This is a genomic window from Ruegeria sp. CDSA089 (genome assembly GCF_059612205.1).
This window is the reverse complement of the sequence record NZ_JBXWQD010000005.1, coordinates 230,133-287,803: the sequence shown is the minus strand read 5'-3', so window position 1 is coordinate 287,803 and position 57,671 is coordinate 230,133. Positions and strand designations below refer to the sequence as shown.

40 protein-coding genes (2 of these 40 cut by a window edge) are annotated in these 57,671 nt (G+C 57.9%); 18 read left to right on the top strand and 22 right to left on the bottom strand.

The genetic code is table 11. From position 1 onward, the window contains the following. Positions 1-2,660, top strand: partial view of a beta strand repeat-containing protein gene (locus tag AC2FJ6_RS14050; RefSeq protein WP_496669365.1) — the 3' portion only. Its footprint begins 1,363 nt before the window's first position; 2,660 of the gene's 4,023 nt are visible here — the last part of the coding sequence; its start codon lies off the left edge, out of view; the stop codon is at positions 2,658-2,660. A gap of 54 nt (positions 2,661-2,714) precedes the next feature. On the opposite strand, the gene AC2FJ6_RS14045 is transcribed toward AC2FJ6_RS14050, so the two are convergent. Further along, complete coding sequence (locus tag AC2FJ6_RS14045; protein ID WP_496669360.1) at positions 2,715-4,127, bottom strand: RtcB family protein; 1,413 nt, start codon at positions 4,125-4,127, stop codon at positions 2,715-2,717. Between the two features lie 478 nt (positions 4,128-4,605). After that, positions 4,606-6,162 carry a vWA domain-containing protein gene (locus tag AC2FJ6_RS14040; RefSeq protein ID WP_170773418.1) on the bottom strand — a complete coding sequence of 519 codons (1,557 nt, stop codon included), beginning with the start codon at positions 6,160-6,162 and terminating at the stop codon, positions 4,606-4,608. A gap of 173 nt (positions 6,163-6,335) precedes the next feature. Here AC2FJ6_RS14040 and rtcR point away from each other — a divergent pair, with 173 nt between their 5' ends. The 4 genes from rtcR (at position 6,336) to AC2FJ6_RS14020 (ending at position 11,932) form a co-directional block, all read left to right on the top strand. Next, the gene (gene rtcR / locus AC2FJ6_RS14035) at positions 6,336-7,913 is read left to right on the top strand and encodes an RNA repair transcriptional activator RtcR (protein ID WP_170773416.1); all 1,578 of its coding nucleotides are present in this window, start codon (positions 6,336-6,338) and stop codon (positions 7,911-7,913) included. 153 nt (positions 7,914-8,066) lie between these two features. Then, complete coding sequence (gene dctP, locus AC2FJ6_RS14030) at positions 8,067-9,167, top strand: TRAP transporter substrate-binding protein DctP (RefSeq protein ID WP_170773413.1); 1,101 nt, start codon at positions 8,067-8,069, stop codon at positions 9,165-9,167. 74 nt (positions 9,168-9,241) lie between these two features. After that, entirely contained in the window at positions 9,242-10,573 is a 1,332-nt protein-coding gene (locus tag AC2FJ6_RS14025) for a TRAP transporter small permease subunit (RefSeq protein ID WP_170773411.1), read from the top strand. 15 nt (positions 10,574-10,588) lie between these two features. Further along, a complete protein-coding gene (locus AC2FJ6_RS14020) occupies positions 10,589-11,932 on the top strand; it encodes a TRAP transporter large permease (protein ID WP_237215859.1) in 1,344 nt (447 codons plus the stop codon). 79 nt (positions 11,933-12,011) lie between these two features. Here AC2FJ6_RS14020 and AC2FJ6_RS14015 read toward each other — a convergent pair whose 3' ends face one another. From AC2FJ6_RS14015 to AC2FJ6_RS13945, 15 genes are all read right to left on the bottom strand, one after another. Further along, the gene (locus AC2FJ6_RS14015; RefSeq protein ID WP_170773407.1) at positions 12,012-12,797 is read right to left on the bottom strand and encodes an oxepin-CoA hydrolase, alternative type; all 786 of its coding nucleotides are present in this window, start codon (positions 12,795-12,797) and stop codon (positions 12,012-12,014) included. A gap of 3 nt (positions 12,798-12,800) precedes the next feature. Next, positions 12,801-13,859, bottom strand: a complete 1,059-nt coding sequence (locus tag AC2FJ6_RS14010) for an acyl-CoA dehydrogenase family protein (RefSeq protein WP_170773405.1) — start codon at positions 13,857-13,859, stop codon at positions 12,801-12,803. A gap of 3 nt (positions 13,860-13,862) precedes the next feature. Further along, a complete protein-coding gene (locus AC2FJ6_RS14005; protein ID WP_170773403.1) occupies positions 13,863-15,050 on the bottom strand; it encodes an acyl-CoA dehydrogenase family protein in 1,188 nt (395 codons plus the stop codon). A 2-nt stretch (positions 15,051-15,052) separates the two neighbouring features. After that, positions 15,053-17,113, bottom strand: a complete 2,061-nt coding sequence (locus AC2FJ6_RS14000) for a 3-hydroxyacyl-CoA dehydrogenase NAD-binding domain-containing protein (protein WP_496669358.1) — start codon at positions 17,111-17,113, stop codon at positions 15,053-15,055. Between the two features lie 15 nt (positions 17,114-17,128). Further along, on the bottom strand, positions 17,129-17,857 hold the full coding sequence (locus AC2FJ6_RS13995; protein ID WP_170773399.1) for an IclR family transcriptional regulator: 729 nt from the start codon (positions 17,855-17,857) through the stop codon (positions 17,129-17,131). 5 nt (positions 17,858-17,862) lie between these two features. Beyond that, the gene (locus AC2FJ6_RS13990) at positions 17,863-19,050 is read right to left on the bottom strand and encodes an acetyl-CoA C-acyltransferase (protein ID WP_480876786.1); all 1,188 of its coding nucleotides are present in this window, start codon (positions 19,048-19,050) and stop codon (positions 17,863-17,865) included. Then, the gene (locus tag AC2FJ6_RS13985; protein WP_496669355.1) at positions 19,043-20,548 is read right to left on the bottom strand and encodes a class I adenylate-forming enzyme family protein; all 1,506 of its coding nucleotides are present in this window, start codon (positions 20,546-20,548) and stop codon (positions 19,043-19,045) included. The genes AC2FJ6_RS13990 and AC2FJ6_RS13985 overlap by 8 nt, the downstream gene beginning before the upstream one ends. Positions 20,549-20,643: 95 nt before the next feature. Beyond that, positions 20,644-21,822, bottom strand: a complete 1,179-nt coding sequence (locus AC2FJ6_RS13980; protein ID WP_170773395.1) for an acetyl-CoA C-acyltransferase — start codon at positions 21,820-21,822, stop codon at positions 20,644-20,646. A gap of 73 nt (positions 21,823-21,895) precedes the next feature. Further along, entirely contained in the window at positions 21,896-22,873 is a 978-nt protein-coding gene (locus tag AC2FJ6_RS13975; RefSeq protein WP_170773393.1) for an NAD(P)H-dependent flavin oxidoreductase, read from the bottom strand. Positions 22,874-22,966: 93 nt separating this feature from the next. Further along, positions 22,967-23,896 (bottom strand): sugar kinase, encoded by a 930-nt coding sequence (locus AC2FJ6_RS13970; RefSeq protein WP_496669353.1) that lies wholly within the window; start codon positions 23,894-23,896, stop codon positions 22,967-22,969. A 285-nt stretch (positions 23,897-24,181) separates the two neighbouring features. After that, a complete protein-coding gene (locus AC2FJ6_RS13965) occupies positions 24,182-25,771 on the bottom strand; it encodes a GMC family oxidoreductase (protein ID WP_496669351.1) in 1,590 nt (529 codons plus the stop codon). A 26-nt stretch (positions 25,772-25,797) separates the two neighbouring features. Beyond that, entirely contained in the window at positions 25,798-26,910 is a 1,113-nt protein-coding gene (locus AC2FJ6_RS13960) for an ABC transporter ATP-binding protein (protein ID WP_170773387.1), read from the bottom strand. Between the two features lie 6 nt (positions 26,911-26,916). Further along, positions 26,917-27,798: a carbohydrate ABC transporter permease gene (locus tag AC2FJ6_RS13955; RefSeq protein WP_170773385.1), complete on the bottom strand. Its 882-nt coding sequence runs from the start codon at positions 27,796-27,798 to the stop codon at positions 26,917-26,919. Beyond that, positions 27,798-28,691, bottom strand: a complete 894-nt coding sequence (locus tag AC2FJ6_RS13950; protein ID WP_170773383.1) for a carbohydrate ABC transporter permease — start codon at positions 28,689-28,691, stop codon at positions 27,798-27,800. The genes AC2FJ6_RS13955 and AC2FJ6_RS13950 overlap by 1 nt, the downstream gene beginning before the upstream one ends. 102 nt (positions 28,692-28,793) lie before the next feature. Further along, positions 28,794-30,044 carry an ABC transporter substrate-binding protein gene (locus tag AC2FJ6_RS13945; RefSeq protein ID WP_170773381.1) on the bottom strand — a complete coding sequence of 417 codons (1,251 nt, stop codon included), beginning with the start codon at positions 30,042-30,044 and terminating at the stop codon, positions 28,794-28,796. 353 nt (positions 30,045-30,397) lie between these two features. Here AC2FJ6_RS13945 and AC2FJ6_RS13940 point away from each other — a divergent pair, with 353 nt between their 5' ends. The 3 genes from AC2FJ6_RS13940 to AC2FJ6_RS13930 all read left to right on the top strand — a co-directional run bounded on the left by AC2FJ6_RS13940 (position 30,398) and on the right by AC2FJ6_RS13930 (position 35,740). After that, on the top strand, positions 30,398-33,946 hold the full coding sequence (locus AC2FJ6_RS13940) for an adenylate/guanylate cyclase domain-containing protein (RefSeq protein ID WP_170773379.1): 3,549 nt from the start codon (positions 30,398-30,400) through the stop codon (positions 33,944-33,946). A 29-nt stretch (positions 33,947-33,975) separates the two neighbouring features. After that, on the top strand, positions 33,976-34,233 hold the full coding sequence (locus AC2FJ6_RS13935) for a DUF4242 domain-containing protein (protein ID WP_170773377.1): 258 nt from the start codon (positions 33,976-33,978) through the stop codon (positions 34,231-34,233). Between the two features lie 91 nt (positions 34,234-34,324). After that, entirely contained in the window at positions 34,325-35,740 is a 1,416-nt protein-coding gene (locus AC2FJ6_RS13930) for an FAD-binding oxidoreductase (RefSeq protein WP_170773375.1), read from the top strand. 9 nt (positions 35,741-35,749) lie between these two features. Here the strand turns inward: AC2FJ6_RS13930 and AC2FJ6_RS13925 are convergent, their stop codons facing one another. Beyond that, positions 35,750-36,481 (bottom strand): response regulator transcription factor, encoded by a 732-nt coding sequence (locus AC2FJ6_RS13925; RefSeq protein ID WP_170773373.1) that lies wholly within the window; start codon positions 36,479-36,481, stop codon positions 35,750-35,752. Continuing rightward, positions 36,478-37,668 carry a GAF domain-containing sensor histidine kinase gene (locus tag AC2FJ6_RS13920; protein ID WP_170773371.1) on the bottom strand — a complete coding sequence of 397 codons (1,191 nt, stop codon included), beginning with the start codon at positions 37,666-37,668 and terminating at the stop codon, positions 36,478-36,480. The genes AC2FJ6_RS13925 and AC2FJ6_RS13920 overlap by 4 nt, the downstream gene beginning before the upstream one ends. 224 nt (positions 37,669-37,892) lie before the next feature. Between AC2FJ6_RS13920 and AC2FJ6_RS13915 the strand changes: the two genes are divergently transcribed. From AC2FJ6_RS13915 to AC2FJ6_RS13895, 5 genes are read left to right on the top strand one after another with little or no spacing between them, the layout of a single operon-like run. After that, positions 37,893-38,906 (top strand): ABC transporter substrate-binding protein, encoded by a 1,014-nt coding sequence (locus AC2FJ6_RS13915; protein ID WP_170773370.1) that lies wholly within the window; start codon positions 37,893-37,895, stop codon positions 38,904-38,906. Positions 38,907-38,909: 3 nt separating this feature from the next. After that, positions 38,910-40,382 (top strand): sugar ABC transporter ATP-binding protein, encoded by a 1,473-nt coding sequence (locus AC2FJ6_RS13910; RefSeq protein WP_496669348.1) that lies wholly within the window; start codon positions 38,910-38,912, stop codon positions 40,380-40,382. Continuing rightward, positions 40,379-41,305: an ABC transporter permease gene (locus tag AC2FJ6_RS13905; protein WP_170773368.1), complete on the top strand. Its 927-nt coding sequence runs from the start codon at positions 40,379-40,381 to the stop codon at positions 41,303-41,305. The genes AC2FJ6_RS13910 and AC2FJ6_RS13905 overlap by 4 nt, the downstream gene beginning before the upstream one ends. Continuing rightward, positions 41,302-42,279, top strand: coding sequence for an ABC transporter permease (locus AC2FJ6_RS13900; protein ID WP_331252119.1), 978 nt, complete (start codon positions 41,302-41,304; stop codon positions 42,277-42,279). Before AC2FJ6_RS13905 ends, AC2FJ6_RS13900 begins: the two co-directional genes overlap by 4 nt. Beyond that, entirely contained in the window at positions 42,276-43,181 is a 906-nt protein-coding gene (locus AC2FJ6_RS13895; protein WP_170773367.1) for an SMP-30/gluconolactonase/LRE family protein, read from the top strand. The genes AC2FJ6_RS13900 and AC2FJ6_RS13895 overlap by 4 nt, the downstream gene beginning before the upstream one ends. 13 nt (positions 43,182-43,194) lie before the next feature. Here AC2FJ6_RS13895 and AC2FJ6_RS13890 read toward each other — a convergent pair whose 3' ends face one another. Together AC2FJ6_RS13890 and AC2FJ6_RS13885 are read right to left on the bottom strand one after the other, a co-directional pair. Beyond that, on the bottom strand, positions 43,195-45,885 hold the full coding sequence (locus AC2FJ6_RS13890; protein ID WP_170773366.1) for a DUF6493 family protein: 2,691 nt from the start codon (positions 45,883-45,885) through the stop codon (positions 43,195-43,197). Continuing rightward, the gene (locus tag AC2FJ6_RS13885; protein WP_170773365.1) at positions 45,882-47,216 is read right to left on the bottom strand and encodes an SWIM zinc finger family protein; all 1,335 of its coding nucleotides are present in this window, start codon (positions 47,214-47,216) and stop codon (positions 45,882-45,884) included. The genes AC2FJ6_RS13890 and AC2FJ6_RS13885 overlap by 4 nt, the downstream gene beginning before the upstream one ends. Before the next feature lie 296 nt (positions 47,217-47,512). Between AC2FJ6_RS13885 and AC2FJ6_RS13880 the strand changes: the two genes are divergently transcribed. Together AC2FJ6_RS13880 and AC2FJ6_RS13875 are read left to right on the top strand one after the other, a co-directional pair. After that, complete coding sequence (locus tag AC2FJ6_RS13880; RefSeq protein ID WP_170773364.1) at positions 47,513-49,252, top strand: type I secretion system permease/ATPase; 1,740 nt, start codon at positions 47,513-47,515, stop codon at positions 49,250-49,252. Continuing rightward, positions 49,252-50,565, top strand: a complete 1,314-nt coding sequence (locus tag AC2FJ6_RS13875) for an HlyD family type I secretion periplasmic adaptor subunit (protein ID WP_170773363.1) — start codon at positions 49,252-49,254, stop codon at positions 50,563-50,565. Before AC2FJ6_RS13880 ends, AC2FJ6_RS13875 begins: the two co-directional genes overlap by 1 nt. 5 nt (positions 50,566-50,570) lie before the next feature. On the opposite strand, the gene AC2FJ6_RS13870 is transcribed toward AC2FJ6_RS13875, so the two are convergent. Beyond that, positions 50,571-52,622, bottom strand: a complete 2,052-nt coding sequence (locus AC2FJ6_RS13870) for a dockerin type I domain-containing protein (protein WP_496669346.1) — start codon at positions 52,620-52,622, stop codon at positions 50,571-50,573. A gap of 156 nt (positions 52,623-52,778) precedes the next feature. Here AC2FJ6_RS13870 and AC2FJ6_RS13865 point away from each other — a divergent pair, with 156 nt between their 5' ends. The 3 genes in view from AC2FJ6_RS13865 to AC2FJ6_RS13855 are tightly spaced (at most 58 nt apart) and all read left to right on the top strand, a layout consistent with a single transcriptional unit that may run on beyond the window. After that, a complete protein-coding gene (locus AC2FJ6_RS13865) occupies positions 52,779-56,654 on the top strand; it encodes a beta strand repeat-containing protein (RefSeq protein WP_496669344.1) in 3,876 nt (1,291 codons plus the stop codon). A 58-nt stretch (positions 56,655-56,712) separates the two neighbouring features. Then, the gene (locus AC2FJ6_RS13860; protein ID WP_170773361.1) at positions 56,713-57,522 is read left to right on the top strand and encodes a SapC family protein; all 810 of its coding nucleotides are present in this window, start codon (positions 56,713-56,715) and stop codon (positions 57,520-57,522) included. Beyond that, positions 57,523-57,671 carry the beginning of a TolC family protein gene (locus AC2FJ6_RS13855; protein WP_170773360.1) on the top strand. Its footprint extends 1,189 nt past the window's final position, so 149 of the gene's 1,338 nt are visible here — the first part of the coding sequence; its start codon is at positions 57,523-57,525; its stop codon lies beyond the right edge, outside the window. It abuts the gene before it with no gap.

Genomic DNA, 57,671 nt, shown 5'->3' with positions numbered 1-57,671 from the left:
CCGGGAATTTCGCCAACACCGGCACGCTTCAGATCAATGTGACAAGCGATACCTCCGAGGCAACGGCCTCTGGCCTGCGCGTCTTTGGTGGAATGGACGGTGACATCATCAATGACGGCACAATCACAGTCGAAGCCGAGGGCGATTTCTCGGCCTTTGCGGCGGCTGCCGATATCCGCAACACCCTGACCGGATCAATTACCAACACTGGCACTCTGCGTATTCAGGCCGAAGCGTTTTCGACCGCAACTGCCGGGGGCTATACGATCACTAACGGGATGGTTGGCAGTTTCAGCAACAGCGGTACCCTAATGGTGTCGGCCATTGGCAGCACGAACGAGGCCCGCGCCTTCGGCCTGCGCGCCTTTGGCGGGGTCGATGGGGACATCACGAACTCTGGCACGATTGCCGCTCAAACCAGTGCGGCGCAAACATCGGTGGCTACAGGCTTTATTGTCGGCGGGCCGTTTGACGGTAACTTCCTGAACACCCAGACAATTACGGCAATGGCCGAAGCCAGCACCGGGTCGGCCCGCGCCCATGCCCTGGACATCACTAGCACCTCGACAGGACAGATCGAAAACAGTGGCACACTGAACGTGCGGGCCGAAGGATCGACCAACGCCTTTGCATCCGCCATCGACATCAGCGGCGGCTTGAATGGCGACTTTGTCAATTCCGGCACCGTCCGCGCCGAAGCGGACAATCTGTCCGGTGGCTCCTCGGCCTCTGCTTTCGGGGCGTTTATTGCCAACGGCATGACCGGAAATATTGAAAACTCGGGCACGCTTACTGTTGAAACCAACGGACAAACTCTGGGTGTCGCTGCCGGGGTTTTCGTGACCAATAATGGGTTGGACGGAGATTTCACCAACTCAGGCACAATCATGGCCCATGGATCAGCCGAAACCGGCGACGGTCGCGCCTTTGGTCTGCTTGTGAATGGCGGCATTGATGGCGTGCTGACCAACAACGGCACCCTGATTGCCGAAGCCTCGGCCCTTTCTTCGGCCCGTGCAACTGGCATTGTCGCGAATGGTGGACTGACGGGAAGTTTTGCCAATTCGGGTACGATCTCGACCACGGCGATTTCAGAAACCGATGAAGCGCTGTCGCAGGGTATTTTCACGGGCAACAGCAGCGATGCAGCCGCAAGTAATACCGGCAATGTCTCTGCGTCTGCCACCGGCGCATTGGGTGCAACGGCGCAGGCGTTGTCTCTGGGTGGGGTCTACAATGACGCAGTCACCAACTCGGGCCAGTTGACGGCAGTCGCCGCTATTGCAAACGGAACCGGTGATGCCGACGCCAGTGGTGTGTTTATTGCCGATTTGCAGGGCACATTCGCCAATACTGGCGTGATCAATGTCGCTGCTTCGGGCGGCGACACGTCCGAGGCCTTTGGTCTGAACATCCAGAATTTCGACGGCGAGATTACCGAGGTTGGCTCTATCTCGGCGCGTTCGGACACAGATGATGCCTATGCCATCTTCTTGGGCTCGGGAACCGGGACGCTGAATCTGGACACTCAGGACAATGTCGACGGCTTAATCCGTGTTCAGGATCATCAGGTCAATCTGTTCGCCCAAGGCGGCAGTTCGGTGTTCTTTTTCGAAGATGCCGCGCCAGGAACAGGGGATTTCAACACGATTATCTCGGACGGCCGGTCGGGATGGTTCGTGCAGGATGAAGGTGGCCCGGCACCGGTCTATGCCGCTGTCGATCCGGCCGAAATTCTGACATCGGCCGATATCGTAGCCTATTACGGCACTCTCATCGGCAGCTCGAACGGCGCGCTGCGCTATGAGGCTGCACAGGTCACACGCAATGCCGAAACCGGCAATGTCTCGGGCCTGAGCATTGGTGGCTTCCGTCCTTATGTGCATCTCGACGCGGCCTCACGCCGGTTCGAGAATGTGCCGGGCATTGATACGGATGTCACGGCGATCAACGGTAGCGTCGGCTTTTCGGGACAGTTGGACAATGGCACTGCGCTTGCCTTTGGGCTGGGCGTGTTCCGCACGGATGGCGACACCGACACCACCGATTTTGACACGGACGGCTTCTATATCGACGCCTCGATCGGACGTCAGATCGGCGCCTATACGGTCGAGGCCGGGCTGGGCTATGGCTGGCTGTCCACCGACCGCACGCGCGAGATTTCAGGCAGCGCTGATGCGGATGCCGATTTCGACAGCACCTTGCTGACGGTCTACGCCGGTGTCGAGCGGGATTTCGAGACCACAGGCACCATCGGCCTGACCGGTTTTGGCGACCTCCGCTATACCCGGCAAGAGGATGACAGCTACACCGAAACCGGCTCATCCGCGAACGCGACCGTGGACGACGCCACAACTGACGTGATTGAGGTCCGTTTGGGTGTCGAAGCCTCCAAGGCTCTGAACACAGGCGGCGTGTTGGTCGGTCAGCTTTCCGGCGTTGTCCGGCAGGGCCTGGGCGACTCGGATGCGGATGTCACTGTCTTTGGCTCAACCCAAAGCCTCAGCTTTGCGGCCACCGACTTCTCGGGCGCGAGTGTTCTGATTGGATATGAACATGAGTTCATCCCAAACATGCAGTTCGAGGCCAACGCCTCGCAAGAGGTTGGCAGCGATGCACAGGGACCGAATTTCCTTGCGGGCATTCGCTGGTCGTTCTGAAAAACCGATCTTAAAGAACAAGGGCCGAAGTGGTTGAACACTTCGGCCCTTGCTTTAGCGGCGGCCTTTCTTCCTGTTCATCCAGAAAGGCGGCACATCACCTGCCATGATACAGCCGTAGGGGTCGATATAGTCCTCGATCTCGGCCAGATCATAGGATTTGATCTGCGCCACAACACTGTCCGCGCTTTTATAGCTGGACGGCAGTTCCGAGGCGTCCACACCACCGGCATGGAAGCGAATATCCAGACCTTCGGTTTCCGCCTTCAGCATCTCATCCGGCGTAACCGACCCCATCCGGCGCTTATGTTCGGAACGCGAGAAATTCCGCCCCGCCCCATGTGGGCTGAAGCCCAGACCGTGACCTGCATCCTTGCCGCGCACGACCAGCACCGGCTCGGACATGTTCAGCGGGATCAGGGTCAGCCCGGTCGCGTCCGCGGCATAGTCACCCCACGCCGGGGTTGCGCCCTTGCCGTGATAGAACAGATCGCCCCGTTTGAAGACGAAGTTATGTTCGTTCCAATACCGGTCCCCGACATCGCCCACTCGCGCGGCCTCAACCGTTGCCTGATGGATCGCGTTGTGGTTGGCCTTGGTCCATTTGCGGATCAGTTGCAGGGCATCCCAATAGTCGCGCCCTTCCTGCGTGTCAGCCGGAATCCAGGAGTTTTGCTTCGGCGTACCCGGCGACAGCTCCTTGCGGAAGCGATGCGCGACGGTCATGCCGTTCTTATACAGAACAGCCCCCGGCCCGCGCGAACCGTGATGGGTCACAATCGCCGTCCGCCCGGTTTTGCGCGACCGGCCGACAAACAGGAAATGGTTCCCGTCGCCTTGCGTCCCCATATGCTCTTGCGCCATACGCAGCGATTTCGGGTTGTCGAGAAACGGATTTTCACGGAACGCATCCAGCAGTTTCAGCGAGGTTGTGAAGCGCTTGCCCTGCGGCCGACCGCCCGGTCCGAAATGGGTCACTGACTGCGCCGCATCCAGCACGGCCTTTGGGTCAGCATTCCCCAGATCGGTGATCATGACCGAGCAGCAAATGTCGGCCGAATGCATCCCCGGATGGATCGCATTGCGCGCCGCCGCGACGCCGCCAACCGGGATCGTGCCGATCGGACCGGCCGGACAGGCATCGGGCATAATCGCCCCGGCCTCAATCGTCGGGGTCCGCATTAGCGCGATCATCGTTTCGCGGACTTTCTCGACGTTGTCCTCCTCATCCGGATCGCTGGCGTCGACATTTTCGTGAAACGGCACCTCACCGGGCGCGCGCAGATCCAGCGTAGGCGGAGTCGGAAGGATCTCACCCTCCAGCTCCTGCCGGATGCGCACCAGGCCAAAGCCTTCGGCCCGCATCTCATTCGCGCGCGCCAACAGGACGGGGAATTGCTTGCCAGGGCGATGCCCCCAGTCTTTCAGGTGTTCGCCCGTTACGGGATCAAATGTGTTTTCCATCATCATATTCACTCAAATTCAGGCCCCGGCGACAAGTGGGGAAGAAACAGTTCGGGAGGCCCGCCCCGCATCTGAATGGGCAGATGCGTTTGCCGTCTGGGCGCCGGCACGGAGGGGAGTTGAACCCGCTCGACCTGTCCCTGAGGTGCCATGTAGTTCCTTCGGCATTCGCCGGGGGTGTCCTTTCGTTTTGGGTCTCGACGACAAGAGTTTGGTGAAACGCCCTGCTCTACCCAACTGAGCTACCGTCCGTCCCCCGTGGGGCTCGGCCGAGCGGGATTCGAACCCGCGACCTGGAGATTAACAATCTGTAGTTCCACCGGCATTCGCCGAGACATGTCCTTTCGTTCGGGTCAGGCAGACAAGGGGTGATGAGACCACGCCCTGGTCAGGGCGCGGATCGGTAACAGCGATGTAGTCCCACCGGCATTCTGCCTGATGTTGTTCTGATGGCCGGGGCAGCGCACTGCCCGAGCCTTGTTTATACATCGATCTTTTCGATCTCAGCGACCCAATGATCCGGGCCGGTTTGACCGCTGGCAAATGCCGCGATCTGGTCAAAGACCGCATCCGAGAACCCGCCGACATTCAACACATCGGCACGCGTCTGCGCCTGAGTGGTCCCGTATGGGGCGATGTCAATGCAGACCAGCTTGGCCTGCGGATTGCGACGCTTGATCACCTCCCACTCCTTCAACATCGCTGTGCCCTGACCACCATTCCGGGCATCCACCCACGACTGGTTGTCAGACACGAACACCACCAGATCCGGTGCGCGGCCGCGCTTGTTCAGCCAGGCCAGTGGCGCGGAACAGTTCGTCCCGCCACCGGCCAGTGCGGCCAGACGCTCGGCATTGGTCAGGATCGTGTCGCGCGGTTCCAGACGCACATCACGCACATCGAAATCGAACGGCAACACCTGACACCCGCGGTTCACCCGCTGGAAGGACGCTGCTACCAGCGCAGCCACATCCACGTGCCGCACGGCCGAGGTTGCCCCCGGACGATACCCGGTCACGGACCACGTCATCGAACCCGACACGTCCGGGCATACAACCACCTGCCCCGCAACCTGCGGCACGTTCTGCGCGGCGATCTCCATCGCGTCGTGCAGAGCGTCCACGATCGAGCGTGGCATATCCGGCACCACGTTTTGCGCAGCCACCATTAACTGGTACGGAAAGGCCCGTGCCTTGGCGATGGCTTTTGGGTCGCGCAGCAAAGCAGCTACGTGATCCACGTTGCGGGCCACGTCGAAAACGCCGTGACGCTGGAATGTATTCAGGTTCTGCCGCACCATCTGCCACGAGCCCTTGCGCGCAATCCGCGCCCATTGGACCTGCGTCAGCTCCAGTTGCGTCAGCATCTGGAACGGCACGTCCGGCACCGGACCCTTGCCGGTTTCCCGAAACGCGATCCAATCCCTCAGGGCCTGCGGCAGCCGTGCCAGATTGCACGGCCGCCCGACGATCCAGGCAAACAGCGCCTCCCGCTCGGCCGAGGCCGGTTTCGGGTGCACCATCTTGATCACGTCCGCCAAAGACGGGTCATTCCCGATATTGGCATTCAGCAGCGCCCGGTCAGAGGCGGTGTTCAACCAGGTCTGGACCATCGCTTTCGGTGCCGACCCCAGAGACTTACGCCCCGTTTGACCCGACCGGATAACCTGCACGAACGTGCGCAGCATCTTGCCGTTATCGACCACACGGGCGAAAGCCGCCCGAAACAGGACCGGATCACGCCGGGCCAAAACAGCCAACAAGACAGCAGGCATGTCCTTCATGTACCCCGACTGGCGGGCATAGATCGCAGCCTGCGCCAGGTACTTTGGCTCGACGGCCTCAGCCACATCCAGAACGTATTCCAGTTCTTCCTGCGGCGACTGATAGAACATGCCGCCAAACGTTCCCGTCACGGCGACCTGCGCCAGAGCATGGGCATCGGAATATGCAAAAGCCGGCGCGCCATGGGCGTTCTTCGCAGTTGCTTTCGGCAGCAACCGGCCTTTCAACGATGCAAACACGGATTTGTTCGCCATTTTCCTATCCTCGTTTTGTCTTGAGGATGTTTTCTCATGGTCCAGCCAAAGCGCAGAGAAAAAAGTGAAAATAGTATAAGCTGTTATTTATAATATAGTAATCGGCGATTTGCGATACGCGTAAACTCGCGATATTATACTTTTGTATCTTATATTATAGAATTGGATATATCGTGAAGAATGTGGTCATCGGGTTTCTTGGCACGCAGCTGGATATGGGCAAAAAACGGCGCTGGAAGCCGACGCCCAGCCTGACATCGCATGATCATTTTCCTGTGCATCGGCTCGAATTGTTGCACGACCGCAAGTTCAACCGGCTCGCCCATCAGGTCAAACATGAGATCGCCGAGATATCGCCCGAGACCGAGGTCTTGCTGCAACAGATGGACCTGAATGACCCCTGGGACTTCCAAGAGGTCTACGGCAAGCTGTTTGACTTTGCTCGCGCCTATGGCTTTGACGAAGATCGCGAGCAGTATCATGTGCACCTGACCACCGGGACGCATGTGGCGCAAATCTGCTGGTTCCTACTGACAGAAAGTCGCCATGTCCCGGCGCGGCTGATCCAAACCGGCCCGCCCGGCCCGGAGGATCCAACCCCGAAATTCGATGTCATTGACTTGGACCTGAGCCGATACAATGCCCTTCAGCAACGGTTCGACCAGCTTTCGCGTGAATATAGCGATCAGTTAAAAGGCGGGATCGAAACACGAAACGCGCAATATAACACCTTGATCGACCGGATTGAGTTGGTTGCGAGCAATTCCGACGATCCGATCCTGCTGCTGGGTGAGACCGGGACCGGCAAGACGGAATTGGCTCAGCGGATTTACAACCTCAAACTGGATCGGCGCAGGGTCAAGGGACGACTAGTCCATGTCAATTGTGCCACGCTCAACGGCCCCGATGCGCTGGCCACCCTGTTCGGCCAGCGACGCAGCTATCTGGGGCAGGCCGGGACCGAACGTGGCGGGCTGCTGCGTGAAGCAGATGGCGGCGTCCTGTTTCTGGACGAAGTTGATGAATTAGGCTGGTCCGAGCAATCCATCTTGCTCAGCGCGATCGAGACCGGACGGTTTTACCCACTTGGATCGGATCACGAGGTGTCCAGCCGGTTTCAGGTCATCGCAGGTGCCAGCCACGATCTGCGCGCGTTGACGGCCGAGGGACGTTTTCGCCCTGACTTGCTTGCCCGCCTGAGCATGTGGAACTTCAGATTGCCCGCCCTGCGCGACCGGCGTGAGGATATCGAGGCCAACCTTCACTATGAACTCGCACGGTCGGAGCGCAGCCTGGGCATTCAGGTCGGCTTCAACATCGACGCGCGCGAGAAGTTCATACAGTTCGCCACCAACCCATCGACCCATTGGCCGGGCAATTTCCGCGACTTCAGCGGATTGGTGAAACGCCTCTGCACACTGGCCCCGCGGGGCCGGATCACCCGAACAATGGTCGAGGATGAGACAGCCGCGCTGCTACAAGATTGGGCATCCTCGACCTCAGACAGCGACCAGACGCTGGTGCGCGGTATTTTGGGATCAGCCACGCGTGACATTGATCCTTTCGACCTGGTGCAATTGGCGAATGTCATCCGAACATGTCAACGCACGCCCAATCTCAGCGCGGCGGGTCGGGCGTTGTTTTCGGTCTCACGGGAAAAGCGCAGCACGCAGAACGATGCGGATAGGCTGCGGAAATACCTGCAGAAATTCAACCTCGACTGGCACAAACTAACCGTCCCCAGCCAATAGTCAGCCAGTATTTTTTCGTTGGAGCAATCACGGAACGGTGAGAGATTTCTAAATTGGAAAAAAAATATTACCAATTCCTAAAGTCTCCTCTATGCTCTCTAGCTATCAGCATGTTTTCTGCGAAAGCATGGTGATGATCTATGGGAGGATCAAATGACCAATAAACTGATTACACGCCGCAGCGCGTTTCGCACCCTTGCCGGTGCCGGGGCGGCAACTTTGGCTGCACCGCATATCGCCACCGCAGCAGGTGAGACCACCACTTGGAAGATCCAGACATCCTGGCCCGGCGGAATCGGGTTGCAGACCTTTAAGGACTGGTGCGCCACGATCGAAGAAAAAACCGGCGGTGAGCTGGCCTTCCAGGCCTTTGGTGCCAATGACGTGGTTGGGGATTTCCAATTGGCAGATGCGGTGAAAAATGGCGTGCTTGATGCCATCAACCCGTTCACCATCTACTATCAGGGCATCATTCCCGCCGCAGTGTTCCTCAGCTCGTACCCGCTGGGTCTGCGCCAACCGCATGAATACGACACGTTCTACTATGGCCTGGGCGGGATCGATATCGCGCGCGAGCTGCTAGGCCGTCAGGGTCTGCACTTTGTCGGACCGGTGCATCACGGGCCGAACATCATCCACTCGAAAGTTCCAATCCGGTCGGTTGACGACTTCGCGGGCCGTAAAATGCGCCTGCCGGGCGGTATGGTGGCCGAGGTATTCTCGGAGTTGGGCGCTGAAACAACCGTTCTGCCGGGCTCGGAAATCTTCCCGGCGCTGGAAAAAGGCACTATCGACGTGGCAGACTTTGTGGGTCCGGCCGTGAACCACGCCTTGGGCTTCAGTCAGGTGACGGACTATATTGTGATGGGTCCTCCGGGCTTCATGTCGGTCTATCAGCCGGTCGACATCATGGACATCACCGTGGGCAAGGCCGCATGGGACAAACTGAGCCCGCAGATGCAGGAATTCGTGGAAATGGAAACTCACGTCTATTCCGATCTGCATCACGCCGCCATTCAGGCCGCCGATCAGGAAGCCTGGAAAAAGTTCGAAGCAGAAGGCACCGAAATCACACGCTTGTCTCAGGACGATGTCGAGCTGATGACCGAAGTCGCCGTGCCAATCTGGTTCAAATATGCCAACCGCGACAAAGACGCGGCGCGTGTCTTCAAGATCCAACTTGACTACATGATGTCGGGTTCCTTGGGCTATGTGACGCCTGAAATGATCGAAGGCTATACACTGGACCTGTAATCCGCTGAAGCCTAATCAAAAGTCCGCGCGAATTTCGCGCGGACGTGCCTTTTCTTTGGAATTCGGAACGTACTATGCCGAGCGTCGATTTCACGCTGCCGCACTGGCTATACTGGGTCGGGCTAATCGCTTTCCCGGCCCTGGCCATGGTGCTGGCGCGCAAAGCCCAACCTGAACAGCGCACCTATGGGTTGCCGCTGGGCTATCTGATCCTTGTCACTGGGGGAATGCTGGGTCTGCACCGCTTCTACCTGCGCAGCCTGCTGGGGTTGGTCTATCTACCGGTCTTCCTGCTGATCCTGTTCGCCAATGGCGAAGAGCGTACGGCCCGCAACGAATTCTCGAACGCGGTCAATATCGTCCGTCAGGCCGAACGCACGATCACGCGCGAAACCGAACGGGTCGCCACTGCCGAAGAAGGGCTGGAAGATCTGCGCGCCGCCGCTGAGGCCGCGCAAAATGGCACTGCGCTGCAAAAACGCCGGGCAGAACGCGCTTTGGATCGGGCGGAAAAAGCTATTGAGACCGGGCGCGAACGGCTTGCGGAATCCGAGGCAGCGCTGGCTGAGGCGCAACCGCTGGCCGAAATTGCCGGTGCTGATCGTGCCTTCTGGAGCTCGGTAGCGCGCTATGCGTTCTTCACGATCCTCGCCTTCTTGGCGATTGATGCGCTGATGCTGCCGCGCCTTGTGGCCAGTGCGCGCGTCAAGGCGGCTGCGGATCCACATGAGCCCGAGATGGAGATCGACGAAGAAACCGCAGCCCGCGCGGCGGAAATGGACCCCGGTGCCCGTAAGGCTGATCAGGATTATGCCGGGAACTGGATTGACCGCCTGTCTCTCTATGCAGGTGAGTTCGTCAGCTATTGGGCCGTGATTGCAGTATTTGTCTATTACTACGAGGTGATCGTCCGCTACGTGTTCAACGCCCCTACCAACTGGGCGCATGAATCCATGTATCTGATGTTCGGGATGCAGTACCTGATCGCTGGGTCCTATGCGATGCTGACCGAAAGCCATGTGCGTGTGGACATCTTCTATGCACCGCTGACCAAGCCGAAGCGCGCGTGGGCGGACCTGTTCACTTCGATTTTCTTCTTCATCTTCGCCGGAACCCTCCTGGTGACATCCTACATCTTCGCGATGGACGCGATTGCCGTTCCGACCGGTAACTCCGTCGTCTCAGACTGGGCGCGGGGCGAGATGAGCTTCTTCCAGATGTTCGGCGCACTGACCTTCGGCGACTGGACCGATCCGAACATCCGCTGGGGCGAAATCAGCTTTAACGAATGGGAAATCCCGCTTTGGCCAATGAAATGGATGATGGTCGTGGGCGCGGTTCTGTTGATTTTGCAAGGGGTGTCGAAACTATCCAAAGACATCCGAACGATTGCACGGGGGTACTGACCGATGGGTCTTGATATGTCCATCGAGCTGTTGACGCTCGTAATGTTCGGCTCGCTGCTGGTTTTGCTAATGGCAGGCCTCCCGCTGGCCTTTGTGACCGGAGGCCTGGCCTGTGTGTTTCTGTTCGTTCTGGGGGATGCGCGTGCGCTGAATATCGTACCCAGCCGGATTTTCCCGCTGATGACGAACTATCAGCTATCCGCCATTCCCTTGTTCATCTTCATGGCTTCAATGCTGGAACGGGCCGGGATCATCAACGATATGTTCGATGTGATCTACAAGGTGCTTGGCGGTCTGAAAGGCGGCCTTGCTGCGGCGACGATTATTGCGTCGACCGTTCTGGCGGCTATGGTCGGTGTGATCGGCGCAGCTGTGGTGACAATGGGGATCATTGCCCTGCCCGCCATGTTGAAACGCGGCTATGACACCAAGATCGCTATGGGTTCGATCATGGCCGGGGGGACATTGGGCATCCTGATCCCACCTTCCATTCTGGCCATCATCTACGCGGTTGTTGCCGAACAATCGGTTGGGGAGCTTTTCATCGGCGCGGTCATTCCCGGCCTGATGCTGTCGGGTATGTACATCATCTATGTGGTGGTGCGGTCCTATATCAATCCGGTGCTTGGCCCGCCAATCCCGGTTGACGAGCGCATCTCGAACCGAGAAAAAATGCGCCTGCTGGGCAAAATGTCCGCTCCGATTGCGCTGATCGTGATTGTTCTGGGCGTGATCTTCTCGGGCGTTGCAACCCCGGTTGAGGCAGCTGGTATTGGGACCTTTGGCGCATTCATCGTGGCAGCGATCCACAACAAGCTGGACTGGCCCACCGTGCGCGAGGCATGTCTGACCACTCTGAAAGCCTCGGCTATGGTGATCTGGATCATGTTCGGTGCAACGATCTTTGTAGGACTTTACGTTCTGGAAGGCGGTCAGCAATTCGTTCAAGAGACGATGCAAGGCGCGGGTCTGGGGCCCTGGGGTATCCTGATCGTCATGCAAATCCTGCTGGTGGTGCTGGGGATGTTCCTGGACTGGGTCGGCATCCTGTTGCTGTGCGTTCCGATCTTTGTGCCGATCATCAAGGCGCTGGGGGCTGCGGCCTTTGGCTTTGATGACCCTAACGATCTCGTGCTGTGGTTTGGCGTGCTCTATCTGGTAAACATGCAGATGAGCTTCCTGTCACCGCCCTTCGGGTATGCGCTGTTCTATCTGCGCGGCGTGGCCCCACCGTCGATTCCGATGACGGATATCTTCAAGGCGGCGCTGCCTTTCCTGTTCCTGCAGATTGTCGGATTGGTCATCTGTATGATGTTCCCGTGGGTTGTGACGTGGTTACCCAATATCGTCTACGGGTAGACAAAAAAACGGGCGGGGAATTCTCCCGCCCGTTTTCGTTTGACCGTTCTGTCGGTCTCTGCCGTCATTTTCTATTGGTTCAGTTCGTGAAGTCCGGCTTACGCTTTTCCTCAAACGCGCGGATGCCTTCCAGCGCTTCGTCCCGACCCAGAGCAAGGCCCATCTCTCGGCGTTCGCGTAGCAGATGTGCCTCAAACTCGGCCGTATCGGGGGCAGAGAGCAGCGCCTTGATCGCCGCCTGCGCCTCTGGCGGGCCAGCGACCAGATCTTGTGCTAGCTCCAATGCCTGTTTCAACGCCGAACCGGGTACAACCACCCGGTTCACGACGCCTACGTCATACATGCGCGGGGCAAGAACAGGCCTGCCGGTCAGGCACATCTCGGTTGCAAGTTGACGTGGCAAGTTCATGGTCAGGAATCCCGAACCACCCCCATCAGGCACTAGCCCCGCTTTGACATAGGCCAGCGTGAACTTTGCATCTTCCGCAGCAACGATCATGTCGCAGGCAAATGCCAATGAAGCACCCGCCCCTGCAGCCCCCCCTTCCACAGCCGCAATCACCGGGACATGGCACGCACGGATGGCCCGGATCATGCGGTGCAGGTATTCAATCTGTGCCTCACGCTCCGGCAGCGTCATTTCGCGACGGGACTTGAGCATCCGCAAGTCGCCCCCGGCAGAAAAAAACCCACCCGCACCCGTAATCACCACGGCGCGGACGCCGGATTCAGCTGCGGTAGCGTCGCGCAGCGCTGCCTCAATCGGTTCATAGACCAGACGCGACAAAACATTGCGCCGTGCCGGTTCATTGATGGTGATGATCAGCACCGCATCGCGAGCTTCGAACAAAACAGCCTCGCTCATGGATCAGCTCTCCATGACACGGTGCAATTGCGCATAGTGATCGCCCAATTGGTGGTCGATCATCATCAATCGTTTGGCGTAGTGCGAGCCGGGATATTCCCAGGTCATTCCGATCCCTCCGTGAAGCTGAATGCATTCTTCTGCAATCATCGTGCCTGCGCGTCCGATCAGGTTCTTGGCCATTGCGATATACTTCGCCTCGGCGTCGGAGCCCAGTTTGCTTGCTGCCAGAATAGTGATCGAGCGGCATTGCTCCATTTCGATGGCCATATCGACCGTACGATGCTGCAACGCCTGAAAACTGGCAATCGGGCGCCCGAACTGCGTGCGTTGCTTGAGGTAATCGACCGTCATGTTGACCAACACCTCCATCACGCCCACAGCCTCGGCACATAACGCCAACCGACCTGCGTTCAGGACGGATTCGATGATGTCAACGGCATTCTCACTCAGGCAAATGGCGGTTGCGCTGTCGAGGATCAACTCCCCTGCTCCACCGCCGTCAATCATCGCATAGTCGACGGTTTCAGGATTTTCGACCAGAAACAGGCCAAGCCCCTCATCAAGGCGTGCTGAGACCAGCACGCCATCTGTCCCAGGCAATCCATAGACCACCGATTTACGACCATTCAGCACCCAGTGATCGCCGGATTTGTCTGCGCTGGTGCGGATCAACGCCAGACTGTCCGCATTCGGTTCAAACACAGCCAAAGCAATCCGCTTTCCACCTGTGACCAACTCTTCAACCAAGGCTGTAGCACCACAATCGGCGGCGGCGCGAGCCGACATCAACGCGGCCAGCATCGGCTCGGGGCACAGACCACGGCCCAGCTCCTCAAATATGGTTGTGATGTCGAAACCGGTGCCGCCAAAGCCGCCTTGCTGTTCAGGGACAAAAGCGCCGATCAGGCCCAATTCGGAGAGTTCAGCCCATTTGGCCGGGGAATGGAACGGCGCAGCGTCCAGCACGCCGTAGCGGGTGTCGAAATCATACTGATCCGCCAGATAGCGCCTCACCGTGTCCGACAACATCTGCCTGTCTTCGGTTAAGTTGAAATCCATAGGTCAGCCTCCAAACAGGTCTTTGGCAATGATGTTGCGCTGAATTTCGTTCGATCCACCGAAGATCGACAGTTTCCGGTTGTTGAAGTAACTCGCCGCTGCACGCCGTGCGTCTTCCGGCACCGTCACCGCGTTTTCGGGCAGGTCTTCAACGGGGAACGGCGCGGCGGCTGCCCCCAGGGCAGTGCGCGTCAAGCTGAGTACCCGCTGCCGGATCACCGTGCCTTTGATCTTCAGCATCGAACTTTGCGTACCCGAGGCCGCGCCTTCCTTGGCCGCGGACAACATCCGCAGGTTCGTCACGCGCAACGCCTCCAGATCAATCTCGACCTCGGCCATTTCGGCGGCGAACAACGGATCCTGCGCCAAGGGCCTGCCCGCGCGCACCAGCATCTGCGACAAGTCCTTGAGCTTTTCCAGATCGCGGGTCGAGAACCCGACACCCGCGATATTGGTCCGCTCATGCGTCAGCAGATATTTGGCGATGGTCCAACCTTTGTTCTCTTCACCGACCAGATTTTCCACCGGCACCCGAACGTCGGTGAAAAAGACCTCGTTCACCTCATGCCCGCCTTCCAACAGTTTGATCGGGCGCAGCTCAACGCCGGGGGCGTCCATATCGACCAAAACAAAGCTGATGCCTTCCTGCGGCTTGCCCTCGGTCGACGTGCGCACAAGGCAGAAGATCTTGTTGGCGTGTTGACCCAGCGTGGTCCAGGTTTTTTGACCGTTGATGACGTAGTCACCCCCGTCACGCACCGCGCGAGTTTTCAGGCTGGCCAGATCCGATCCAGCGCCCGGCTCTGAATAGCCCTGACACCACCAGTCTGAGCCATCCAGAATACGTGGCAGAATCTCAGCCCTTTGCTTATTGGTGCCGAATTTGATCAGCACCGGCCCCAGCATGTTGAGGCCAAAGGGCACGATGCGCGGGGCGTTGGCGAGGGCGCATTCTTCGTCAAAAATATGCCGCTCAACCGCGCCCCAGCCGGGGCCGCCATATTCGGTGGGCCAGGTCACAGCAAGCCAGCCCCGCGCATTCAGCCGGGCATGCCAACCTTCCATTTCCTCTTTGGTCAGACTTTCCGAGTTACGGCCTTTTCGGACCAGCTCCGGGCTCAGGTTTTCCGACAGAAAGGCGCGGACTTCAGCGCGAAAAGCCTCTTCTTCGGGGGTGAAACTCAGGTCCATGCTCAGCCCTCTTTGTTGAGGTCGTTGAAGGTTTTGCCCGCCTCGACCAGTTCGCGCAGCAGGGCGGGCACCTGCCAATAATAGGGGTCTTCCTGCGCATATTGTTCGATCCGCTGCACGATGACAGCCAGCCCGGTGATGTCAGCATATTGCAGCGGACCGCCCCAGTGGCGCGGGAAACCGTAGCCAAACAGAAAGACCGCATCCACGTCGATCGGGCGCAGGGCGATCTTGTCTTCGACCACCCGCGCGGCCTCGGACACCATCGCGGCCATATAACGATCCACAATTTCGGCATCGGTAAAACTGCGAGCAGTGATACCCTTAGCCTCCCGCTCGGCCTGTGCGAATTCCGCCACGGTCGGGTTCACGCTGCGATTTTTGCCGTCGTAGATATAGAAACCCTTGCCGCTTTTGCGCCCGAACCAACCCTGTTCACACACTCGGTCGGCAATCTCGACATAGCGCTCTTCGTCCGGACGGAACGCGGCCTGACGTTTGCGCGTGGCCCATCCGATGTCCTGCCCCGCCAGATCGGACACGGCGAACGGCCCCATGGCAAAACCAAAATCTTCGAGTGCCGCGTCGATCTGTTCAAATGGCGCGCCGTCCAACTGCATATAGGCCGTCGACTTGCGGTAATGCGCGAGAATGCGGTTGCCAATAAATCCGTCGCAAACCCCGGACCGGACCGCGACCTTGCGCAGTTTCTTGGCCAGTTTAAAGCTGGTCGCCACAGTTTCAGGCGCAGTATCCTTGCCCACCACCACCTCGAGAAGGCGCATAACATGCGCGGGTGAGAAGAAATGTAGCCCGATCACATCCTGCGGTCGGCTAGTAACCCCAGCGATTTCGTTCACGTCCAGGTACGAGGTGTTCGTCGCCAAAATCGCCCCTTGCTTGCAAATATGATCCAGCTTGCCAAAGACCTCACGCTTGACATCCATGGATTCAAATACCGCTTCGATCACCACATCCGCGTCGGCAAGCGCGGACATATCGGTGGTGCAAGTCAGTTTCGCCAGCGTCGCATCGCGCTGTTCCGCGTTCAGCTTGCCGCGTTTCACAGCACCCTCGAGGTTCTTGGTGATCGTATCGCGCGCGAAGGCCACGCGGTCCTCTTCCATCTCGATGAGAGTGACCGGCATCCCGGCCAGAATCAGCGCAGTGGCAATGCCCGACCCCATGGTACCGCCGCCGATTACCCCACCGGTTTGCAAATCGCGCGCCTCGGCATTGGATTCGGGGATATGAGAAACGGCCCGTTCGGCAAAAAAGGCGTGTTTCAGGCCCTTATGGGCATTGCTCGCCATAGCCTCGGTGAATAGACGCCGCTCTTCTTTTAGTCCATCAGACAGCGGTAAGTTGCTGGCCTCGGCCGCTTTTAAGGCGCGTTCCGCGACCTCGCCCCTTGTCTTTGCGCGGAAGGAGTCCAGATCGTTAGTGGTTATGCGGTTTTCCAGATGTGCCGTTACTCGGGGCGTAAGCGCACTGTCCAAAACCTGCCGACCGGCGGCCAGAGCGACCTCGGCCGGGTCGCCATCCTGCAGATCATCCAACAGCCCGGCCTCTAACGCGGCTTCGGCGGAAATCGGTTTTCCCGAGGTGATCATGGTCAGCGCGGTCATCCCTTCGACCAGCCGCGGTAGGCGTTGCGTGCCGCCAGCACCGGGCAGAAGACCCAGATTGACCTCGGGCAGACCCAACTTAAGACCCTTGATCCCGACCCGTGCCTGACAGCTCAGCGCGATTTCAAGACCGCCGCCCAAAGTCGTGCCGTGCAATACGCAAACAATGGGCTTGGCGCTGCCCTCAAGGATTTCGCAAACTTCAGGCAGCATAGGCTGTTTCGGAGGTTGGCCGAATTCCCGAATGTCGGCGCCCGCCACAAAGGTGCGGCCCGCCGCATAAAGCGCGATGACCTTGACGCGATCGTCCTCCTCCAGTTCGCGCACCGCATTCACCAACCCGATGCGCACATCAATCCCCGCCGCATTGACTGGCGGGTTGTCGATTTTCACCAGCGCAACCTGACCTTCGAGCTTTGTTTCAACCGCTGCCATAAAAACCTCCTGTTATCAACCACATATGCCTAGGCTGCGCCCCAGCGTTTGTACCGTGTCGCGCAGTTTCGGCCCCACGATCTGTTCCAGTTTCTCGCGATCCAACTCAGACGTGTTGGCCCCGCAAAGAAACGCAAAGGGCGGCGCACCGGGGGCGGGGCTGAAGGGAACTGCACAGGCGTTGACGGCCCGGTTCCACCCGCCCAGAGACGACACATAGCCCATGCTTTCCAACTGTTCGCGATCCGTGCGCACCTGATCTGTTTCCCGCGCTTGCGCAGGTTCTACGGCCAGGATGGCCCGGCCCGCCGCGCTTTGTTCCATCGGAATGCGATGCCCTTCACTCAACCATAGTGACGACGCGTTTCGCGGTCGCCAGCAGCGCGTCAGCATCACCGCGTCGCCGTTGCGCATGGTCAGGGCGACCAGAACGCCGGTGTCATCGGCCAACTGCTGCATGATGTTTTCGGCCATTGGCAAAAAGGACAATCCCGCCCGCGCCGTGTACCCCAGCGCCATGACCGAGGGCCCAAGCCGGTACGCCTCGGACGGGTGCAACTGTTCCAGAAACCCCATCGAGGCCAGCGTGAACGTCATCCGCGCCACGGTCGAGGGCGGCATGCCTGTGCGCCGGGCCAGTTCGCGGTTGCCCAGCGACGCATCGTCGGGCTTGAACGCCTGCATGATCCGCAACCCTTTGGCCAGGGTCGCGGCGAAGCGGCGGTCTCGTTCCGCGTCCGGCATCCAGGTTAGACGCGCTCGAGGATCAGCGCGATCCCCTGCCCTACGCCGATGCACATGGACAGGCAGGCATAGCGCCCGCCGGTTTCCTCAAGGTGGCGCATGGCGGTTAGGATGATCCGCGCGCCTGACGCGCCCAGCGGATGCCCAACCGCAATCGCGCCTCCGTTCGGGTTCATGCGGCTGTCAGCGGGGTCCAGGTCCAGATGTTTGCAGCAGGCCAGAACCTGCGCGGCGAATGCCTCGTTAATCTCGATCAGGTCCATGTCGTTCATGTTCAGTCCCGCGCGGTCCAAGGCCTTTGGGATGGCCAGCGCCGGCCCGATCCCCATGATCCGGGGCGGCACGCCTGCGATAGCACCGGCCACGATACGGGCGCGTGGCTTGGCACGGTCGGTCTTGGCGCCGATCATCAGCATCGCCGCGCCGTCATTGACGCCCGAGGCGTTGGCCGCCGTCGTCACACCTTCGGGAAAGATCGTGCGCAGCGATGCCATTTTCTCAAGCTGTACATCCGGGCGAGGATGTTCGTCCAGCGTCACCTCATGGGTCGCGCCTTTACGGCCTTTGATCGTGATCGGAGTGATCTCGGCATCAAAGAACCCCCGCGCGCGGGCGGTTTCGAACCGGACCTGAGAGGCGTATCCAAACTGATCCGAGGCTTCGCGGGTGATCTGGTAATCCTGCGCCAGATTGTCGGCGGTCTGGGGCATTGGATATTCGCCATGCATCTGGGCAATGCGCGGATTGGGAAACCGCGCACCAATGGCACTGTCGTAGATTTGGGTCTGACGGGCATAGGGAGTTTCAGATTTGGCTATTGTGAAGGGTGCGCGGGTCATGCTTTCGACACCGCCCGCCACATACAAAGGCGCCTCGCCCACCGTGACCGACCGCGCCGCGTCCAGCGCCGCCGACATGCCCGAACCACACAGGCGGTTGACGGTTTGCCCCCCGACCTCGACCGGCAGACCGGCCAGCAGAGCGCTGTAGCGGGCGACATTGCGGCTGTCTTCGCCCGACTGGCAGACATTGCCCAGAATGACATCCTCAATCTCAGCAGCATCAAAAGCACTGCGCTGAACCAGCGCCTCCAGCACCTGTGCGGCCAGATCGTCGGGCCGAACCGAGGCCAGCGCACCGCCATGGCGGCCAAAAGGGCTGCGCAGCCCGTCATATATGTAAGCGTCAAGCATTCTTGGCCTCTAGATCCAATTGTGCCAGTTCGGGCGCAAAGGCCCGAACCAACTTGTGTTTCAGAATTTTCCCCGTCGCGGCTTCTGGCAACGCGTCGGTGACAACAATGTGATGGGGGATTTTGTAGCGGACCAGAGTTTCCCCCAGATGAGCCTTCAACTCGGCCACGGTCGCTGGAACGCGTAGGGTCACAAAGGCCAGCACGTCCTCATTCCCATCCCGCGCGCGGCCCACAACGGCGGCTTGCGTGACGGATGGATGGGCGTTCAGCGCGGCTTCGATCTCGGGCGGGTAAACGTTGAAGCCGGAATGGATGATGACCTCTTTGCAGCGCCCTACGATGTAGATGCGCCCGTCTTCCTCTATTCGCGCCAGATCACCAGTGCGCAGGAACCCGTCCGGGGTAAAGGCCTGCGCGGTTGCTTCCGGGTTACGGTAATATCCCTTCATGATGTTACGTCCGCGCGCCAGCAACTCGCCGACTCCGTCCGCGCCGGGATTGTCCAACCGCACATCGATCCCCGGCAAAGCAGGACCCACAGAGTCGTCCTGCGGTGGGTTCTCGGGCTGCGTGGTGGCAATGCCCGGAGACCCCTCAGTCAGACCATAGCCGTTATGGATCGGACAACCGAATATCCGCTCGACCCGGCGCTTCCAGCTTGGGTCCAGAGGCGAGCCCCCCGAAGACAGATAGCGCAATCCGCTGTCCACGCGGTCTATGCCTTTGTCTTTGCAATGCTTGAGGATCAACGCAAACATCTGCGGCACGCCCGACAGCATCGTTGCGCCGCTATGCATCCCAGCGATCACCTGCGCCGGATCGAACCGGGGTTGAAACCGCAGGCAGCCGCCCGCCAGTAACGTGGTCAGGATGATCGAGGAAAACCCGAAAATATGTGTCCCCGGCAGAACCACCAGCGACTGATCGGCCGCCGTTGCCTGCCGACGTTGTTTCGAGGCGTTGGCCGTGAACAGCAAATTATCATGGGTCAGCATCACCCCTTTGGGTGCGCCGCTGGTGCCGGAAGTATAGAGGATCGCTGCGACCTGCCCCGCGCCGGCTTCGACCGGTTCGGGCGTTTCTTCCCGCAAAGGTGAAATCACAAGAGACCCGCAGCTCAGCTGCCCCGACGAAACGGCCCCCAGCCGTTGCGCATGGGCCCGCGCAGCATCGGACACATCCGATGTGCAAATCACGCAACGCGCGCCAGAATGGGCGATGACCGTGTCGACCTCTTGTTCGGTCGCGCGCGCATTCAGCGGGACGATCCACGCGTCCAAGTCACTGAGCGCGAGAACAACTGCCGCATAAGTGGCGCAGTTCTCGGCCAGTACAACAACCCGGTCGCCCGGACGCACGCCATGCGCCCGTAACATCCGGGCGGCCTCCCTTACCGCGCCCCGCAACTCCTCATAGCTGAGCCGCGTTTCATCATGGTCGATGATCGCCAGCGTTGCCGGGTCCTTGCCGTCGATCAAGTGGTGAATTCGGTGCAACGCATTCTCCTCAGATGCGGTGCGACTGTTCTAGCAATCCGTCGGAAAAGCGTCAATAATCGGCACTGCGTTCCGCTATGCAGAACACAAACTCGTCAGAATACCTCAAAAAGGCCCGCCGCGCCCATGCCGCCACCGATGCACATGGTCGCCACGGCATATTTCGCCCCGCGGCGTCGGCCCTCGATCAGCAGGTGGCCCGCCATCCGCGCGCCGGTCATCCCAAACGGATGCCCGATCGAGATCGAGCCGCCATTCACATTACAAATCTCTGGATCAATCCCCAGCGTCTGACGGCAATACAGCGCTTGCGAGGCGAAAGCCTCGTTCAACTCCCACAAGTCGATATCATCCACCGTCAATCCATGACGTTTCAGCAGGCGCGGCACGGCAAAAACCGGGCCAATTCCCATCTCATCTGGCTCACAACCGGCAACGGCAAACCCCATGAACGCACCCAACGGCTCCAGCCCTTCTCGCGCCGCGAAATCCGAGTCCACCACCACACAGGCTGACGACCCATCGGACAGTTGCGACGCGTTCCCCGCCGTCACGAATTGGTCCGCACCGCGCACCGGCTCTAGCCCGGCCAGACCTTCGAGCGTCGTGTTCGGCCGATTGCAATCGTCCCGATCAATGGTCACGGCTTTTTCTGAGACTTCGCCGTTTTCTTTGTCTTTGACCCGTTGCACCGCCTGCATCGGCACGATCTCGTCGTCGAACTTACCGGCGGCTTGGGCCGCGGCGGTGCGTTTCTGGCTTTCCAACGCCAGTTCGTCCTGCGCTTCACGGGTAACCCCATAGCGCGCGGCTACGATGTCGGCGGTTTCGATCATAGTTAGATAAACGTCGGGCTTATGTTCCAACAGCCACGGGTCGCGGTCAAAAGGCCCCGGTGTCTGATCCCTTAGCGTGATGGATTCCACCCCACCCGCAATCGCGGCAGGCACCCCGTCCTGCACCACTGCATGCGCTGCCATGGCAATCGCCTGCAAGCCCGAGGAACAGAACCGGTTGATGGTCGTCGCGCCCACGGTCACGGGCAACCCTGCGCGCAGCACCGACTGGCGGCCGATATTTGCGCCGGTCGTGCCTTCGGGAAACCCGCACCCGATGAAGGCATCTTCGATCAAGGCAGGATCTACGCCGGCGCGGTCAACCGCATGTTGGATCGAATGCCCCATCAAAGAGGCCCCAAACGTGTTGTTGAACCCACCCCGGAAGGACTTGGCCAAACCCGTGCGGGCGGTTGAAACCAGAACGGCTTGTTTCATCTGGTAGGTTCTCCTTTTGCTTTAGTGTTTGGCGACACCCTCGCTTTGTAGCAAGAATGGCACTCCGCCCGGATCAATCCCGGCTAAAAGCGGCCAAACGATCTGTGATGATCTCGTTGGCATCCGACATGATCCGATCAATCAACTCCTGACAGGTAGGGATGTCATGGATTAACCCCGCAACCATCCCGCAGGACCACGCGCCTGCATCCATCTCACCATCTTGCATGACGCGCGGATAGACACCTGCCACTTCATTCATGATGTCCTCGAATTGTAGCTCCGTACCCTTGGCACGCTCCGTTTCCAAAACACGTTCGACGGCTGTGTTGGTCAGAACGCGTTCCGTGTTGCGCAAGGGGCGCATGACAAGGCGTGTGTCCAGTTCCGAGGCCGCGACGATGGCATCCTTGACGTTCTGATGCACCGGAGCTTCTTTCGTGGCGATGAACCTCGTACCCAGATTGATCCCGTCCGCCCCCATCGAAAGCGAAGCCACAAGACTGCGCCCATCCGCCTGCCCGCCCGATGCGACAAAGGGGATTTCCAGTTCATCCGCTGCGCGCGGCAGCAGGATCATGTTCGGGATATCGTCTTCGCCCGGATGACCGCCGCATTCAAACCCGTCGACCGACACCGCATCGCAGCCGATCTCTTGCGCTTTCAGTGAATGGCGAACCGACGTGCATTTGTGGATGACCTTGATCCCGGCCTCTTTGAGATACGGCATCACCTGCACGGGATTGCGTCCAGCCGTTTCGACAATCTGCACCCCGCCATCGATGATTGTTTTGATGATAGCCGGGTAGTCGGGCGCGTTTACCGTTGGCAGAAAGGTGACGTTGACCGCGATAGGCTTGTCGGTCATGTCCTTGCAGCGCGCGATCTCATTGGCCAGATCTTTGGGTGTCTTCTGTGTTAGTGCCGTGATCGTCCCCAACCCGCCCGCGTTTGAGACCGCAGCCGCCAGTTCTGCAAAACCCACGTAATGCATTCCCCCCTGCATGATAGGGTGTTGGATGCTGAACAGCTCGGTAATTCTGGTTTTCATACTCTGCCCTTCGAATTTAATTTTCGATCGTTCTATCTGTCATCTATGCCAAAGAACCGTCTTGGGAACAGGTTCTGCCTCAAGACTGTATGATCAGTCTATTTCCGGAACTCTGTCCTTGGGAATGCGCGCGCCGAAGTGCCGGATAACTTCGCCCGCCGTCCTCTGCCCCCAATGAACTGCCTTTTCCTGATGACAGCCTTTAAACCGAGCGGAAAGATATCCAGCGTTGAATGCGTCTCCGGCACCCGATGTGTCGCGAACACCATCCACGGATTGGGTCGGAACTTCGCTCAGATGATCGTCGCAAAACGCCGTCAGAGCCGCGGCGCCATTTTTGACGGCAATTTCAACGACGCCAGCGCGACGCAAACGTTCAACTGTCTGAACCGGCGACTCGTCGCCCCACAGGGCGCTTTCATCGTCAAAGCTGGGAAGCGCGATATCGGTGAGCGTATTGAACCTGGCCAGAACAGCCCGCGTTTCTTCAGCAGACCTCCATAGTCGCGGGCGCACGTTAGGGTCGAATGACACGATCGCTCCCTGCGCCCGCGCCTTGGTTAAAGCTTCAAACAGAGTTTCACGGGCGGGCTCAGACAAAATGGCCAGTGTAATACCCGACAGATGGATCAACCCTGCACCGGTCACGGCCTGTTCCAGCCATTCCAGATCGTCAGCCAACAACCTCGCCGCTGACGTATCCCGCCAATACTGGAAACTGCGCTCAACCCCATCAAGCTCAATCATGTAAAGACCCATCGTACGAGCCTCTGATCGACCAATACCCGAGACATCCAGCCCGTCCTGCTGCGACTGCTCGACAAAAGCATCTGAAACGGAATCCATGCCAACTTTGGTAACAAACCCGACCTCGGCCGCATCCCCAAGTAGTTGTGCCATGTGCCAAGCGGTGTTGAACGTATCGCCGGCAAAGCCCCGGCGATAGGTTTCGTTGCCTACATCCGCCATTTCGATCATCGCTTCGCCGATAGCGAGCGCCTTTCGGGATCCAAACGCTAACACTGGGCAACCTCCAATTCGGGCTTTCCGCCGGGCGGCCGCGCGCAGCAGATTTTATCTGGCAAAAGAAACGCCTTCGCGATGCGAGAACGGGCCAAAAAATACTCAGCGATTCCGTCACTCACATGCGGGTTTATCATTCAAAATTCCAACGGATTGATGGCGATAACAACCTTGTATCGTCAATGTATCGCAATCGACAACGGTTTCTTGTAGCGCGCCCTTTCAGACCCATCGACCATGGGCCCTGGACCACGAGAAATCCAGACCCGTCAGCATGGCCATTTTTTAGAAGACGTTGTGGTCCTGTTTGATCATATCTGCAGCCTTTTCGCCGATCATGATCGACGGCGCGTTTGTGTTTGATGAGTTGACAGTTGGCATGATCGACGCATCTGCGACCCGCAGCCCCTCGATCCCATTGAAGCGCAAACGCGGGTTCAGAACAGCTCCGTTATCGCCGCCCATCCGGCAAGTGCCGGCGCAATGGTGTGAGGTTTTGGAATGTTCGCAGATGAAATTGAAATAGTCTTCGTCCGTGCGCACATCCGGCCCCGGAAGGCGTTCGGCCAGAATGTAGGGTTTCAGCGCCTCCTGTGCCAGAATTTGCTGCACCAATTTCAGCCCGCGAACGGACATCTCACGATCATAAGGATCTGACAGGTAATTCGGATCGATCAGAGGTATGTCGGCGGGATTATCACTGCGCAACCGAACCGATCCCCGTGACCGTGGCCGCAAATGACAGGCGTTCAGCGTCACACCGCCATTTGGCATTGCCGCGACACCGGCTTCGATCCCGGTGCCAAGGCCCAGATGCATCTGGATATCGGGTGAGCGGGCGTTTTCATCTGCATACCAGAACCCACCCGTCTCAAACAGGCTTGAGGCAACCGGGCCCTTGCGCGTGAGCAGGTATTGCAATGCCGCCAGCACTGACAGATGCGGCTTGGCATAACTGTCATAGGTATGCGGGCCCGTAACCTCGCATATCGCATAGAGGTCCAGATGATCCTGCAAATTCGCCCCGACATCGGGCTGGTCATAGACGACATCAATTCCCAAAGCTCTCAGCGCCTCCGCCGGACCAATACCCGAAAGTTGCAACAACCGGGGCGAGCCGATGGCCCCCGAGGACAGGATCACCTCAGCCTCAGCGACGATTTTGCGGCCGTCCAGTAATTCGACGCCCGTTGCCCGCCCGTTTTCAACCGTGATCCGGCGCACCTGCGCGTGTGTCTGAATGGTCAGGTTGGGCCGCGATTGCGCTGGCGCAAGGAAGGCCATCGCGGCAGAGGACCGGCGTGCACTGCGCTGGGTCAGTTGATAATACCCTGCCCCGTCCTGCTTGGCCCCATTCACATCCGTTGTCTTTGGTATACCCAACTGACCGGCGGCCTCGATAAACGCATCGCAGATCGGCAGAGGGGCTGCGGGCATGGAAACCCCCAACGGGCCGCCTTGGCCGTGGAACTCTCCCCCATATGTGTCATTGTCTTCGGATTTCTTGAAATAAGGCAGAACGTCCGCGTAACCCCAACCCTCGCAGCCCATCTGACGCCAGTCATCATAGTCCTGTGCCGCTCCGCGGGTGTAGATTTGGGCATTGATGGCCGAACCACCACCGATCACCTTGGCCTGTGTATAGGTGAACACCTTGCCCTGCATGTGCTGCTGCGGCACGGTGCTCCACCCCCATGACCCAATGCCTTTAGTCATCTTGGCGAAGCCTGCGGGCAGATGGAACAAGGGGTGACGGTCGCCGCCTCCGGCCTCAAGCAGCAGAACCCTCAGATCAGGGTTTTCCGAAAGGCGTGCGGCGATGACGGACCCGGCAGACCCCCCGCCTACGACGATAAAGTCGTAGCCGGTTGTCATGCGTATAGGCCCTTCATCACAGTGGACTATCCCTGAATGCGGTTTTCGGTTTCAGGATCGAAGGCCACCGCTTTTTCCATGTTGACCGCAAAGGTGAAGTCCTGCCCAGGCGAAACCTCGGCATCCGACCGCATGCGTGCAATCACATCCCGACCACCCAGCGTCATGGACACAAATGTGTCGGACCCCGCCGGTTCTGTCACGACGATCCGATTGGTCATCTGCGCGATATTCGAAGACTTCCGATCTGCCCCGTCAACATCCGTGATCGTCTCGGGTCGGATACCAAGCAGGATGTCGCGCCCGTCCCAATGGGATAGGTTGTCCTGGCTGAACGGCAGTTGCGCCATCGCGCCGTCATGCAAGGCAACCTCGGCATGGGGGCACCCATCCACCATCACCACCTTGGCAGGCACCACATTCATCGCGGGCGACCCCATGAAGGTGGCGACAAAGATATTGGCGGGGGTGTCATAGATCTCTTGCGGAGTGCCCAGTTGTTGCACGTAGCCACCGTTCATGACGGCAATCCGGCTGGACAGGGTCATCGCCTCGATCTGGTCATGGGTCACGTAGACAATGGTCGTGCCAAGGTTCTGGTGCAGTTTCTTGATCTCGGTCCGCATGTCGACGCGCAGCTTGGCGTCCAGATTGGACAGAGGCTCGTCGAACAGGAATACATCAGGGTTGCGCACCAAAGCCCGCCCCATGGCCACGCGCTGACGCTGACCGCCCGACAATTGGCCCGGCTTACGATCCAGTAACTGCTCAATCTGCAACAGCTTGGCAACCTCGGCCATGGCCTTTTCACGTTCGGGTTTCGGCACGCCGTGCATTTCAAGTCCGAAGGTGATGTTCTGCCCCACGGTCATGTTGGGGTACAATGCGTAGCTCTGGAACACCATGGCGATGTTGCGGTTTGAGGGATGAACCCCGTTCATCACCTGATCCTTGATGCGGATCTCACCGCTGGTGATCTCTTCCAGCCCCGCGATCATGTTCAGAAGGGTGGACTTGCCGCAGCCCGAGGGCCCGACGAGCACCAGAAACTCGCCCTCCTGCACCGAGATGTCCACCTTGTGCAACACCTCGACCGCACCGTATGACTTGGTTGCGTTGTCGATATCAAGAAATCCCATGGTCCGTTATCCTTTCACTGAACCCGCCATCAGGCCGCGGACGAAGTAACGACCGGCCACGATATAAACGAGCAGCGTTGGCAGCGCGGCCAGAATGGCGCCTGCAAAATGTACGTTGTATTCCTTTACCCCCGTAGACGACTGCACAAGATTGTTGAGCGCGACCGTCATTGGCTGGCTGTTGGCATCGGCAAATGACGCTCCAAACAGGAAGTCATTCCAGATATTGGTGAACTGCCAGATGATCGACACCACCGCGATAGGGCCTGAACTGGGCAGCAGGATGCGCCAGAATATCTGGAAGAACCCCGCCCCGTCGATCTGTGCCGCCCGGATCAGTTCGGTAGGGAAAACGGCATAGTAATTTCGGAAGTAAAGCGTGGTGAAGCCAATGCCGTAAACCACATGCACCAGTGCCAGACCCCATGTGGTGCCCGCTAGGCCCATCAGGCCCAGCATCCGCGCCATCGGGATCAGAACGATCTGGAATGGGATGAAACAGGCAAACAGCATCAGCCCGAACAGGATGGTGTCATACTTGAAGCGCCACTTGGTCAGTACGTATCCATTTAGCGCGCCCAAAATGGTCGAGACGATAACGGCGGGCACAACCATCTTGATCGAATTCCAGAAATACGGGCGCAAGCCCGTCGGTTCGACCCCGATCTGGGCCGAGGACCAGGCTTGCAGCCACGGCTCGAGCGTGAAGACCTCTGGCAGGTTCATCATGCCGCCGCCAGTGATTTCCTCCAAGGGTTTGACCGAATTCACCAGCATCACGTAAAGCGGCAAGAGGTAAAACAGGGCAAACAGCAGCAAAACCAGATAGATCAGCGTGCGCGTGACGCGGCCCGTGCGGATTGCGGTATCTTGAGAGGCCTGAGACATCAGCGTTTCTCCCGCAATTCAGCGTAGAGATAAGGGATCATGATCGCGGCTATGGTCATCAGCATGATCGTGGCCGAGGCTGCGCCGATCCCCATCTGATTCCGCGTGAACGTGTAGGAATACATGAAGGTTGCGGGCAGTTCGGTCGCGCGGCCCGGACCGCCGCCGGTCAACGCGATTACAAGGTCAAAGGTCTTGATCGCAAGGTGGCTGAGGATCACGAAAGCCGACAGGAAAGCGGGCCTCAGCTGCGGGATGATGATCCGACGATAGAGGTTCCAGTTCGACGCCCCGTCCATTTGCGCCGCGCGCAGGATTTCATTGTCGATACCCCGCAGACCGGCCAGAAACATCGCCATGACAAAGCCCGAGGTCTGCCAGACCGCCGCCAACACGACGGTGTAAATCGCAAAGTCGCGGTTCTTGATCCAATCGAACTCAAAACTGGTCCAACCCCAAGTATGCATCACGTTTTCCAGCCCGATGCCGGGATCGAGGAACCATTTCCACGCCGTTCCGGTCACAATGAAGCTGAGCGCCATCGGATACAGGTAAATTGGACGCAGCAGGCCTTCACCGCGAATTTTCTGATCGAGGAAGATCGCCAATCCCAAGCCGATACAGGTGCAGATCACGATATAAAGCCCCGCGAAAATCCCCATATTGATGAGCGAGGTTTCCCAATGGCTCAATCGCCAGAGCTTGTCGTAATTCTCCCAGCCGACCCAGCCGAAGCTGGGCAGAATACGACTGTCGGTGAAGGACAGGTAGACCGAGAACAGGATGAACCCGTAGACGAAGACCAGAACCATCGCCAGTGAAGGCGACAGGACCAGTTTGGGAATCCAGTTCTGAAGGCGTGTCTTGAAATCCGCGTCGGCTGAAGCAGCCATGGCGCGCCCTCCTCGTTCCAGAGTTGGTGTTTTGGGGCTTATCCTGCCCCTTTCAAGACAGGGCGGCCAGGCAGCCGCCCCGTCAGTAGGTTCAAGTCGGGATTACTTGGCGATGGAAACCGCGTCGACCAGTTCGGTCACAGCTGTTTCACTGTCATACTCGCCGTTGAAATGCGCCGTCACGACGTCATAGACCGCGTTTTTCACCGAAGCCGGCGCCGCGTGGCCGTGCGCCATAGAACCGAACAAGTTGCCCGACGATGCAGCGGCGGCCAGATCCTTCATGCCTTGCTGACCACAAGCGTCTAGGTCGCTGCCATCCACGTCGGTCCGGGCCGGAACGGAACCCTTCACCTTGTTGAATGCAATCTGAAAGCTTGGCGACAGAATGGCGCTGGCCAACGCGGCCTGCTCGGCTGAAACCGAACCGCCTTGGTCGAACATCATGAACTGGTCGGCGTTGAAGGTGACCTGGTCCTGCGTGCCGGGGAAGCGGAAGCACAGGAAGTCCTGACCCGGAACTTTGCCCGCGTTCAGGAATTCACCCTTGGCCCAGTCACCCATCATCTGGAAACCGGCCTCGCCATTGATCACCATCGCAGTGGCAAGGTTCCAGTCGCGGCCCGAGAAGTTCTCGTCCACATTGGCGGCGATGAAGGACATGCGATCGAACGCTTCTTTCATAGCATCACTGCCCAGCGTTTCTTCGTCCAAATCAATGAACGCCGCCTTGTAACCGTCCGCCCCCAAGGTTGACATCGCGATTGCGTCAAACACGGTTGCGTCTTGCCAGGCCTGACCGCCATGGGCGATCGGGGTGATCCCGGCGGCTTTCAGCGCTTCGACAGCCGCGACGAACTCGTCCCAGTTGGTGGGCTGGGCGATACCGTTTGCATCCAGGACCGCCTTGTTTGCCCACACCCAGTTGGTCGAATGCACATTGACCGGAGCCGAAACCCACTTGCCGTCATGCTTGGCAAAAGCCTTCAATGCGTCTGGCACCACATCGTCCCAACCTTCTTTGGCTGCAACTTCGTTCAGGTCCGCCAATGCGCCCTGATCGGCCCAGTCCAGAATGTCGAAACCCAGAGCCTGAACGGCAGTCGGGGCATTCCCGGCTGTGACACGGGCACGCAGAACGGTCATCGCCTGCTCACCACCGCCACCGGCGACAGGCATGTCGGTCCAGCCGATACCCTGCCCGGACAGGTCGTCTTTCAGAACATTCAGTGCGGCGGCTTCACCACCGGACGTCCACCAGTGCAGAACCTCAACCTCTTCCGCCTGCGCCAGGCTGGTGGTGCACAACAGCCCTGCCACAATCAGAGATTTTGTTTTCAGTAAGTTACGCATTTTCTTTCCTCCCAATATGCGATCTTTTTTGCACGGCCCCTTTTCGGGGTCCCTTTCTTCCGTCTTGCGGCCATCCTCCAACCGCACATTCACCCGAAACGTTTATTGCGTTTTCTCGGCGAAATACTCCCAAACACTTAAGTTCATTCTTACCGAAGTCCCGGCCAAAGTGAATGTCAGCGCTATCATTGATCAAGGAACCGGCTTCGTCCAGTGTTTTGAACGCCAAAGTCAAAAGAAGGGTTTCAAATACCCGAGTCTTTTCGATCGGTTCGTTCGGGCACATGGCAGGGCCGCCAGATCGAAACGTCGCTTGGCTTGATCCGTGGGCCAATAGCCCGCATGATCACGAAATGAGTTTTGAAGTCACGTCATGGCTGAAAGACCTTGGAATGGAGCAGTATGCTGACACGTTCCTGCAAAATGACGTCGATGCACGTGCCCTACCGCTGCTCTCAAATGAAGACCTCAAAGAACTTGGCTTGTCCCTTGGCCACAGGAAGATCGTCCTTGCCGCCATAGCAAAGTTGGATGGCAACCCCGGATTGCCCATCACAAACGCCCCACCAGATGGAAACAAACCCGGTGAAACCGAAACCCGAGCACCTGCTGCCGAGCGACGCCATCTGACCGTGTTTTTTGCCGATCTTGTCGGATCGACCGAATTGACAAACAAGTTCGATCCCGAAGATATGCGCGCCTTGCTGCAAAGTTATCAAGACAGTGTCGCTGGGGCAGTGACGCGTTTTGGCGGCTATGTCGCCAAGTATCTGGGCGATGGATTGCTGGTCTTTTTTGGTTGGCCACAGGCCTATGAAGACCACGCCATCCGCGCGGTGAAGGCGGGATTGGATTCAGTTGCGCACGTGAAAACCCTGAAATCTCCTGACGGCGAGCGTTTGTCCGTTCGGATCGGTATCGCAAGCGGTGACGTGGTCGTAGGCGACGCCGTTGGTGAAAATACCTTCGAAGAGGGCGCAATGACCGGTCCGGTTCTGAACCTGGCGGCGCGGTTGCAGGAAAACGCGCAGCCGAACACGGTGGTAACTACAAGCGAGGATTCTGATGCCAGCCTGCGACGGGTCTTTTCGATTTCCTCACTTGGCCCTGTTTCGCTAAAGGGCTTTGACACCCCGCGTACCTTGCTGCAGGTCACGGCCGAGCGCAGCGCCGACAGCCGTTTTCAGGCGTTGCATCGTGAAAGTGAAAGCTCGGAAATGATCGGGCGGGACTTCGAAAAAGGTATCCTGCACCAAACCTGGCAACGGGCCTCTGCCGGGCATGGTGAGGTCGTCCTGCTGTCTGGCGAAGCCGGGATCGGCAAATCCCGCCTGACGGAAGAGTTTCTGAGCGGCGACGACATCGCTGCGACGGCAGACGTCATACGACTGAATTGCTCGCCCTATCTGACCAGCAGCCCCTTTCACCCGGTGACCGAGCGCATCTCGCAGGATGCAGGTGTCGGACCGGATCTGGATGACGATCGGGTGGTAGAGCTGGTCCGCGCCATGCTTGAGAAACGCGAGGGGATCGAACTGGATCACGTCCTGCCGGTTTTTGCGGCGCTGGTCGCCCCGCACAGTGATGTGGCCGAAAAGATTCTTGACCTGTCACCACAGGAACAGCGGGATTTGACCATCCAGACGTTGATCGACACGGTCAAGGCCCGCTCAACCGTGCGACCGGTTGTTTTGTGTGTTGAGGACGCGCATTGGATCGACCCCTCGACAAACGCCTTGCTGGAAAGGTTCAAGTCCATCTGTTCGGACCTGCCATTGATGATGTTGATCACCCACCGCCCCGGCTGGGATCTTGCGCGGGACGAAGGGGAAGCACACACTCAAACCCTACACCTGCGCCGCTTTGATCCAGACCATGTGGCGAACTTGATCCGCAATGTCTCGGGTAAAACCCCTGACACCGATCTGGTTCAGCTGATCATAGAAAAGACGGACGGCGTCCCACTATTCGTCGAAGAACTGACCCGCGCCTATCTAACCACAGGTGGGCAGGGTGCAGTGGCTGTTCCTTCGTCACTAAAAGGCGCGTTGATGGCGCGGTTGGATGCGGTTTCATCAGACGCGAAACAGGTGGCACTGACAGGCTCGGTGATCGGGCGCGAGTTTGAACCTGGCCTGCTGCGTGCAGCACTGACGGATGCCACGGTCGACACCGCAAAGGGCCTGGACGAACTGTGCAAAACCGGACTTGTTTTCGAAAGCGGCAACTCCAGAGGTCACTTCGTTTTCCGTCACGCACTGATCCGCGACACTGCCTATCAATCCATGCTCAGCACAACTCGGCGGGCGCAGCATGCCCATGTTGCCAAGGCGTTGGCAGCGTTGCGGTCCGCCGAGATTGAACGTCGACCTGAACTTGTCGCCCGACACCTGACCGAGGCCGAAGACTGGAGTGCGGCGTTCAAAAAATGGCAGGCGGCAACCGAAATGGCGCTGGCTCGTTCCGCCAGTCACGAGGCAATGACTAACGCGCACGAGGCGCTGAATGCAGCACGGAACCTTGAGGGCGACAATCAGTCCGAAACAATCCGGGCAACTGTTCTTGTCGGGCGCAGCTTTGATAGTTTGGGACAGCTACCCGAAGGCATTGCGGAACTCAAAAGCGCCTCGGACGCGGCAAATGCCCTTGGGGATGTCGAATTGGCCGCCGATGTAGCCCTGCATTTTTCGGATTCCTGCATGATGGCTGGGCAACGACATGGCGAAGTGATTTCCCTGTGCGAGGCCGCTTTGAAAAACCTGCCCGCGCAAGACGAAAGACGCCAGTGCCAGCTAAAAAGTCAGCTTGCCCGCGCCTGTCTGTTCCTTGGTCAAGCCTCAGAGGGTGCCCGATACGCCCAGGAATCGATGGAGCTTGCCGCCAAGCTGGGAGACAACAAATCCCAGTTCTCGGTCATGATGATGCAATACGGCGCGCCATTTATCGCAAGACCCGCCGACGAAAGGCACAAATGGCGGGAACATCTGGACAAGATGCACGAAGTAGCGCAGCATCTTGGCTCGATTGATCAGGGTCGGGACCGCACACTCAGCCTGTTTGTTGGGGCTGAAATGGCTGACCGGGCTCTGCTGGACCGGTCATTGAAACTGCTGACCGAGGTCTCCCAGAAAGACAATCACTTGCAGCTCTATTGGGTTCAGACCCATGCCCGGGCAATGATAGCGATCATGGAGGGCGACTTTGGCAAGGCCGAAAAGCTAGCTACCGAGGCGGTGAAAATCGGCCGCAAAACCCACGGGAAACATATCGAGGGCGTGTTTGGCGTTCAGATGTTCACCCTGCGCCGAGAACAAAGCCGTTTGCACGAAGTGGCTCCGGTCATTAAAAAACTGATGGATGAAAACGCTGACGACATGACCTGGAAGCCCGGTTTTGGCGTCATCGCAGCTGAACTGGGGTTTCATGACCCCGCTGAACGCATCCTGAACGAGGTCGCCGAGAGCGGATTTTATCTGCCGTCAGACGCCATGTATTCGACCACATTGTCCTATCTGTCCGATATTTGCGTCGCAGTCGGTCATACCACGCACGCGCAAACGCTGTTCGAGATGTTGGCCCCTTACGAAGACCTCACCATTACCGCTGGGGCAACGACGGTATGTACTGGCGCGGGTGCGCGGCGGTTGGGAAATCTGGCTGCATTGCTTGAAGATTGGCCAACTGCAGAACGGATGTTTACCAAGGCAATCCAGATTGACACGGACATGGATTGCCCGCCCTGGGTGGCACACAGCAAAGCCGCCTATGCGGCGGCTTTGCGCAGGCTTGGCGGCAAGGACAACCTTGAACAGGCCATCCATCTCGAGGCCGAGGCGTTGGCAACAGCTCAGAAATTGAGTATGGTTTCCCTTAGGGAAAGGCTTGAAGGAACTGCAAGCTGAACCCTGTTTTCATTTCCTGGGGGGGAAATATGCCAAGGTATATTATTGAACGCCAATTCGCCGAACAGGTAAACCTGACCGAAGGCGACAAAGCACATATTAAAGAAATAAATGACGAAGAAGGGATCGAATGGATCTTTTCTTTCCTCAGCGCGGACAAGCGCAAGACTTATTGCCTTTACGAGGCCCCTGACGAAGAAAGCCTGAGACAGGCCGCCAAACGGCTGAATATTCCGGCAGATGTGATTACTCCGGTAGATCGCATCGACCCCGGCGTTTTTGCCTGAGTTCTCGCAAACTATAAAAGGCGCGTACCCGCCGGACAACAGGCGGGGCACAGGGGCAAGAAACCTTCCTTGAACCAGGAAGGAATTTAAGATGTTTGACGTCAAGACATTGGACGGCAGCGCCGCTCGGATCGAGCGCGCTGCCTTGGACACTTTGGACGCAACGCTGCGCGGCGGCGTCCATTTGCCCGGCAGTCCCGAGTATGATCAGGCCCGCACAACCTGGAATAGCATCGTGGAGCGGCACCCAAGTTTCGTGATCCGCGCGCTTGGGTCCAGTGACGTGCAAAAAGCGGTGAATTTCGTGCGCGAGGCCGGGTTGACCATGTCCATTCGGTCGGGTGGTCACCAGATCGCGGGCCACGCTGTCGCCGACGATGCGGTTATGTTGGACCTGTCGCAGATGCGTTCGGTACATGTGGACCCGGTCAACCGAACTGCGCGCGTAGAACCCGGCGCCGTATTGGGCGATGTCGACCGCGAGACACAAGCCCATGCGCTGGCGGTGCCATTGGGCATCAACTCGACCACCGGAACGGCTGGTTTGACACTGGGTGGCGGCTTTGGCTGGATCACCCGGAAATTCGGGATGACCATCGACAACCTGATCTCTGCCCAGGTTGTAACCGCCGACGGCGAAATCGTCACCGCATCTGCCAAAAGTCACCCTGACCTGTTCTGGGCCCTGCGGGGCGGAGGTGGCAACTTTGGCGTCGTCACATCGTTCGAATTCCAACTGCATCCGCTGGGCCCCGATGTCTTGTCAGGTTTGGTCGTTCACCCGATCGAAGCGGCCCCCGACCTACTGCCGGAATACGTGAAAATCGCGGATTCCGCGCCGGATGAACTGACGGTCTGGACCGTGATGCGCAAGGCCCCGCCTCTGCCCTTCTTGCCCGAAGAATGGCATGGGCGCGAGGTCTTAATCTTTGCCGCGTGTTATGCCGGACCAATGGCCGACGGCGAAAAAGCTATGGCCGGCTTGCGCGGTCTTGGTGATCCGATTGCAGATGTCATCTCGCCCCATGCATTCGTGGACTGGCAAGCGGCCTTTGATGGGCTTTTGACGCCCGGCGCGCGCAATTACTGGAAAAGCCACGATTTCAGCACGCTGACATCCCACGCGACATCCGACCTGCTTGCCGCAATCGCCACGCTACCTGATCCGGCTTGCGAGGTGTTCATCGCACATGTAGGCGGTGCCATGGCGCGGGTACCCGCGGATGCAACGGCCTATCCCGAGCGCAGCGCTCATTTCATCATGAACGTTCACACCCGATGGGAAGATCCCTCAAAAGACGATACCTGCATCAGTTGGGCGCGGGCGTTGTACGATCAGATGGCACCTCACGCCACAGGCAGCGCCTATGTGAACTTCATGCCCGAAGATGAGGCCAATCACATGGCTGGTGCCTATGGTTCCAATGGCGCAAAACTGGGTCAGATCAAAGGACAATACGACCCGCAGAACCTGTTTCGGATCAACCACAATATCGTGCCAACCTGAGCGCAGATTTCAGAGCGACAAGGCAGAGCGCGCCAGCCACGCGCTTAGGTCCTTTTCAGCAGCGACGATGGCTTCGTTGTTCAAAATCTGCGAGGTTATCGCCTTGGACACGGCGCGCACGCGTTTGTTGATCGCAATATCTCCGGCTTCGATCAGCAGGTCGTTGACGTCCAGCTTTTCGTAGATCGACAGCAAACGGTTCTGGATAGTGCGCAATGCCAGTTTCCGGCGGGCGGCAATGGCCTTGTCAGGAAGACCCAGTGCAAGATCGGTCAGGATCGCTAGTTCGACCTCGGTCAGCGCCTCGCCCGACCGGCTTTGATCCCGCTGGATTTGGTGAATCTCACGGTCGACCATGATCTGGGCTTCCAGCAGGACCGCCCTCAGTGCCAAATGCATACGCGATGGGCTGGCGGTTTTCAGAACATAGCCATACGCGGCCTCTTTCGGGACGATCCGGGCGATGCCGCGCAGATACGCCTCGTCCGAATAGTTCGACCAGAACAAGATGCGTGTTTCCGGTCGCTCGGACCATATGGTGCGGGCTGCCTCAATCCCGTTGCGCTCTTTCATGCGCAGGTCCATGACGATGGCTTCGACACCATCTTCGCGGGCCTTGACCTCGCCCTCGCGTCCGTTGGCCGCCAGACTGATTTCGGACGCTTCAGGCAAAGCCTCTAGAACCAACTCTTTGAGGTAGTTGGCGTGCATTGCGTCATCTTCGACCAGAAGAACCTTCATGCCACTTCCTCTCTGCCGCGGCATTCCGACACCGGGAGCCTGACGCTGATTTCAGTTCCTTCGGCGTAGCGGATATCAAACTGTGCCGCGATAAGCCGGGCACGGGTACGCATATGGGTCAAACCGCCAGAAACTTTACCTGTTTCAATGGCTGCCGAACTGGCCCCATCGTCACGTATCGATAGATGCAGCCCGTCACGGCACTCGATCTCGACCAGAATGGAAGACGCCCGCGCGTGCCGCACGGCATTGTTGATCGCTTCTTGCGTGATGCGGTACAGCGCAATTCGTTTGGTCTGTGGCAAATCGTCAATCAACCCTTCAGACAGGTCGCGCACATCAATGTCGATCTCCTGATCCGTTCCGACAGCCCGTTCAAGATGCGTGCGCACAGCGTGCTGGAACCCGAACAGCTCCAGCAGGGACGGGATCGAAGTGTCGATAATCTCGCGCAGCCCCTGGATGCAGGTTTGCATCGACCCGCGCACAGCTTCGATATCTTTCTGAGTTTTGCAGCGCTCAAGCTCTCGGCTGATCCGGGTCATATCGGCCAGCGTCTGGTCGTGCAGATCCATGCCGATCCTCTGCCGCTCAAGCTCAAGCGCGTCGGTCAGGCTTAGTGCGCCCAGACGTAACCCTTCTTCGCGCGCCTGCAATTCCGCGCGCATGATCGCTTCGCGCCGCGATTGTTCATTGGCCCGTAACGCATAGAAATAGGGGGCAAGAATATCGGCAATGTTGCGAACCTGTTCGACAGCCTGATCGTCATAGAAATCCAGCTTCTGCGACGAGCAGTTCAAGGCACCGATCGTGCGACCCAGCACTTTCATCGCCACGTTAACGCGACTGCGCATCTGATGTTTGATGATCGGCTCGCAATCGGCCCCTTCGAACACATATCGCGGGTCTTCCAGCGCGTTGCCGGTCAACATGCTGTCGCATTCCCCCCGCAGGATATCGCGCACCGGAGAAACCTCGACAGGCGCGCGCGTGCGGCTCCAACTGGTGCGCAGACCGACCTCGTAGCTGGTGTTCCAGTTTCCTTTGTCGTCAACCAGGCACACGTCAAGGTGATCAACCTGCAAAATGCGGTCGATCTCGGACTTGACCGAGCGCAAGGCGGACTTGATGTCGAGGTTGCCTGCCAGGTGATTGGAAATCCGCAGGTAATAGGCAAGATCGGCCATGGACGCACTTTCGAAAAACCGGTCCGCGGCGACCGGCACAACACAGTATAGAAGTCCGACCCCACCCTGTCATGCGGATCACCGCAATAGTTTTGCGGGAACCCGCAATCTTTGCGCGCATCCTACTCTTACACTTTTGCCCATTGCGCGGAATCCTCTCGCTGCCTGCCGGATTGAGCGGGCCCGATGAACGTGCGGCGGAGGGGCCGCCCAGGGAGGAAACTATGACACTCAAGGCAATCATGCTCGGCGCTGTCGCCGGCATTACCGTATTGGCGGCCACCGGTGCCACCGCAGACACATCCGACAAACGCATCGCGCTGTCCAACAACTATGCCGGAAACTCATGGCGTCAGGCCATGCTGGAAAGCTGGCAAAAAAATGGGGATGCAGCGGTGGCCGAAGGCTTGGTTGCCGCAGCGGACGCCTTCACCACCTCTGAAAATCAGGCGACCGAACAGGCTGCCCAGATTCAGAACATGATCCTGCAGGGCTATGACGCCATCGTCATCAACGCGGCCTCGCCCACGGCAATCAACGGCGCGGTCAAAGCCGCTTGCGACGCGGGCATCACCGTTGTCTCATTTGACGGGATCGTGCAGGAGCCCTGCGCATGGCGCATCGCCGTCGACTTCCAACAGATGGGCCGCGAACAAGTGAAATACTTGGCACAGCGCTATCCCGATGGCGGCAACCTTCTGGAAATCCGTGGGCTGGCCGGTGTCTTCGTCGATGATGAAATCAGCGCGGGCATTCATGACGAGGTCAAGAACTCCAACTTTGAGATCGTAGGTTCGGTTCATGGCGACTGGGCGCAGGACGTTGCGCAAAAGGCCGTTGCGGGCATTCTGCCCAGCTTGCCGGAAATCGTCGGTGTCGTGACCCAGGGTGGTGACGGCTATGGCGCCGCACAGGCTATTGGAGCCACCGACCGCTCGATGCCAACCATCGTCATGGGCAACCGTCAGGACGAATTGCAGTGGTGGGCCGACGAAAAAGCCGCCAACGGGTATGAAACCACGTCGCTGTCGATTGCTCCGGGCGTCAGCACGCTTGCTTTCTGGGTCGCGCAGCAGATTCTGGACGGAAACGACGTGCCCAAGGACCTGACCGTGCCTTTCCTGACCATCACCCAGGACGAATTGGAAGAGTCGCTGAAAACCACGCCCAAAGGGTCGGTTGCCAACGTTGAATATACGTTGGAACAGGCCAAAAACGTGATTTCGTCGGCTCAGTAGTCAATGAGCGATTTAAACACGATACCCGGCGCAGTTTCTGCGCCGGTTGTCTCTCTGGACGCGGCCCATATGTCTTTTGGGCCCGTTCACGCGTTGCGCGCAGCGACGCTGGAAATTGCCGCGGGCGAGTGTATCGGATTGGTCGGCCACAATGGCGCGGGCAAGTCGACACTGGCCAATGTAATCAACGGGCGGCTGTCCCCCACTCAGGGCGCTGTGACCTACCGCGCCGGGGATGCCACGTTGACCAATGGACAAAAAGCGCAGGCATCCGGCGTGCGCAGCGTGTTTCAGGAGCTGTCGCTCTGCCCAAACCTGACCGTGCTGGAAAACCTACGCATTCCATTTCGCACCATGCCACGCAAGAATTGGCGACGCGTGGCGCGGCAGAAAATGCAGGACGCGCTGGATCTGGTTTTTCCCGGCCACGGCATCAAACCAAGTGCCACTGTCGGCAATTTGACCATTGCCGAGCGTCAGATGGTCGAAATCGCCATCGCCTTCGCAGACCGCGACAGCGAACCCAGCCTTGTTATTTTGGATGAGCCGACCTCGTCACTTGATGCGGCCATCGCGCAGCAGTTGCTGGATCATATCAAACGCTTTTGTACCGAAGGTGGCGCGGTGCTGTTCATCTCGCACATGATGGGCGAGATTTTCGATGTGTCGACCCGGATCGTGATCATGAAGGATGGTCAGATCGTGGATGACCAACCTGCCCGAAATTTCACCCGCGAAAGCATTGTGGACGCTATGGGCCACGTGGCACCGGATGACACCGATACCGGTGCAACCCGCTCCGCCAAAACGCTGGGCGCCGAGGTTGTACGCGCAGAGAATGACCTGAACGCCCGACAAGGTGAGATCGTTGGCTTGGCCGGTCTGGCCGGTCATGGGCAGGCCGAAGCGCTGGCGCAAATCTTTTTCGACCATTCTTCGGTCTGGAAATCCTCGGGTGATCCCGAGGTGGTCTTCGTCGCGGGTGACCGTACGCGAGATGGGGTTATGCCGCTTTGGTCGATCCTCAGAAACCTGTCTTTGACCACCCTGTCCGAATTCAGCAACCGCATTTTGGTGGATCGCGGAAAGGAATCCGATCTGGTTCAGAACTGGAAACAGAGGATTGGAATTCGCACCGACAACGTATCGAACCCCATCCTTTCTCTCTCTGGGGGGAACCAGCAAAAAGTTTTGTTCGCACGGGCCTTGGCCTCGTCCGCGCCGATTGTGGTGATGGACGACCCCATGCGCGGTGTCGATGTGGGCACCAAGAAGGAAGTCTATCAAATGATCCGCGACGAAGCCGCCAAGGGACGCAGTTTCTTGTGGTACTCCACCGAGACGGACGAGATTCTAGAATGCGACCGAGTGTTTGTCTTCCGCACCGGACACATTGCAGCGGAACTCAGCGGGGATGAGATCACCGAAGAGAACATTCTTGCCGCCTCATTCGAAATGCAGGAGGCCGCAGAATGACCGGGGATCGTCTGCGTCTTGCCCTGCCCGTTTTGTCGCTGGCCGTGCTTTTGGGGGCTGTCTTCTACCTGCAACCGCGCGCGATGAGTTATTTCGGTCTGAACCTGCTGTTCAATCTGGCGATTCCGGTCGCCTTAGCGACCATCGCCCAGATGATGATCATCATGGTCAACGATATCGACCTGTCGATTGGTACATTTGTCAGCTTCTGCGCCTGCGTGACTGCTACGTTCGTTCACGACACACCACTGATCGGCTATGCCATCCTGGCGACGGCTATTCTGGCTTATGCTTGTTTGGGCGCGCTGATCCAATTCCGAGGGTTGCCTGCCATTGTCGTAACTTTGGGTATGTCTTTTGTCTGGGGCGGGCTGGCCGTTTTGATCCTGCCTTCGCCCGGTGGCGCATCGCCGGAATGGCTCAAGACGTTGATGAGTTACAAGACACCTCTGGTCCCCATTGCTGTGGTCGCACCTTTAGTTATCGCATTGGTGGTACACCTGCTGATCAAACGATCCTGGGTCGGCGTGATCCTGCAAGGGGTCGGCGGCAATGACCGCGCGATGGAGCGCGCCGGGTGGTCTCTGGTCAAACTGCGCGCGTCCGCATACGGGCTGGCCGGTTTGTTCGGCGTTCTGGCCGGAATGTGCCTTGTCGGTCTGACAACGGCAGCGGATGCCAACATTGCGCTGAGATATACTCTGCTGTCCATTGCCGGTGTCATTTTGGGCGGCGGCGAGTTTGTCGGTGGACGCATCTCTCCGTTTGGGGCGGTGATCGGCGCGCTTACCCTGACCCTTGCAGCCAGTTTCCTGTCCTTCTTGCGCCTGTCGCCTGACTGGCAGATCGGAGCGCAAGGGGCGATCCTGATCCTTGTTCTGGCGGTGCGGCTGCTCTTCGTTCGGAAGGAGGCTGCGGCGTGACCGATAATACCTCATCCACCGAAGGGCCCGTGAATCCTGTACGGATCTTGTTCTCAAAACCCTGGATCTGGGCCTTTGTGGCCGCCACCCTGACTTTTGCGGCAACCAGTCTGATCGCCGGTTCCGGTGCTGGGTCGCTGTTCTATGCCGCCCTGACATTTGCTGCTTTTTCCGCCATCGTTGGGATCGGGCAGATGCTGGTGATCACCTTGGGTCCCGGCAATGTCGACCTTTCGATCCCCGCATCAATGACATTGTCGGCGACGCTGGCCCTGAAGTTCATGGACTCGGAAACCGCGCTGATCATACCCGGTCTATTGGTTGCAATCGGCGTCGGCATTGGCTGCGGCCTGGTAAATTTCGCCTTGATCCTGTTGCTGCGTATTCCACCGATCATCGCGACCCTGTCTGCCTCTTTCCTCTATCAATCACTGGCCATCTGGTCGAACCGAGGGCTGCGTATCAAACCGCCTGAGCCGCTGGCCGATTTCGCAACCGGTGGCGCGATTGGAATTCCCAACGTCGCCGTGATCGGTATCCTTCTGGCGATTTGCGCTTGGGTACTTTTGGAACGGTCGATCGCGGGACGGTGGATATCGGCCATCGGCCAGAACCTGCGCGCTGCCCGACTCAGCGGAGTTCCTGTCAACGCGGTCCGCTTTGGCGTCTATGTCAATTCGGCTGTCTGTGCTGCGCTGGCGGGGTTTCTTCTGGCCAGCTTTTCGGGGGGTGCAAACCTGAATATGGGGACTGAATACATGTTGATGTCCATTGCGGTCGTCGTGATCGGCGGGTCGTCTATTGGTGGCGGAAATTCCAACGTGCCCGGTATTTGGGGCGCCGCTTTGTTTATGTTTCTCATCGTCTCAATGCTGAACTCCTACGGTTTGGGGGCTGGCGTCCGGCTTATTTTGACCGGGCTTGTCATCGTCGGAGTCGTCGCATTGGCCAGCCGTAAAGGATATGACGTATGATTTTTTCGCAGACCTACGACATCATCCGGCCGGAGTTCCGCGATCTGATCCATAGCAATATGGGCCTTGCGCGCCTCTCATCGGGGCACCGCTGGACAGAAGGGCCGGTCTGGTTTCCCGCACATAACCTGTTGCTGTTTTCAGATATACCCCATGCCCGCATCTACCAATGGACCGAAGGTGGTGGGGCAAGTGTGTATCGTCAGCACTCCGAATATTCTAATGGCAACACCCGCGATCCAAACGGTCGCCTTGTTACTTGCCACCATGGAAGCCGCTCGGTTGTGCGCACGGAACATGACGGCACACGGCAGGTGATTGCCGAAAGTTACATGGGCAAGCGCCTGAATTCTCCTAACGACGTGGTGGTTCGCTCGGACGGGTCCATCTGGTTCACGGACCCGACCTATGGCATTCTGTCCGATCTGGAAGGGCATCAGGCCACCCCGGAACAAGAGGGTAGTTTTGTCTATCGCGCCAGCCCGGATGGGCAGGCACTTTCGGCGGTTGTCACCGATTTCGTTCAGCCCAACGGACTTGCCTTTTCGGTGGACGAAAACCGGCTCTATATTGCGGAGTCAGGCAGCAGCCACGACCCTGAAGTTCCTTCAGTGCTACGAGCGTTCGACGTAGACACGGATGGTAATCTGAGCGGCGGTCAAGAGTTTGCAACCATCGACAACGGATTGCCGGATGGGTTGCGGGTGGATCGCCACGACAATATCTGGTGCTCGGCCGCAGACGGGGTGCATGTCTTTTCGAAGGCAGGAGATTTGCTGGGTAAGATCCTAGTGCCCGAAACGGTTGCGAACCTAACATTCGGGGGCACGCGCGGGAACATGCTGTTCATCACGGCCTCGACCTCTGTCTATTCGATCTTCGTCAATTCCGCCGCGGCCTGACGGGCTCAAGGCCCTATAGGCTATGAAGCTTCAACAGTTTCTTTGCAAACTTACCGGTCTTTCCGCCAGCTTTGATCGCCGCCAAAGCTGCTGTAGACTTTGGTGCTGTCAAACCAGACCCTGACAGCACACAAAGCTCATGGAGCAGTTCCAGAATTCCGCCCAAATCGCGCGGAAGCGTGTCGGGCAAGTCATGCAGCATCGCTGACAAAGCTTTTTGAACCTCATGCGCGTGCATTTTGGATAGCTCAGAGACTTGCGCCATGCGTTTGGTCCAGCGCCGCAGGGGGAGCGCTCCGAAAAAGACCAACTCGCGCGCGGCGTCGGCAAATTCTTCGGATTGAAATCTGCCCTGCGCAATCAAGGTTGCGATTGAGTCACCGGTGGTCATTCCGATACCTTCATCCGCACTTGCCAGATACCACGCCAACATCGCATGGGCCATTTTACCCGGCTGCAATCCGGGGCGAAAAAACGAGTCCAGATAGGTCAGGCAATGGTGCCGCGTCAGCTTTTGATCCAGTTCCAGATCGAAAATACCGGCAACAAAATACAACTCTGGCTGCGTTGGGTTCATCAATACTGCCCACGGGTTCAGTCCTAGCAGCCAGCTGGTACCAGGATCGCTTCCATAGCAGTGTTCGAATTTCGCAGGCAGGGCAAAACCCAAACTCGGATCAACATCACCCGGCATTTTCGGTAAAATAGAGACGTTGGGCTGCGGCCAGAAATACTCGTCGATACGCCGGATTTTGGCCGTGAAACGATACTCTGCAGGAGTACCCAGACCGGGAATAATACCCCCAACCAAACGCTGGATATTGGGGTCGGCCTCAATCGGTCGGCGCCCCTGCCAGGCCATAGCCCAGAGTTGGCAATCTGTCTCAGGCCTGAACTCACCGCCCAAGGCATATCCCAACGCACGCTCTGCTTCGGTCTGCGGGTTTAGAGCCGCCAACGCCTTTTCGCGCCCTTCCGACCCCAGTCGCAGGATCGCAAGCCTGAAATCCATGCCCCCCGGCCGAACACCCAGGCCACGGTAATGTTCCAGCCTGTCAATCAAACGCAATGGGTCAACACATCCGCGATTGTCGGAAGGGGCCGAGAGCATCGGAACCGAATGGCCCGCCTGAACGAAAGACAACAGCTCTTTGGCGCGCGCCGCGAATATCCCTTCGAAACTATGGGGCGAAATACCCAAGGGTTGGTGACCGGAATATCGTGGCTCTAGATAGGGTTGCAGTTCGGCATCGAAATCGGACCCGTTGGCCCAGCTCAATCCCGCAACCGAAATAGGTCGCTGAAAATACTTACCCGGACTAAAACCGCCCTCGAGATCGCGCGTTCTGATCTGATTTGCCCGCTTTTTTAGAGGGCCAAGTAGCGGGGCAGCCTCGGCTCCGAACCGCGCTATTCCATCAAATGCCTGCTCGATCAGGAAGGGGTCATGGCAATCCTCCAGGAGGGCCAGATATGCCGAAACCGCCTCATCTACGGAGGAAACAGGCTCAAACGGCTCAGGTCTAGGAACGGGAAAGTCGGTGATTTCCGCTTCGGCCAAAGGTGCGGTGTCAACAAGCCGCGCGCGGACCGTCGGCGTCACCACATCCAGATAGTCCGCCATCGCCGTCTGAACCCCGGCATTATGCATCTGACCGAGGCTTTCTATCAGATCCACCGCCCGCGTTTGCACATCCCCAACCTCTGATATCAAAGACGAGGTGGCGGTTTCGGCAATTTCGGCTACCCTATCCGGATTGCGTTTGGCGCAGGATTTCAAAAGACTTAACGCATTCAAAGCCGTCGATTTCTGGTGGCTTTGCAAAGCAGGTTCAATCGCGTCGAGCAGGGCCTTTGCGTCAAGTTCACCACATTTGTCGACGCGCTTCAACGCCTTGACCGCAAACGCCACTGTCGGGGGAACCGCACTATTGAGGAGGCCGAGGTACTGATCCACGCGCTCAACGATTTCAGCATCGCTCGGTTCTAGCGCTGTATGAAACCGCGAGTACCAACCCGCGCGAAACTGCGCAAAATCCCGCTTCAGGGCCTCTAGTGAGCTATCCAACAAGCGCTGTCGGTCCAGGTCACCGTTTTCGCTCAGAGCTCGCAAAACATCCGCCCATCCTGCGCGGGGTCCTGAATATTTGTCATGCGCAGCAAGGCTGAGATCACCACCGCCTTCAACCTCGAAGAACCGCCAGACATCCTGAGACAAAAACTGATCCCGCGCGTTGTCGGGAACGCCCGCCTGAATGGCGTAGTAGCCAAGAATATAGGCGTCCGTCTGAGGGATTGAGCACAACCGTTTTCGGTTCAACAAATGTACCGCGTCGATCAGGCGGGGATTGTCTTCAACCGCAGCCTCGGCCCAGGCGTCGATCCAACTGAGCTTAAGCTGCGCAAACACTTCGCCCAAAGGAAGGGATTGCGGCAAGATACGCCAATCCCCACAGGCATATTCCGAGGGTCTGGCGGTGGCAATCACGGCGATCCCCAATGCTTCGCCGTCTTTGGCAAATGCTTTGAGCGGCTTTTGGCCTTTCATCTGCGCTTCCCACCAGACCTTTTCATAAGCTTTTTGCGTCTTCAGCGCATGCCGGGCAAATGGCCTTCGATCCGCCTCCGACATCTTTGCGAGGGCCTTTAGAACATAGCGCGCAGTGCGCGTTGTAATCAGGGTCAGAAACTCCTGTTCAGTCACGCTTGGCGCTCCATCATCAGTTCGACGGCTAAAATGTGTTTGCAGGGACCACGCGTATGGCCATTGGCAGCAAACCACGGGCATGTGCAGCTGTGCCCGTCCTCGGCAAAGCGAACCCGATGCGTAACATCGCCACTTTTCACATCCGCATAGTTTTGGGACAATGCGACCGCTCCGTTGTCCGCCAGGTTTGCGGCGGCTTTCAGCCTTGGATTCAAAGATCTGACGCGCTCGAAGCCAAAGGGGAGTTCTCGGTGAAACCAGGTTTGCGACCAAAGATCATAACCTACACGACCCAACGCAGCCAATTGGCACAGCGCGATGTGCACCTCGTGCGGTGAGGCGTTGATGAGGGGTGCCAGGATATTGGGATCAAGCCGGTCCTGCCAGTTCAATTGCGCGGTTACTGCAGCCGTTTTCTCGGCCTCGGTCGTGAGGTCAGAGAGCAACTGCCCGTCGCCTGAAAACCCGCGCCAAGGATCTGCATTCAAGACCAGACACAAACGCTGCCCAGCAAAATCCAAAACCCAGGCCGAACTTTTCAGACCTTCGTTGACAAAAACACGCAGTGTCTTCGCCTTAGGGGCCAGAGACAGCAACACGTTTAACCGATGACCACCGCGCAACGGCACGCTACCCGGCGAAGCTCGGGTTGTTGCTCTGACCCGTTGCCCCTGAGCCGATACCCAAACCAGATGATCCGATTTCGATCGCGGCAAACTGCGCAAAAATTTCTGTGCTGGTGTCGGGGCCAATGAAAGAGCGGGTACCATACCAGCCATATGGCTCTGCACCTCGGCAAATCCCTTCAACCAGCGCAAGGGAAGCGGTACTTTTCGTTCGACGAGTCGGTTTTCATCATGTGTCAGGGCCACGGCTTTGGGCCCAATCGAGATCTGCAACTGGCTGTCGGGCGAAACCTGGGCCAGCATAGCCCTCAAGTTGGGGCCAAAATCCACATTGGTTGTCCCTGTGCGACGCTGTTCGGCGTCTAGCGCGGCCTCATCTATGTCCAGACGGGCATAGGTGCTGCAACAAGCTGAAAACCCCTCAAACCGCACGGTTTCGTGCCCTACTGTGACCACTGGGTCCGCTTCGCGCAGAATCCGGGCCAGCATCGCGGGTGGGACGTAAAAGCGGCTGCCGACGATATCGGAAACCGCGCGCAAAGACCTAGCCGTGATCAGAGGGTGTTTGGCGTGTGCGATCAGGAAATCCTGAGAAGCATCTGGATCGGACTGATCAGCCACCAGACTCAGCTTCTGCTGAGATGACATTCCGGTCAGAGATGACCGGCCTGCATAGTGATACGTGTAGTCGAGTTCTCTCATCTCCGGATACCGGAACTTAAAAACTAATCAATTTGTTCCGATTCATCGTAGACGCCGATTGCACCGCTATTCAACTGACCGAAACGGCCCGAGGGCGTCGTGAGACATTATCGCCGCAATTCCGGAATCGGCAGGGGAGCAACGGCGTCTGATCCGCGGCGGTCCGATCATTCCCATCACTGTGTGTTTGATGTAGCTTTTGCGGCAGTGTTCCGCTCTATCTCACAACCCATGCATTTTAACTGTCTTTGTGGTGCGTTAGAGTCAAAACAGCATTGTCGTCGAAAGTCCTACTCGTGAAGCCAGCAAGCCGTTTCTCTCAACCTCCACAACACGAGCTGCGCAAAGTTCGCAATCAGGGATCAGCCTTTCTGACGCTCGCCTTCTTGTTCAGCATTTTCGTGAATCTGCTGATGCTGACCGGACCGTTGTTCATGCTGCAGGTTTACGACCGCGTTCTGGGGTCGCGCGCGGTCGAAACATTGACTGCTCTTTTCCTGTTAGTGGCGCTTTTGTACGGGTTGATGGCAATGCTGGACTATGCCAGGGGCCGTATCGTAGCCCGTTTTGGTGCCCGATTCCAGTCGACCCTGGACGAACGTGTGTTCGAGGCGACGTTACAACGATCTTTGAATCCTCAGGTCCGGGCTGCGCCTTCAACAGGTTTGCGGGATTTGGAAGCCATTCAAAACCTCTGCTCATCGCCGGTATTGTTGGCTGTGATGGACATTCCGTGGACACCGGTTTTCATGGCTGCCATCTTCCTGTTCCACCCGATGCTGGGATGGCTTGCCGTAGGCGGCGGAGCATTTCTGGTGACTATAGCATTGCTGAACCAAGCGCTGACACGGCGCAAGGTGGCCACGGCGCAATCGGCTTCGGCACAGGCGAATTCCTTTTCCGAACACGCGCGGCAAGCGGCGGAAATTGTACGCTCTCAAGGGATGCAGAAGGACATCATTCAGCGTTGGCAAAAACAACGCACCAATGCATTGCATCAGACAATCGCAGCCAGCGACTGGACTGGCAGTTTTACCTCACTGACCAAATCACTGCGACTGTTCCTGCAATCCGCTATGCTGGCTTTGGGAGCCTGGCTGGTTCTGCGCAACGAGTTGACACCGGGCGCGATGATTGCTGGCTCTATTCTGCTGGGTCGCGCGCTGGCTCCGATCGAGCAGACAATTGGCCAATGGGCGATGATCGAACGTGCCCGAACAGCCTGGGGGTCTCTGAACGAGTTTCTGGATTCAACTCCACCTGAAACGCCTCGTACCAAGCTGCCTGTTCCCGAGGCCCGGTTGACGGCCAAGGGACTAACCGTCATTCCACCGGGTGCGGAAAAACCAACTTTGCGCAACATTTCCCTAAACCTGGCACCGGGCAGCGCTCTGGGCGTGATCGGGCGCAGCGGTTCGGGCAAATCGACACTAGCCAAAGCCTTGCTGGGATTGTGGCATCCGGCGGTCGGCGAAATCCGCTTGGGCGGTGCGACGTTGGATCAATACGACCCGACCGATCTGGGCCAGCATATCGGCTATCTGCCGCAGACCGTGACCCTGTTCAATGGCACTGTTGCGGAAAACATCGCACGAATGTCGGAAAACCCGGACGCCGAGGCCGTGGTTGAAGCTGCCCGAAAAGCGAACGCGCATGAGCTGATCCTAACGCTGCCAAAAGGCTATGACACGTTTCTTGAAGGCAACGATAGCCAGCTTTCAGGTGGTCAAAAACAGCGGATCGCTCTGGCGCGCGCCCTCTACGGGGACCCGGTACTTTTGATTTTGGACGAACCGAACTCGGCCTTGGACGCCGATGGGACAGAGGCGCTGAACACCGCAGTGCGCGGCTTCAAGGCAGCTGGGAAATCCGTGATAATCATGACGCATCGTCCGCAGGCAATTTCGGAATGTGAAAACCTGATCGTTGTCGAACGTGGACAGATCATCAAGTCCGGTGCCCGCGACGAGGTGCTGGGAGCCATGGTCCAAAACGCTGGTGCGATCAAACGCGGCCTCAGTCAGGCGGGGAATTGATGCAAAAAAGCAGCTCTGATACGCGTCCTGTTTGGCGCATCACATTTCCGGCGATGGTGGGGTTTGTCGCCTTGGCCATTCTGGTTGGCGGTTTGGGAATCTGGGCCGTACAGACCCGACTTGCAGGGGCCATTATTTCGCAGGGGACGATCGAAGTTCAAAGCAACCGGCAGGTCGTTCAGCACCCCGACGGCGGCGTGGTCGGAGAGATTTTCGTGCGCGACGGTGACGAGGTTCAGCAGGGCGATCTGTTAATCCGGTTGGACGGTACTTTTCTGAAATCTGAGAAAATCATCGTAGAAACTCAACTGTTCGAGCTTTTGGCCCGCAAAGCCCGACTGGAAGCGGAACGTGACGGCATCCCGGCACAGGAGTTGCGCGCACGTCTGGACGAATTGGAACGGCAAGAGGCCATCGAACCCGAACTAGTCGGCGGCCAGCAACGTTTGTTCGAGGCCCGGTTGGACACATTAAGTCAACAAGCCGAGCAGCTCGGGAAGCAACGCATTCAGACGGAAAGCGAGATTGAAGGTACGGAGGCTCAGCTTATCTCTCTGCGCCGTCAAGTCGAGTTGATCCGGGAGGAGCTGGAAGATCAGCAGAGCTTGTTCGATCGGGGCCTGACACAGGCCAGCAGGGTCTCGGCGCTGTTGCGGGAAGAGGCCAGCCTGACCGGGGATATCGGCCGGTTAGAGGCCAATATCGCCCGTTTGCGCGGGCAGATCGCGGCAACCGAGATCCAGATTGTCGAGCTGAAAGCAGCCCGCCGAGAAGAGGCGATATCGACCCTGCGCGATGTTCAGGCACAGATCGCTGAACTGGCCGAGCGACGCCTGTCCCTGACCGTGCGTCTGTCCAGGCTGGATATTCGCGCACCGGTGACAGGGGTCGTCTATGGCAGTCAGGTTTTCGCGTTGCAATCCGTGGTCCAACCCGCCGAGCCTATGATGTATGTGGTGCCCTTGGACACACCTTTGCTGGTAGCCTCGCGCGTGGACGCTATTCATGTCGATCAGCTGCACGTGGGACAGCCTGTCCTGCTGCGATTCACCGCGTTCAATCAGCGTGAAACACCAGAAATCGAAGGGCAAGTCATCAACGTTTCGGCTGATGCTTTTACCGATGACAACACCGGGCTGACCTTTTATCGCGCCGAAGTTGTACCAAATGAAGGACAGCTTGGCCGTCTGAACGGTCAGGAACTGCTCCCCGGAATGCCCGTCGAAACCATGATTAAAACAGATGAGCGTACGCCTCTGTCCTATCTGGTCAAACCATTGTCGGACTATTTCAACAGGGCGTTCCGGGAATAGAGCGGCTAGGCCTGTTCAATATTGCCAAGCAGGATAGTGGTCATATCTGCGGTGATCACGTTGTCTACGGCAACGATATCGACCCCTGTTTCGTAGGACACATTGTTCGGCGTGATGCCGCTGAGATCCGCATCATCGTCCAAGAACACCCATTCCGGCGAATGTGGGGTAGATTGCCCAACAGAAACCTGCAAAATCGCCAGCGCGTCCAACGCATTTACAGTGCCGTCTTGCGTGATGTCGGCCGCAATCAGATTCTCGGCCGAGGCCGGTCCCCATGTTGGTTCAAGCCCGACGGAAATACGCAAAACCTGAAGCGCGTCTAGAGCATTGATATCGGCACTTGCCGTTGAATAGCCCTTGATCACGTCAAACTCACCCGAGAACATCCCAGGAGGGAGGTCAAAGTCGAATACACCATTCTCGTCCGCGCGCACGGTCAAAATGCCCCCGCCTTCGAGCGCAAGCTGGATTTCTGCATTGGCCAAAGCCGGATTCTGCGTTTGGGAATCGATCGAGATATCGCCCAGAACACCATCCGAGCTACCGGGGTCCAGACCCCCCAAAGTCCCCAGGTCCACGGGTATATGATCGGGGCCACCAAAGCCCGCGCCGAATACCTGTTGCTCGGACAATGGACCTCCCGCAGCGGATATGAGTTCGACCGTAGTGTCCAGAAACTCTATCCAGGCCCCCTGACCTGTAGCCGTGAATGTAAGTTGATCCGGCGTGCGCAGCAGTGGGAAATCGAACATGTCCAGACGGTCTGTACCCGCCTCGAAATCAGTAATGATCACAGGGGCGCTGCCATGCTGCATGACGAAAATATCCGCTCCGGCCCCACCGGTCATCTCCGTGGCTCCGGCACCGGCGATCAGGATGTCATCTCCCGCCCCACCCGACAAATTCGTGTCGAGAATACCTCCGTTAAGCATGTCGTTTTGATTTGTGCCAGTGATCGTGCCAAACCCTTCCTGCACGATCCCCAGATCAGAGAGGTCGACTGTCAATTGCGTCAGACCACCATCCTGTTGTGAGGAGGCAAATATTTGCAGCTCATCCCCGACATGAGCCGTGATCACCGTCTCAACATTCTGTAGTCCGGTGTCCAACGTGTCGGCAAAACTGTCCAGGTAAACCAGTTGCCCGCCCGGTGTCATCGTGAAAAGTGTGACCCCGTCATCGCCTCCCCCAGCCACTAAGAACACATGGCCGTCCACCTCGATGACGGACATGTCCTGAAGGGTTTCGAACCGCGTGTGCAACGAATCCAACACGTGATCCGTGGGTACAAGCGAACCCGAGGCATCCAGCTTCATCAAGCTGATGGAATTGCTCTGCGCCCCGGCGACGACGACCCATGACTGACCGTACGCTTGCACCACGTCAACCGCGGTAGGCACTGCAATGCCCAGTTGGTTCAGCGCATCGCTGTTATCAACTTCTGACAGTCCCCCCGTGGCGGATTCCACTGTGTAAATCGCGATGGAATCCGTCTCTGCATCAGAGGCCACCACGACATTCTCACTGCCAAATTGAATGACCTCCATCGAGTCGGCGCGACCGGCGACGGATCCCGACACCGTCAGACTTCCGTCCGGATTCACTAGATAGGTCGAGATTTGACCCGTATCTTCATGGGCCAAGGCCAGCACTCCACCCGTCTCAACCGAGTATTGCACAAGCGCGGAAACATCTCCGCCCCCGATCAAACTGTCGGTGGTCTGTAACGTTCCGACAGTTCCATCTGGATTAAGTGTGTATCCTACCAATCCCGTGGCCAAATCGACATCCAGAATCAGTTGGTCACTACCGGCAAGCGTCACGAGCTCGGCACTATTGCCTATTTGTTGCGAAATCGTCCCGCTGTAATATTGAATGTCTTGCTGTTGCGGAACAATGCCTTCTAGCAGCTTCCAAACCGTGATGCCGCCTCCAGGGCCCGTCACGCTGTATAGAAACGTGTCCCCGTTAAACGTTTTTAAAGCCGTATCGCTGATACCTGAATCGAGCGCTACGCTTCCCGTTGCAACCATGCCTTCGAACTGAAGCATCATGTCAAATCACCCCGTGCCACACTTGGCTTTAATGACAGGATGATCTGATGCCCGGTCCGAAACCAAAGCACAAATGTGGTGAAAACGCGAAGTTCGGCATCAGTTTAACTCAATTTTTTCTGGTCCGACCGCATGAGTCACTGGAGGGCAAAACAGATGAACAAGAGCTGGACCCCTTGGGCGGACGCGGACACCACATGTGAGGGTAAGATGACCAAAGACCACGATTCCAATCGCCACGCGAACAACCCCGAGACCGGGGTCGAGGACAAAGCGCAGATTCGTCGTTGGCTTGATGACAAAATGCGCCGCTGGGCAGGTCGGGGTCTTGCAGGTGGGTTGGGCTCAACGCTGATGGCGCTGCCTGCTCTGGGGCAAGCCACGATCGAAGAGCTTAACGCCTTTCAATTCGCCGAAACCATCCCAGGTGTCAGATCGGTCAAACTGCTGAAAGATGGCGATGTCCTGGTTATATTGGCGAACGGGAAATCGATGATCGTAGCGGCAGAGAACATCCAGATTCTCGATAGTGGTGCAATCATGATCGCGGAAGATATCGTGGCTGAGATTGCGCAGTTCAGCCTGGCCGCAGAAGCGGGCGGCGCGGCTGCCGCAAGTGGCATCAGTGGGGTTGGCGCTGCCGCACTAGGTGGACTTGGTTTGGCCGGGGCGGCCGCTGCTGCAGGCGGCGGGGGCGGAGGCGGGGGCGATGATCCCGCTCCGGCACCAACATATCCCCACCTGAATTTGGCAGGAGCCCAATCCAACGCGCTGAGCAGCACCGCACTAAATTCGGCCACGCCCGATGGGACAACAGATATTGAAGTGTCGATCGGATCCGTTTCCGTATCGGTGGAGCCCGAACCAGACGGAAGCTGGAACGTTGCACTGACACCCGACCAAGCGGCAAACCTTCCCCAAGGTGTCAACACCGTTACGATCCGTCATCTTGACGGCTACGGGAACGAACTGGCGGTCGAAAACGTGACCTTCAATGTCGATACAATTGCTCCGACGCTGGCAATAACCGATTTCTCGCACGGCGCGGTTGTGAACGCCATTGAGCAAGGAAACGACCTTACCGTATCCGGAACTTCGGACGCTGAAAACGGGCAAACCATCACGGTGTCCGTCGACGGACAAGTCTATTCAGCCACGGTGAACGCAGGCCTATGGACAGCGACAATACCAGCGGCAGACCTGTCAGCTTTGCCAGATGGAACAACTATTTCGGTAACAGCAGATGTGACAGACGCTGCGGGCAACCCTGCGCCACAGGCAACAGGCAGCTTTGAAACGGATTTCACCGCGCCCACGTTGACCCTCAATCCGGTAGCTGGCGGATCCATCGACCTGATTGACGTAGGGAGTGACCTTAATATTACCGGGACGACCACAGCTGCGGATGGCGAAATAGTCTCGCTTGACTTCAATGGGCAGGTCTACACGGGCACCGCATCCGGAGGAAACTGGACTGTCACAATCCCCGCCGCGGACCTAAGCGGACTGTCGACCGGCACACCTGTCGCAATTGGCGTTTCAGTAGCAGATGCGGCTGGCAACATTTCTACCTTGGTCAACGCATCTATTCCGGTCGACTTGACCGGGCCATCGATCTCGATCGCAACCCTCCCCGTTGGCGACGCACTGAACACGGCGGAAGTGACATCAGACCTGACAATTTCCGGGACGACGGCAAATGTTCAGGATGGTCAAACCGTAACCGTCACACTGGACGGCCAGACCTATACAGGTACGGTCACAAGTGGAGTATGGAACGTTACTATCCCTGCATCCGATCTCGGCGCATTGATCGATGGCGGAACATTTTCCATCACAGCAGATGTGTCTGACACGGATGGATTGATAGCACCGCAAGCCAGCACGGCCATCGTCAAGGACGTCACCGCGCCGACCCTTAGCATCGACAGTTTTTCGGCTGGCGCTGTCATGAATGCATCCGAGAGGGGTACGAATCTGACAATCACTGGCACCACCAACGCCGAAGACGGGCAAACGGTCACCGTCAATCTCGGAGGCCAATCCTACACCGCTACGGTATCTGGCGGCGCATGGACAGCAACTGCTCCTGCGAGTGACGTAGCCGCCCTATCGGACGGCGCAACCATCGCCGTCACCGCTGATGTTTCCGACGAGGCCGGAAACCCAGCTGTACGAGCCACAAGCAGCTTTGACACCGACTTTTCCGCACCCTCAATCAACGTGACTTCACTTTCGGACGGGCCTGTTCTGAACTTCGCAGAACTTAGTACCAACCTCGTTGTTTCCGGCACCTCCGATGCGGGCGACGGAGCTGTCGTTTCCGTCCAAATTGTCCGGGGGGATGGCACCGTAGACGTCGCAGGGACCGCCACTGTGAATTCGGGAAGCTGGTCGTTTACCGCGACACCTTCTGACCTGACTGCATTACAAGACACGGACTCCTACACCGTATCCGCCTCTGTTTCCGACGCGGCAGGCAATACTGCAGCCGACACCAGCACTTTCGATACCGATTTTTCAGCGCCTGTCATAGCGATTGACCCGTTAGCTGTCGGATCTACGCTGGACATCGCGGAAAGGGGCTCGGACCTGACGGTATCCGGCACCACGAACGCTGAGGATGGGCAAACTGTTACGGTCTCTCTGAACGGTCAGGACTATGTCGCCACGGTTGCTTCGGGAAGTTGGAGCGCGACCATCCCTTCTGGAGATCTCGGCAGCCTGGCAGACACAACAGCCTTCACCATAAGCGCAAATGTCGCTGATTTGGCAGGCAATCCGGCGACACCGGCGACGGCAGCGATAACGACGGATTTCCGTCCGATACTATCCTTGAATTCCACGGGTACCAACGGATCGGTCTTGCTCGCAGACGCGCAGAGTACGGGGCTCACAGTCTCTGGAAGTTCGATAGGTCTTACAGCAGGACAGACTGTTAGTGTAACCCTGAACGGAACACCTGTGGGGACAGCCTCGGTTGGCGCAGACGGGACATGGTCTTTGCCGGTCTCTTCAAGCGACTTTGCTGGTCTAAACGCTGGTGACGACCTCACTTTTCAAGTTCAGGCAACAGTTACGGGTGGGCCGGATCCCGCACCTACAACGGATACAACAACCGCGTATTTACCCGCCGCATACACAATCTCGGAAGTCAGCAACGATGGTTCTTCGGTGATATTCCAAATTCACGCCGACCCGAACCGCGATATCTCGGGCGGGCTGGCCGTCACAGCAGAAATCGGATTTGATCCGGCCGTTGTCACAATCAACCCTACCTCCATTTCCGAGAACAGTGATTTCGGGCTTTTCCTGACCAATCCAGTCGGAGCATCAGCTGTCAACATCGCGGGGGTCGCAACGACCTATTCGGACCTGTCACAACCCGTTGTGACATTTACCGCGGCTGTCGTTGATCCTTCCAAACCAATCATTCTGACCATAGATACGCCCGACGGCGGTCCTTCGGTCTACCAATTGGGCAGTGGAGGAGACGATACGCTTACCGCAAACGCCGTCGACAATTTCCTGCAAGGTTTCGGAGGAAACGACACCATAGACGTATCGAACGCAGGGCGGGATGTCGTGGTCTTCGAAGCTACGCCAGCAGCCAACGGCGTGGACACCATTACGGGCTTTACGCTCGGCGCAAAGGCTGAGGTCACAGATGCGATTATGTTCAATGGGTTCGACAGTACCACACTGCGGGGAGACGGAACTAATTTCGAAACCCTGGAACTGGGAGACGCCGTTGGCACAAATACTGGTTTCGTGGGTCTTACGACCGCTTTGGTAGATTTGAGCGCAGGCACAATTGAAAACGCTGTCGAGAGTTTGAGCGATCTGCAGGCGGGTGACGAAATCTATGTCATGGCGACAGATGGCGATGACAGCGTGTTGGTCCATGTCGAATACAGCGCACCAAATGCAGCATCGGTTGAAACAGTTGCAGAATTCACAGGGCTGGACGACCTAAGCGGTTTGTCCCCCGACAATATCCTGCACACCGACCCAACTGGCGCATCCGCCTGATCCAACGACACCGCCGAATTTGAAAATCGGCGGTGTCTTATATCCGCATGAGGTGAATATGGCACAGAACGGTCAGTTTCCACTGACGTTTTCGAGGTACCAAGGAAAATACTGGAAACGTTTTACCTCTTTTCGCTTTGCGCAAAACCTCACGGAATGTCCGATCGTCGAGAAAGAGATTCGTCAGGTTGCGGCGGCTTTTCCGATCGTGTTTCGGCGCGCGGGCACTGAAATTCACCCCTTTGCTTTGCTGAGTCTAAGCGGCGCCCGCACCCCTTTCGTCTCAGATGATGGGCGATGGTTGGCAGGCTATGTTCCATCCGATTTGCGCTGTCCTCCTTTTCGCTGGCGCGCCAGTCAAGATCCAGCCAAGCAGGACTTGAACGCAGAGGGGCTTTTGGTCGACGAGTCACTGGGGTTTGTAGGTCAGGAAGGAGAACCCTTCTTCAATGCCAGCGGTGATCTAACGCCTGAACTGCGCCAGGTCTTTGGCTTCTTAAAAATGCGGGCTCAAAACAAACAGAAAACCGCAGCGATTTGCAATAAATTGGATACGTTTGACTTGCTGCAATCCGCCGGAATGCACGAAGGAATCGAATTTCCCGAAGGTATTCTTATCGTAGATTCTGGAAAGCTGGCGGCCCTGACCGACAAAGACAAATTGGCGCTGATCAATGATGGAACGCTGCGGCTGGTTCACGCCCATCAAGTGTCGTTATCTCATTGCGCTTGGCTGGCAAGCGCCGAGCGAAATCTGACAACTTGTCAAGTCCAAACCTCGTACACCGAAAATTCAGATCTATCGGGTTTCCTCGGCGCAATGGCCCTCGCCCAATGGAACGAAATTCAACAAAACGGTAGTTATTAAATGCGGCTATCCCCTAGAAGACTGGTCCTTTACTTCATCCTCTCAGGCTGGCTTACCGCTTGCGCTTTCGGACCGGATTTATCGTATGTCGACTCGTCTCTTTCCGCTGGCGCAGTCGGTCGCGGGGCCACTGCTCCTTCACTGACCCT

Coding starts and splice junctions, on each gene's coding strand:
- AC2FJ6_RS14045 (WP_496669360.1), bottom strand. CDS start 4,127: ATGATGGAAAACACATTTGATCCCGTAACGGGCGAACACCTGAAAGAC.
- AC2FJ6_RS14040 (WP_170773418.1), bottom strand. CDS start 6,162: ATGGCGAACAAATCCGTGTTTGCATCGTTGAAAGGCCGGTTGCTGCCG.
- dctP (WP_170773413.1), top strand. CDS start 8,067: ATGACCAATAAACTGATTACACGCCGCAGCGCGTTTCGCACCCTTGCC.
- AC2FJ6_RS14025 (WP_170773411.1), top strand. CDS start 9,242: ATGCCGAGCGTCGATTTCACGCTGCCGCACTGGCTATACTGGGTCGGG.
- AC2FJ6_RS14020 (WP_237215859.1), top strand. CDS start 10,589: ATGTCCATCGAGCTGTTGACGCTCGTAATGTTCGGCTCGCTGCTGGTT.
- AC2FJ6_RS14015 (WP_170773407.1), bottom strand. CDS start 12,797: ATGAGCGAGGCTGTTTTGTTCGAAGCTCGCGATGCGGTGCTGATCATC.
- AC2FJ6_RS14010 (WP_170773405.1), bottom strand. CDS start 13,859: ATGGATTTCAACTTAACCGAAGACAGGCAGATGTTGTCGGACACGGTG.
- AC2FJ6_RS14005 (WP_170773403.1), bottom strand. CDS start 15,050: ATGGACCTGAGTTTCACCCCCGAAGAAGAGGCTTTTCGCGCTGAAGTC.
- AC2FJ6_RS14000 (WP_496669358.1), bottom strand. CDS start 17,113: ATGGCAGCGGTTGAAACAAAGCTCGAAGGTCAGGTTGCGCTGGTGAAA.
- AC2FJ6_RS13995 (WP_170773399.1), bottom strand. CDS start 17,857: ATGCCGGACGCGGAACGAGACCGCCGCTTCGCCGCGACCCTGGCCAAA.
- AC2FJ6_RS13990 (WP_480876786.1), bottom strand. CDS start 19,050: ATGCTTGACGCTTACATATATGACGGGCTGCGCAGCCCTTTTGGCCGC.
- AC2FJ6_RS13980 (WP_170773395.1), bottom strand. CDS start 21,822: ATGAAACAAGCCGTTCTGGTTTCAACCGCCCGCACGGGTTTGGCCAAG.
- AC2FJ6_RS13975 (WP_170773393.1), bottom strand. CDS start 22,873: ATGAAAACCAGAATTACCGAGCTGTTCAGCATCCAACACCCTATCATG.
- AC2FJ6_RS13965 (WP_496669351.1), bottom strand. CDS start 25,771: ATGACAACCGGCTACGACTTTATCGTCGTAGGCGGGGGGTCTGCCGGG.
- AC2FJ6_RS13960 (WP_170773387.1), bottom strand. CDS start 26,910: ATGGGATTTCTTGATATCGACAACGCAACCAAGTCATACGGTGCGGTC.
- AC2FJ6_RS13955 (WP_170773385.1), bottom strand. CDS start 27,798: ATGTCTCAGGCCTCTCAAGATACCGCAATCCGCACGGGCCGCGTCACG.
- AC2FJ6_RS13950 (WP_170773383.1), bottom strand. CDS start 28,691: ATGGCTGCTTCAGCCGACGCGGATTTCAAGACACGCCTTCAGAACTGG.
- AC2FJ6_RS13945 (WP_170773381.1), bottom strand. CDS start 30,044: ATGCGTAACTTACTGAAAACAAAATCTCTGATTGTGGCAGGGCTGTTG.
- AC2FJ6_RS13940 (WP_170773379.1), top strand. CDS start 30,398: ATGAGTTTTGAAGTCACGTCATGGCTGAAAGACCTTGGAATGGAGCAG.
- AC2FJ6_RS13935 (WP_170773377.1), top strand. CDS start 33,976: ATGCCAAGGTATATTATTGAACGCCAATTCGCCGAACAGGTAAACCTG.
- AC2FJ6_RS13930 (WP_170773375.1), top strand. CDS start 34,325: ATGTTTGACGTCAAGACATTGGACGGCAGCGCCGCTCGGATCGAGCGC.
- AC2FJ6_RS13925 (WP_170773373.1), bottom strand. CDS start 36,481: ATGAAGGTTCTTCTGGTCGAAGATGACGCAATGCACGCCAACTACCTC.
- AC2FJ6_RS13920 (WP_170773371.1), bottom strand. CDS start 37,668: ATGGCCGATCTTGCCTATTACCTGCGGATTTCCAATCACCTGGCAGGC.
- AC2FJ6_RS13915 (WP_170773370.1), top strand. CDS start 37,893: ATGACACTCAAGGCAATCATGCTCGGCGCTGTCGCCGGCATTACCGTA.
- AC2FJ6_RS13910 (WP_496669348.1), top strand. CDS start 38,910: ATGAGCGATTTAAACACGATACCCGGCGCAGTTTCTGCGCCGGTTGTC.
- AC2FJ6_RS13905 (WP_170773368.1), top strand. CDS start 40,379: ATGACCGGGGATCGTCTGCGTCTTGCCCTGCCCGTTTTGTCGCTGGCC.
- AC2FJ6_RS13895 (WP_170773367.1), top strand. CDS start 42,276: ATGATTTTTTCGCAGACCTACGACATCATCCGGCCGGAGTTCCGCGAT.
- AC2FJ6_RS13885 (WP_170773365.1), bottom strand. CDS start 47,216: ATGAGAGAACTCGACTACACGTATCACTATGCAGGCCGGTCATCTCTG.
- AC2FJ6_RS13875 (WP_170773363.1), top strand. CDS start 49,252: ATGCAAAAAAGCAGCTCTGATACGCGTCCTGTTTGGCGCATCACATTT.
- AC2FJ6_RS13870 (WP_496669346.1), bottom strand. CDS start 52,622: ATGATGCTTCAGTTCGAAGGCATGGTTGCAACGGGAAGCGTAGCGCTC.
- AC2FJ6_RS13865 (WP_496669344.1), top strand. CDS start 52,779: ATGAACAAGAGCTGGACCCCTTGGGCGGACGCGGACACCACATGTGAG.
- AC2FJ6_RS13860 (WP_170773361.1), top strand. CDS start 56,713: ATGGCACAGAACGGTCAGTTTCCACTGACGTTTTCGAGGTACCAAGGA.